40 protein-coding genes and 2 pseudogenes (1 of these 42 running past the window's edge) are annotated in these 57,671 nt (G+C 45.1%); 28 read left to right on the top strand and 14 right to left on the bottom strand.

Features of this window, described 5'->3' with window-relative positions; translation table 11 throughout:
- From fmt to murD, 9 genes are all read left to right on the top strand, one after another.
- Nucleotides 1-939 carry a methionyl-tRNA formyltransferase gene (gene fmt / locus BGX14_RS05185; RefSeq protein ID WP_073305283.1) on the top strand — a complete coding sequence of 313 codons (939 nt, stop codon included), beginning with the start codon at nt 1-3 and terminating at the stop codon, nt 937-939.
- Nucleotides 918-2,159, top strand: coding sequence for a transcription antitermination factor NusB (locus BGX14_RS05180; RefSeq protein WP_073305281.1), 1,242 nt, complete (start codon nt 918-920; stop codon nt 2,157-2,159). The genes fmt and BGX14_RS05180 overlap by 22 nt, the downstream gene beginning before the upstream one ends.
- A 17-nt stretch (nt 2,160-2,176) precedes the next feature.
- On the top strand, nt 2,177-2,734 hold the full coding sequence (locus BGX14_RS05175) for a hypothetical protein (RefSeq protein WP_143159449.1): 558 nt from the start codon (nt 2,177-2,179) through the stop codon (nt 2,732-2,734).
- An 8-nt stretch (nt 2,735-2,742) separates the two neighbouring features.
- Nucleotides 2,743-4,467, top strand: coding sequence for a hypothetical protein (locus BGX14_RS05170; RefSeq protein ID WP_143394145.1), 1,725 nt, complete (start codon nt 2,743-2,745; stop codon nt 4,465-4,467).
- A 234-nt stretch (nt 4,468-4,701) separates the two neighbouring features.
- Nucleotides 4,702-5,109 (top strand): GtrA family protein, encoded by a 408-nt coding sequence (locus tag BGX14_RS05165; RefSeq protein ID WP_233126417.1) that lies wholly within the window; start codon nt 4,702-4,704, stop codon nt 5,107-5,109.
- Between the two features lies 1 nt (nt 5,110).
- The gene (locus tag BGX14_RS05160; protein WP_095879275.1) at nt 5,111-6,682 is read left to right on the top strand and encodes an NAD(P)/FAD-dependent oxidoreductase; all 1,572 of its coding nucleotides are present in this window, start codon (nt 5,111-5,113) and stop codon (nt 6,680-6,682) included.
- On the top strand, nt 6,679-8,424 hold the full coding sequence (locus tag BGX14_RS05155; RefSeq protein ID WP_095879274.1) for a hypothetical protein: 1,746 nt from the start codon (nt 6,679-6,681) through the stop codon (nt 8,422-8,424). The genes BGX14_RS05160 and BGX14_RS05155 overlap by 4 nt, the downstream gene beginning before the upstream one ends.
- A 33-nt stretch (nt 8,425-8,457) precedes the next feature.
- The gene (locus tag BGX14_RS05150) at nt 8,458-9,696 is read left to right on the top strand and encodes a pitrilysin family protein (protein ID WP_073305271.1); all 1,239 of its coding nucleotides are present in this window, start codon (nt 8,458-8,460) and stop codon (nt 9,694-9,696) included.
- Nucleotides 9,697-9,707: 11 nt separating this feature from the next.
- Complete coding sequence (gene murD / locus BGX14_RS05145; protein WP_095879782.1) at nt 9,708-11,030, top strand: UDP-N-acetylmuramoyl-L-alanine--D-glutamate ligase; 1,323 nt, start codon at nt 9,708-9,710, stop codon at nt 11,028-11,030.
- Here the strand turns inward: murD and BGX14_RS05140 are convergent.
- A complete protein-coding gene (locus BGX14_RS05140) occupies nt 11,027-11,746 on the bottom strand; it encodes a phosphatase PAP2 family protein (protein WP_095879273.1) in 720 nt (239 codons plus the stop codon). The genes murD and BGX14_RS05140 overlap by 4 nt on opposite strands.
- A 325-nt stretch (nt 11,747-12,071) precedes the next feature.
- Between BGX14_RS05140 and carB the strand changes: the two genes are divergently transcribed.
- Both carB and BGX14_RS05130 read left to right on the top strand, forming a co-directional pair.
- Nucleotides 12,072-15,290 (top strand): carbamoyl-phosphate synthase large subunit, encoded by a 3,219-nt coding sequence (gene carB / locus BGX14_RS05135; RefSeq protein WP_095879781.1) that lies wholly within the window; start codon nt 12,072-12,074, stop codon nt 15,288-15,290.
- A gap of 247 nt (nt 15,291-15,537) precedes the next feature.
- Nucleotides 15,538-18,138 (top strand): hypothetical protein, encoded by a 2,601-nt coding sequence (locus BGX14_RS05130; RefSeq protein ID WP_095879272.1) that lies wholly within the window; start codon nt 15,538-15,540, stop codon nt 18,136-18,138.
- 4 nt (nt 18,139-18,142) lie between these two features.
- On the opposite strand, the gene BGX14_RS05125 is transcribed toward BGX14_RS05130, so the two are convergent.
- The gene (locus BGX14_RS05125; RefSeq protein ID WP_198951155.1) at nt 18,143-19,495 is read right to left on the bottom strand and encodes an IS5 family transposase; all 1,353 of its coding nucleotides are present in this window, start codon (nt 19,493-19,495) and stop codon (nt 18,143-18,145) included.
- Nucleotides 19,496-19,631: 136 nt separating this feature from the next.
- On the opposite strand from BGX14_RS05125, the gene BGX14_RS05120 reads away from it, so the two are divergent.
- Nucleotides 19,632-25,922, top strand: coding sequence for a neuraminidase-like domain-containing protein (locus BGX14_RS05120; RefSeq protein ID WP_143394144.1), 6,291 nt, complete (start codon nt 19,632-19,634; stop codon nt 25,920-25,922).
- An 8-nt stretch (nt 25,923-25,930) separates the two neighbouring features.
- Nucleotides 25,931-27,709, top strand: a complete 1,779-nt coding sequence (locus tag BGX14_RS05115; protein WP_095879270.1) for a hypothetical protein — start codon at nt 25,931-25,933, stop codon at nt 27,707-27,709.
- Between the two features lie 223 nt (nt 27,710-27,932).
- Here the strand turns inward: BGX14_RS05115 and BGX14_RS05110 are convergent, their stop codons facing one another.
- The 5 genes from BGX14_RS05110 to BGX14_RS05085 form a co-directional block, all read right to left on the bottom strand.
- The gene (locus tag BGX14_RS05110) at nt 27,933-29,168 is read right to left on the bottom strand and encodes an IS256 family transposase (protein WP_095879753.1); all 1,236 of its coding nucleotides are present in this window, start codon (nt 29,166-29,168) and stop codon (nt 27,933-27,935) included.
- 26 nt (nt 29,169-29,194) lie between these two features.
- Nucleotides 29,195-29,500, bottom strand: a complete 306-nt coding sequence (locus BGX14_RS05105; protein WP_143394143.1) for a hypothetical protein — start codon at nt 29,498-29,500, stop codon at nt 29,195-29,197.
- 179 nt (nt 29,501-29,679) lie between these two features.
- Nucleotides 29,680-30,639 carry an IS30 family transposase gene (locus BGX14_RS05100; protein WP_095878741.1) on the bottom strand — a complete coding sequence of 320 codons (960 nt, stop codon included), beginning with the start codon at nt 30,637-30,639 and terminating at the stop codon, nt 29,680-29,682.
- Between the two features lie 308 nt (nt 30,640-30,947).
- Complete coding sequence (locus tag BGX14_RS05090; RefSeq protein ID WP_233126416.1) at nt 30,948-31,358, bottom strand: hypothetical protein; 411 nt, start codon at nt 31,356-31,358, stop codon at nt 30,948-30,950.
- Nucleotides 31,359-31,570: 212 nt separating this feature from the next.
- Nucleotides 31,571-31,924 carry a hypothetical protein gene (locus tag BGX14_RS05085; protein ID WP_073306448.1) on the bottom strand — a complete coding sequence of 118 codons (354 nt, stop codon included), beginning with the start codon at nt 31,922-31,924 and terminating at the stop codon, nt 31,571-31,573.
- Between the two features lie 172 nt (nt 31,925-32,096).
- Here BGX14_RS05085 and BGX14_RS05080 point away from each other — a divergent pair, with 172 nt between their 5' ends.
- Nucleotides 32,097-32,369 carry a hypothetical protein gene (locus BGX14_RS05080; protein ID WP_073306446.1) on the top strand — a complete coding sequence of 91 codons (273 nt, stop codon included), beginning with the start codon at nt 32,097-32,099 and terminating at the stop codon, nt 32,367-32,369.
- Nucleotides 32,370-32,385: 16 nt separating this feature from the next.
- Nucleotides 32,386-32,799: a PIN domain-containing protein gene (locus BGX14_RS05075; protein WP_158223237.1), complete on the top strand. Its 414-nt coding sequence runs from the start codon at nt 32,386-32,388 to the stop codon at nt 32,797-32,799.
- 304 nt (nt 32,800-33,103) lie between these two features.
- Here the strand turns inward: BGX14_RS05075 and BGX14_RS05070 are convergent, their stop codons facing one another.
- Together BGX14_RS05070 and BGX14_RS05065 are read right to left on the bottom strand one after the other, a co-directional pair.
- Nucleotides 33,104-33,385, bottom strand: coding sequence for a DUF4145 domain-containing protein (locus BGX14_RS05070; RefSeq protein ID WP_083545976.1), 282 nt, complete (start codon nt 33,383-33,385; stop codon nt 33,104-33,106).
- A complete protein-coding gene (locus BGX14_RS05065) occupies nt 33,382-33,813 on the bottom strand; it encodes a hypothetical protein (protein ID WP_095879265.1) in 432 nt (143 codons plus the stop codon). The genes BGX14_RS05070 and BGX14_RS05065 overlap by 4 nt, the downstream gene beginning before the upstream one ends.
- A gap of 56 nt (nt 33,814-33,869) precedes the next feature.
- On the opposite strand from BGX14_RS05065, the gene BGX14_RS05060 reads away from it, so the two are divergent.
- Complete coding sequence (locus BGX14_RS05060) at nt 33,870-34,130, top strand: hypothetical protein (protein WP_095879264.1); 261 nt, start codon at nt 33,870-33,872, stop codon at nt 34,128-34,130.
- 66 nt (nt 34,131-34,196) lie between these two features.
- Nucleotides 34,197-35,105, top strand: a complete 909-nt coding sequence (locus tag BGX14_RS05055; RefSeq protein ID WP_095879263.1) for a T9SS type A sorting domain-containing protein — start codon at nt 34,197-34,199, stop codon at nt 35,103-35,105.
- A gap of 5 nt (nt 35,106-35,110) precedes the next feature.
- On the opposite strand, the gene BGX14_RS16460 is transcribed toward BGX14_RS05055, so the two are convergent.
- Nucleotides 35,111-35,356: a TIGR03905 family TSCPD domain-containing protein gene (locus BGX14_RS16460; RefSeq protein WP_095879780.1), complete on the bottom strand. Its 246-nt coding sequence runs from the start codon at nt 35,354-35,356 to the stop codon at nt 35,111-35,113.
- 282 nt (nt 35,357-35,638) lie between these two features.
- On the opposite strand from BGX14_RS16460, the gene BGX14_RS05045 reads away from it, so the two are divergent.
- Genes BGX14_RS05045 through BGX14_RS05025 form a run of 5 tightly spaced genes read left to right on the top strand, consistent with a single transcriptional unit; the run spans nt 35,639 to nt 42,615 of the window.
- Nucleotides 35,639-39,553 (top strand): Eco57I restriction-modification methylase domain-containing protein, encoded by a 3,915-nt coding sequence (locus BGX14_RS05045; protein WP_095879262.1) that lies wholly within the window; start codon nt 35,639-35,641, stop codon nt 39,551-39,553.
- Nucleotides 39,554-39,605: 52 nt separating this feature from the next.
- Nucleotides 39,606-40,748 (top strand): YhcG family protein, encoded by a 1,143-nt coding sequence (locus BGX14_RS05040; RefSeq protein WP_095879261.1) that lies wholly within the window; start codon nt 39,606-39,608, stop codon nt 40,746-40,748.
- On the top strand, nt 40,745-41,323 hold the full coding sequence (locus BGX14_RS05035; protein ID WP_095879260.1) for a hypothetical protein: 579 nt from the start codon (nt 40,745-40,747) through the stop codon (nt 41,321-41,323). The genes BGX14_RS05040 and BGX14_RS05035 overlap by 4 nt, the downstream gene beginning before the upstream one ends.
- Nucleotides 41,324-41,383: 60 nt before the next feature.
- Entirely contained in the window at nt 41,384-42,214 is an 831-nt protein-coding gene (locus BGX14_RS05030; protein WP_095879259.1) for a hypothetical protein, read from the top strand.
- The gene (locus BGX14_RS05025; RefSeq protein WP_143394142.1) at nt 42,211-42,615 is read left to right on the top strand and encodes a hypothetical protein; all 405 of its coding nucleotides are present in this window, start codon (nt 42,211-42,213) and stop codon (nt 42,613-42,615) included. Before BGX14_RS05030 ends, BGX14_RS05025 begins: the two co-directional genes overlap by 4 nt.
- On the opposite strand, the gene BGX14_RS05020 is transcribed toward BGX14_RS05025, so the two are convergent.
- Nucleotides 42,616-43,662 carry an IS630 family transposase gene (locus tag BGX14_RS05020; protein ID WP_073306514.1) on the bottom strand — a complete coding sequence of 349 codons (1,047 nt, stop codon included), beginning with the start codon at nt 43,660-43,662 and terminating at the stop codon, nt 42,616-42,618.
- Nucleotides 43,663-43,808: 146 nt separating this feature from the next.
- Nucleotides 43,809-45,161 (bottom strand): IS5 family transposase, encoded by a 1,353-nt coding sequence (locus BGX14_RS05015; RefSeq protein WP_198951137.1) that lies wholly within the window; start codon nt 45,159-45,161, stop codon nt 43,809-43,811.
- A gap of 293 nt (nt 45,162-45,454) precedes the next feature.
- Here BGX14_RS05015 and BGX14_RS05010 point away from each other — a divergent pair, with 293 nt between their 5' ends.
- The 4 genes from BGX14_RS05010 to BGX14_RS15790 all read left to right on the top strand — a co-directional run bounded on the left by BGX14_RS05010 (nt 45,455) and on the right by BGX14_RS15790 (nt 53,164).
- The gene (locus tag BGX14_RS05010; RefSeq protein WP_095878741.1) at nt 45,455-46,414 is read left to right on the top strand and encodes an IS30 family transposase; all 960 of its coding nucleotides are present in this window, start codon (nt 45,455-45,457) and stop codon (nt 46,412-46,414) included.
- 210 nt (nt 46,415-46,624) lie between these two features.
- Nucleotides 46,625-50,089: a hypothetical protein gene (locus BGX14_RS05005; protein WP_095879257.1), complete on the top strand. Its 3,465-nt coding sequence runs from the start codon at nt 46,625-46,627 to the stop codon at nt 50,087-50,089.
- A complete protein-coding gene (locus tag BGX14_RS05000) occupies nt 50,076-51,887 on the top strand; it encodes a hypothetical protein (protein ID WP_095879256.1) in 1,812 nt (603 codons plus the stop codon). The genes BGX14_RS05005 and BGX14_RS05000 overlap by 14 nt, the downstream gene beginning before the upstream one ends.
- 14 nt (nt 51,888-51,901) lie before the next feature.
- Nucleotides 51,902-53,164, top strand: a complete 1,263-nt coding sequence (locus BGX14_RS15790; protein WP_095879255.1) for a hypothetical protein — start codon at nt 51,902-51,904, stop codon at nt 53,162-53,164.
- Here BGX14_RS15790 and BGX14_RS04990 read toward each other — a convergent pair.
- Nucleotides 53,053-54,507: pseudogene (locus BGX14_RS04990) on the bottom strand (hypothetical protein); the annotation flags it as partial. The gene BGX14_RS15790 and the pseudogene BGX14_RS04990 overlap by 112 nt on opposite strands.
- 197 nt (nt 54,508-54,704) lie before the next feature.
- Nucleotides 54,705-55,343: a glycosyltransferase gene (locus BGX14_RS04985; RefSeq protein WP_143394140.1), complete on the bottom strand. Its 639-nt coding sequence runs from the start codon at nt 55,341-55,343 to the stop codon at nt 54,705-54,707.
- Nucleotides 55,344-55,531: 188 nt separating this feature from the next.
- Between BGX14_RS04985 and BGX14_RS04980 the strand changes: the two are divergent.
- Both BGX14_RS04980 and BGX14_RS04975 read left to right on the top strand, forming a co-directional pair.
- A pseudogene (locus BGX14_RS04980) lies at nt 55,532-56,452 on the top strand (IS256 family transposase); the annotation flags it as partial.
- A 125-nt stretch (nt 56,453-56,577) separates the two neighbouring features.
- On the top strand, nt 56,578-57,671 hold the 5' portion of the coding sequence (locus BGX14_RS04975; protein WP_158223236.1) for an ISL3 family transposase. The gene runs 223 nt beyond the window's last position; 1,094 of the gene's 1,317 nt are visible here — the first part of the coding sequence; its start codon is at nt 56,578-56,580; the stop codon falls past the right edge of the window.

The following is a 57,671-nucleotide window of genomic DNA, read 5'->3' as shown; positions in this document are numbered from 1 at the left end:
ATGAAAATTATTTTTATGGGAACGCCGGTTTTTGCGGCTCATTTTTTAGAACATTTGCACAGTGGCTCGCATCAGGTTGTAGCCGTAGTAACACAGCCCGATCGTCCAGTAGGGCGTGGGCGAGTTATCACGCCGCCTCCGGTTAAAGAAAAAGCGCTGGCGTTGGGAATCCCGGTGCTGCAACCGGCTTCAGTGAAAGAGGACTCTTTTGCCGAAGAGCTTTTGCGCTATCAGGCGGATATTTTTGTTGTGGTTGCGTTTTCTATTTTGCCTAAACGCGTTTTGGGGTGCGCCAAATTTGGGGCGGTCAATGTTCATGGCAGTATGCTTCCCCAATATCGTGGTGCCGCTCCTGTGCAGTGGGCGATTGCGAATGGCGATAAAATGACTGGTGTAAGCATTTTTTTGTTGGACGAGAAAATGGATCACGGTCCCATTTTGGAACAGCGGAAAATTCCGATTGGCCCTTATGATACCGAAGAAGATATTTTGAATAAGATGGTCGCCCCAGGTTGCGAAGCGTTGGATTCCGCTCTGCAACAGATTTTTGAAGGAAAATGCGAATCGCTTTCGGAACAGGATCATGCAAACGCGTCCCCGGCTCCCAAGTTGAAAAAAGAGGATGGAAAAATTGATTTTTCGCAATCCGCACAACAGATTCACAATCGCATTCGCGCTTTTTTCCCTTGGCCGGGCGGGTTTTGCAAATTCAACGGCAAAATTGCCTATTTTCGCAAGACCGATGTGGTAAAAGATTTGGCGATTCCTCCGGGTTTTGTCCGCAATGAAAAAGATCGACTGTTGGTCGGGACAGGAAATGGAACACTCGAAGTGTTGGAAATTCAACTGGAAGGAAAACGTCCCATGCCAGCGGCAGATTTTCTTCGGGGAATACAAAATAAGAACCAGGAGAATCTGTGCTTCAAAACGATGGATTAAAAACGAGATTTTCCGCTTTTGGCGCTTTGGTGGATTGGCGAAAAACGGGAAAGCTCTTGCGGGAACATTCCCTTTCGCCATTTGCCAAGGAACTGGCTTTAGGTGTGTGTCGAAGGCATTTGCGGCTATTGCACGCTATTCGGAAATCGGTTCGACGGATGCCAGGTTTGGATGTGCAATGCGTGCTGGAAATGGGCATTTATCAGATGTTCTTTATGGATGTCCCCAATCGGGCGGTGATCGATTCCAGTGCGGAACTTGCTCGCCAGGCAAATCTTGGAGAAGGCTCTGTTAAATTGGTAAATGGGATTTTGCGCCGTTTGGATAGGTACGGACTTCCTTCGCTTCCTCCACAAAATGTTTTGCGTTTAAGCCTTGAATATTCGATGCCGGAATGGCTTGTGCGTAGGCTTTTGGATTGTTGCGGTCCTGTTTATGCCGAAGAGTTTTCCAAAGAAACTGTGGAACGCCCTAGTCAATGGATGCGCGTGAATGTGCAGAAAATATCGGCAGAAGAATTGCAAAAACGATTGGCGCTTTCGGGTCGCATTTATAAAAATCGATTCATTGAAATTCCGGAAGGAAATCCCCACTTAGGAGAATTATTGGCCAGCAAGGAATTTAAAGAAGGATTTTTTTCCATACAGAATCCGGCGGCACTTGAAGTGGTGAATTTGTTGCAAATACAAGATGGGATGAGCGTGTGGGATGCTTGTGCTGCTCCCGGTGGAAAAAGCGCATTGCTTGCAGAAATGTATCCCCATGCGGAAATTCTTGCGTCCGATATTTCGGCAGAACGTTTGTTGCCTATGCAGGATTTGCATTCCCGTCTTTCTCTGTCGAATATAAGTGTGCAAACTCTGGATGTAACTGCCCATTCTTTTTTTGAACGTTTTGATCGGATTTTACTCGACGTCCCTTGCAGCAATCTGGGCGTTCTTTCTCGCCGTCCGGAAGTCAAATACCGTTTGTCGCTAAAGGATGTTTTGGATTTGTCCAAAATACAATTCCATATTTTAGAAACGGCAGTTTCGGCGTTGAAGAAAAACGGCATTCTTGTTTATGCGACATGCAGCCCTGAACCTGTGGAAACCGATAAGGTTGTCAAAAAATTTTTGGAAGCGCATCCCGATTTTGAACAAGTTGGTTTGCCGGTTCGTATTTCAAAAAATGAATTTGGTTTGGATCGTTTTTTTGCGGCGGCGTTGCGAAAAAAATAACGATTGAGGAGAGTTTAATGCCGAAAATTTTACTGTTGGCTGTATTCGCTGCGTCAGTTCTTTTTGCCAAAGAGAATGTGCCGACCGAGGAATTTTCTCATGCCGCATTAGCGATGGAAGGTGGAGCTTTGTATTTGCTAGATGATGCGTCGCAAGGATTTGAAGATTCTTATTACGGTCTTTTGGAATTGGATTACAGTTTTTTCCGAAATTGGGTTGGCATCGTGCAATTCGGATATTCCTATTTGCCTACGAAAAGTGGCGTCTCTTATGACGGAACGCATATGGCGATTGGGCGTGTCGGTTTAGATTATCCGATTCCATTTATAAAACCCGTACTTGTTGGGGCGGGATTCAGTTGCATTTGGATGCGTGCAGAAGGTGGCGATCTTTCGAAGACGACTTTGGAAGACAACGAATCGGAATTCGGTTTTTTTGCCCGATTGAATTTGCCGATCATTTCGACGCAAAAATGGCGACTTGGTGCGAAGGTTTATTTTGAACGTTTGTGGACGGCTCCGGAAACTTCGGAAACGGTCTTGTTTGGTTTCTATATCCAGCGGCAAATTTGGTAGGAGTGAGCGTGAATTATCTGAATCATTTCAATAGGATTTTGCGAATACTGCTTTTGGCTGGTATTTGTGTATTTGCGGAAATCACGCCGGAAACGAAAGGAATGCAAGACACTCGTTTCGATGGAACCTTTTTGACGGCATCGCCGACATTTGTTTATGACCGCAATTCTCAAATGGGCGGAATTCATTCGGAAAGTGAAGAATGGACCCCATCAAAAATGCGATACAGAATGCTTGTCAATCGCCTTTCGGCAACGCCGTTGTGGGATGTGCAAGATCCTTCGGTGTGGCTTTCTGTGGGGAATGAAATTGGAGATATGATGTATCAGGATGCTCGCGTTGGCGGTTGGAATCAAGCCGCTCCGAATCGCACGCCGATGCAGGAAGTAGGATTTCGTTCCAAATCTTATGATGGCATTTGGACGACCGCCAGATATTTTCAAGTGGATCATTATTCGGTCAAATCTCGTGCGGAACGAGAAAGGATGGTCGGCACTACCAGCTATTCTTTATTTGGCGAAAATCTTCCGTTTTTTAGTACTATGTACGCAGGGCTTGGCTATTCCGCATCGTCTTTTGAAGTGTTGGCGTTGGCGGGGCACGAATATATTTGGGAAATGGGGGAAAGCGGACGCTGGATTCCTGTGGAGCTTAAGCCTCGCGCAGAAACCCGCTTTGACTCGCGTTATTTTCATGCGAATTTGGTCTTTGAATATGGGGAATACACTCTTTTAAAAAACAAGACGGTTGGCAATCGGAAAGAAATCAGCGGCTCGGTAAAAATCGGGGAGGATTCTCTTTCGCAAAGTTTTCGCCTGTGGAATTTGGCGTTGGGAGCGGCATTCCGGGCTGTGGATGACAGCGGCGCGGTTCCTTTCGGAATCCGAGACGATTATGTTGTATTTCCATTTTTGGAAATTTCGTTGCGCCCGGCAAAATGCTTAACATTGGCGGGATTTATAGGAACCAGTGGTCGGGAATTTGCTGGTAAGGACAGCGTAAATTTGGAAATTCCTGCATCGGCATGGGTAAGGACAAATGTCGGTTTTAAAAATCATGTCGCATCAACTTTGAATCCGTTGGGTGAAGATTACGAATATTATAATACCGATACCATTCATTTGCGAACGGACGGAGTGATGCAGTTGCACCGTTTGTATATGGATTTGCGCACTCGGGTGAATTTGTTTGAATTTGGTGTGAATGTGGCAGGTTGGATTGAAAAAGGGGCGGAGACATTTGGCATTGATGAAAAAGAACCACGAGGCGCAGGAAAAAATCCTTATGTTTATCGGACGGGCGATGTAGATAGAATAGATTCCTGGATTCGAGGCGTTTCCGGAGAAGCGCTGCTTGCGTATCGTTACGAAAAAATATTTTCTCTTTTGGCGCGTGCGGGGCTAGAACGCATTGATGGCGACGAAGAACGATTTGAAGTAAATCCGGCGGAAGAATGGGTTTCTATTGGTGCGGAATGGAATCTATGGGATTATTTTTGGATTCAACATTCTTGGTCGTATCGTTCGGATGCAAGGTGGAATCTGCGATCCGAGAATCCATTTGTTGTAAAAGGCAGCTGGTATTGGGACGCCTCTTTTACGCAGAATTTCCCTAAATACGGATTGTCATTATCGGCAACATTGGTTCATTCGCTGGGCAAAAATTTAGTTCAGGTTCCAAATGGCGGCGAAGATGTGACTCGATTCTTCTGTAATATCGTTAAAAAATTTTAGTCCACCTTTGAAAATCCATTTTCAAAAAATCGGCGTCATTAGAGTGGCTAGTTTTCTCAAGAAATGATTTATACGAATGCTCGGAAGACCGTCCTTTCTTGTTGTTCTACAAAGGCCTTCATTTTGGGAAGATTCTTTGAAGAAATTCTTTCCGTAGAAAATGCGATAATCAAAATAAGCTAAATTTAAAATATGAAGCAACTTTCTTCAGCGTGTCATCATTTGGCCCAAAATTTGTCTCCTCAGAATCTTCTTGGGCAAATATGGCGCTACGGAATTGCCGGGGGCTTGGCGTTTTTGGTGGATTTCGGATTATTTGCCTTTTGCCTCTACATTTTGAAATGGCATTATTTGATAGCGAATATTTTTGGACTGGCGGGCGGCCTTGTGGTAAATTATTTGGCAAGTGTCAGTTGGGTTTTTAGGGCGTGCAAACGGAATGTGGAAAAAAAATCGTTGGAATTTTCTCTGTTTGTCGTCATCGGCATTTTGGGTGTTGCGTTCAATCAATTTTTGATGTGGGCGTTTGTGGATTTTTTAAGTTTGATGCCGATGTTTGCGAAAGTCCTTGCTGCCGTTCTTGTACTTTTTTGGAATTTCGGTGCTCGCAAATTTTTTCTTTTTAGATCGTTAAAGGATTGATATGAAAACAGCGATTATTGTCGGTGCTGGACCTGCGGGGCTTACCGCTGCCTATGAACTTTTAAAAACGACGGATGTAAAACCAATTGTCTTAGAAGAAAATGATTTTGTCGGCGGAATTTCTCGAACGGCGGTTTACAAGGGAAATCGCATGGATATCGGCGGGCATCGTTTTTTCAGCAAAAGCGATACGGTGATGGACTGGTGGACAAATATCTTGCCGTTGCAGGGAGCGCCTAGTCGAGATGATCTTGCAATCGGTAGGAAAACTTCTTTGACAGAAAATGGCCCGGATCCCGAAAAAGACGACCGCGTGATGCTTGTGCGTTCTCGTCTTTCCCGCATTCTTTATACGCGAAAATTATTCGATTATCCGGTGACGCTCAATGTGGCGACAATTCGAAACTTGGGACTTTGGCGAATGTTCAAAATCGGCATGAGCTACATCAAAGTCTGCGTTCTTCCCAAGCGCAAAGAAAAATCGCTGGAAGATTTTATGATCAATCGTTTTGGCGTGGAACTTTACAAAACGTTTTTCCGGGATTATACGGAAAAAGTCTGGGGAATTCCTTGTCATGAAATTAGTGCGGATTGGGGAGCCCAGCGGATTAAAGGCCTTTCGATTGCCAAGACCCTTTTGCACGCTTTTAAAGCGATGCTTCCGAAAAAAACAAATTCTGTTCGCCAGAAAGATACCGAAACGAGTTTGATCGGGGAATTTTTATATCCGAAACTCGGCCCTGGAGAATTGTGGGAAGTCGTTGCCGATGAAATTCGGAAACTTGGCGGTGAAATCCGTTTTGGTGCGAAGGTCACAAAATTTGAACGGTCAGAAAATCGTATTTCGGCGGTGAAATTTACGGAAAACGGCGAAGAAAAAACGCTTGGTGCCGATTATTTTATGAGTACGATGCCGGTGAAAAATCTGGTCGGCGCGCTCTCCGGAGTTCCCGATTCGGTGCGGGAAATTGCAAATGGTCTTGTGTATCGGGATTTTATGACGGTGGGTTTGTTGCTGGATTCTTTGGATATCCCCAATCCGGCAAAGCCCGGAACGCCGGAATGTAAATTGAAATTTGTCGCTGACAATTGGATTTATGTGCAGGAATCGGACGTTAAGTTGGGGCGAATTCAGGTCTTTAACAATTGGAGTCCGTATCTGGTCTCGGATCCTTCGAAAGTTTGGATAGGTCTTGAATATTTTGTCAATGAAGGCGATTCGATGTGGAACAGCAAGGATTCGGATTTTATCGACTTTGCTATTTCGGAACTGGAAAAAATTCATGTCGCTAAAAAATCTTCCGTTCGGGATGCGGTGCTTTTTCGCGTTCCCAAAACCTATCCCGCTTATTTTGGAACGTATCAGCGATTTGGAGAAGTCCGTTCCTATTTGGACGCCTTGGAAAATTTGTTTTTGATGGGGCGGAACGGAATGCACAAATACAACAATATGGATCATAGCATGCTGACGGCGATGGAAGCGGTGAAGTGCATTCGGGAAAATTCATCCGATAAATCTGCCATTTGGAATGTGAATACCGAAGAGGAATACCACGAAGGGAAAAAAGGATGAAAATCTTTCGTCTGAAAGAATTTTATTTCGCTTTGATCTGCATCGCTTGCGTCTTCTTTTTTCAAACGATAAAAGCGGAATTGAAAAATGTGGCGGTTGTTATCGATGGTGCGGAGCAGTCTGTAGAATTTCCGTACAAAGAAATTTTCCAAAAAGGAGAACGATTCCGCTTTACCTTTGATGTGCGGCATCCTTTGAATCTGGATTACGAGTTGCATATTGTTCCGGACGATTGTGCGGAATGGATTGCTGTAAATGGTGAAAGATTCTCTTTGCACGATACGCCGGGGCATTGTGATTATGCTGGCGGATTTGTATTTTCATTGGATTCGATTTTGAAGGAAATTCCGGCGGACTCAACGCATTTTGAATTGGAAGTTCGCAATAATGGCGGTCCTGGAGGCTTGAATATTTCGGCGAAGACGACGAATTTTTGGGTAGAAGCTTCGCGTTTTTTGGCTCTATTCACTTTTGCGCTTTTGCTTTTTTGTTTATTGCGACGTTTGAAAATCGGGTTCGTTTGTTCTCTGCTTCTATGCTTGGGCGTAGTCCTTCGCATTTATTTTGCTTCGCAAACGCCGTATTCCCGTTTTGCGTATGATGTCGATGCCCATGTGGATTATATTCGCTATGTGGCGGAGAATTTTAGCGTCCCAGATAATGAAGAATGTTGGGCGTGCTACCATCCACCAGTGTATTATCTTTTGATGGCTCCGGTTTGGAAAATGGCGGAATGTCTGCGCTTTTCGCCTCCTCGGATGATTCAATTTGCCGATTTATTTTTGTCGGCATTTACGCTGCTGTTTGGATTTTTGGCGTTGAAAAGATTGCTTTCGGGAAAGGCTCTCGCGTTGGGAACTCTTTTGTGGGTTTTCTGGCCGGGCTTGGTTTTGTGCGCCCCGCGAATTGGAAATGATCAGCTCTTTTTTCTGTGGCATGCGATTTGCCTGTGGGGATCGCTTTGTTATGTGACAGGAAAAGAGGATGGTCGGGCTAAGTTTATCGGCTTTGCTGCAGTCGCTGCGTTTTTGGCTTTTTGGACAAAGACAACGGGCATTGTGAGTGTTGGAACCGTAGTACTTTCTTTTGTGTTGGGATATGCGAATCGTCGCCGCTTGCGTCCGAAATTTGGAGAATGGTCGGCCCTTGCTGCCATTTTTATTTGGGCTTTGACGGTTATCGTTTTTAAAGTCTTTGGAAATGCTTCTTTGGTTGATAACGCGCATTCGTTGAATTCCGCTTTGCGTGTGGGAAATTTGCCGGGAAATTATCTGTTCTTTGATTTGCGGGATTTTTTGATGAATGCATTTGTCAGCGCTTGGAACGATGCGGGCGGCAGACAGTATTTTTGGAATTACGCGATAAAGACGTCGCTATTTGGAGAATTTTCGTGGACAAATCTTGCTTTTGGTCAAGGGCTTGCCGTGATAGTCAGCGTATCGGCTTTGGGCATTTTGCTTTACAGTATTCGCGGAATTTGGAAAACCAAATGGAATTTGCCGCTGTTCATTATGCTTGTTTCGGGATTGGCGTTTACTGCGGCACTGTTGTTCTTGCGGATAAAAATTCCGTTTTCGTGTAGCAACGATTTCCGCTACATCATGCCGGTATTGCTTTCGGTTATCTCGTTTTTTGTGGTGGGCGTTTCGCTTCCGGATACCTCTCGGCGTTGGAAAATTTTGGGAGTGCTTTTGGCTATTGTTTTTGCCGTTTCATCGGTGGCTCTGTTTTTAGTGATTTAGCAATACGGATTTGAATTTGCTACATTTGCGGCCATGCTCCGACAAACTATTTCAAGAACTGTTTTAGACAACGGTATCACGGTTCTTTCGGATTTAATGCCGGGAACATATTCGGCGATGGTTGGTGCCTGGATTCCCCGAGGCTCTCGCCATGAAACAGAAGAGATAAACGGACTTTCGCATTTTTATGAGCATCTGGTTTTTAAAGGAACCGAAAAACGTTCTTCATTGGAAATCGCACACCTTTTAGAAGATCGCGGCGGTAATTTAGAAGCTTATACGACTCGGCAGGAAACGGGATTCTATGCGCAGGTGATTCGGGAAGATTTGCCGCTTGCCGTAGATGTCATTGCGGATATGCTGATGAGTCCCCGCTTTGATGAAAAGGAAATGGAAAAAGAGCGCAAAGTCATCATTGAAGAAATTCACAGCTATGATGACATTGCCGAAGAATGCGTCGGGGATTTGTTCAACAAAATCCATTATCGCGGTTGCGGGCTTTCGTTTCCGATTGCGGGCACGGTGAAAAGCGTTCGGGGCTTGACTAGCGAAGGGCTTTGGGAATACGAACGCCAGGTTCTAGAAGATTTGCCGATTGTGGTTTGCGCCGTGGGAAAAATCGACCACCGGGAATTAGTGGATTTGGTCGGGCGTTTTTTTGAAAAGAAAAAATCGGCGAAAAGGCCGTTTGCTAATAGCTATTCGGCAAATGCCCAGCGCAAAACCCTTTTTAAAAAAGAGCTGAGCCAGTCGAATTTATTTTGGGGAACGAGTTTTGAAAAATCGTTTTTTCAAATGGATTTTATTCGGGCTCTTGGCATTTTCAATGTGGCGTTTGGTGCCGATATGGGTTCGCGTTTGTTTCAAAAAATCCGCGAAGACCGTGGGCTTGCCTACAGCGTGTATTCGATGACCGATGTCTATACGGATACTCTTGGTTGGGGAGTTTCTTTGGCGACGGCACCGGACAAGACCGATGAAGCCTTGGAAATCGCCGCTCGAGAATTTCAAAAATTTTTGAATGACGGATTTGAAAAAGGGGAATTGGAGCGGACAAAAATGAATATCATCGGCGGACTTCGGATTGGCGCGGACAGTGCAGAAAAACGATTGATGCGCATGGCGGATCAAATGATGCATTTGGGGAAAATTTTCTCCATTAACGAGACCGAAGCGCAGGTGAAAAATTTTTCGGAAGAATATCTGGTGGAACTATTGCGCGGGGCTTTTAAGAATGCTCCTTTTGCAACGGCAATGGTCAAACCAAAATAAAAGAGGTGACAATGGATATAGCGGCTCCTGTAGGCATTTTGGGTTTTGGAATCGAAGGCAAAAGTACTTTGCGTTATCTGGTGCGCAAGGGAATCCGCGAAATTGTCGTGATGGATAAAAATCCAGTGGAACTGCCGGAACTTCCCGCAGACGTTCATGTGAAAATTTTCAGCGGAGAAAAGTACATGGACGGTTTGAAAAACGCGGTGACGGTTGTGCGATCCGCGGGAGTCTATCCGCTTCAAAAAGAAATTTTCCACTTTCAGATGAACGGCGGTGCTTTAACAAGTCAGATAGAAATTTTTTTGAAAGAAACCAAATCCCGGTCGGTTGTCGGCGTTACGGGAACTCTTGGTAAGGGAAGTACGGTCAGTATGATTCGCCATGCTCTCAACGCTTGCGGAATACCGTCCGAAATTGGCGGCAATTTTGGCGTGCCTGCATTGGATCTGCTGGAAAACGAAACGCCCGATCGCATATCGATTTTGGAGCTTTCATCCTTTCAGCTGATGACTTTGCCCGTTTCGCCGCATGTTGCGGTAGTGCTTCGGGTTTCGACGGAACATTTGGATTGGCACAAATCCGTGGAAGAATACCGGGATGCCAAAGCGAATCTGGTGCGCTGGCAAAAACGCGGGGATTTTTGCGTTTACATTCGGGATGCGGAACCTTCTGCGGCAATCGCTCGTGAATCCGGAGCGCAGAAGTTGTGCTATGGTTCTCGAGATGCGGATGCCGTATTTTCTTCGGATTCGTTGAAGATCGATGGCTGTACGTTAAAATTGGCGGACTGCAAAAAAATCGGATCGTTCCAGCTTGAAAATATGGCGGCGGCTCTGCTGGCGGTAAAAGCGCTTGGAGCCGATGTACCGACGGCGTTGCAGTCGTTGAAAAATTATGAATCTTTGAAATTCCGCATGGAATTTAAAGGCGAAAAAAAAAGAATCGTTTTTTACAACGATTCTTATGCGACCCGACCCGACGCGACGATGGCTGCCGTCAAAAGTATGAACCGTCCTTTCGCATTGATTTTGGGAGGCTCCGAAAAGAACGCGGATTTCTCGGAACTGGCTCGGACTCTTGCTGGAATACAAAATTTAAAACGCATTGCGCTTATCGGAGCGACTGCCGAACGGATGCAGGACGCTTTGCGTCAAGTGGAAACATCTGTGCCGATGAAAATTTTCTCAGGGCTTGATGAAGCATTTGCAGATGCGTGTTCGGTAGGGAATGGCGGAGCGGTTTTGCTGTCTCCGGCGTGCGCAAGCTTTGGCCTTTTCAAAAATTACAAGGCTCGTGGTGAAGCTTTCGACAAACTGGTGGATGCGTTTTAAGGCGAGGATTTTTTCTGGCGAATTTCCTGTTTTGCTTTTTGCACCATTTCTAAAAACTGCGGCTCGGCGCAGAGACGGGCGAAAGCGGCGCTGGCGGCAAGTCTAGCGGCATCGACATCGCTCTGGTAATGGAATCCGGCTATCACACGGCTTTGCCCCATTTCGTATCCCATTTTCAGAATTTCGTTTTGATGTGCGGGATCCAGCATCACAAAGAGGAGTGCCACGGCCCAGGCTCTTGTCGTATGCCCGGACGGGTACGAAGTAAAATCCGTTGGCGATTCTTCGCTTGGAACGGATGTCGGCTCCTTAAAATCCTGATAGGGTCTGTGCCTCGCGTAGGTCTTTTTAGTTTCTTTAATGGTCGCTTTTGTCGCTTTGGAAACACTGCGGACAAGGCTTGCTGTGATGGGGTAATCGTTTTCGTTTAAAGGGATGCCGATGGCGGAGCCAAAAAATTTCAGCAGGGAGGCGGGCTTGCCGTTGGCGTGCTGGATGGCGGAATCCCCGCGGGGAGAATTTCGTTGCGCTTTTCCTTGCAAATACCGGACGCTGTCCGCGGCATAGGAAAGGCTTCCTTTTTCTGGTGGCGGCGGTAAAAAAGAAAAGGCTTTGGGCATATCCTCTGGTTTGACGAATTGGATTTTTTCTTTCGCAAAACCGAGTGTTACGAGGGCTGTCGCGCTGATGCAGAAAAGGATGGGAAAAAATTTCATTCTGAGTTCCTGTTTTTCACAATATATTTTTTAACGTGCGGAACGGCGTGTGGAAAAACTGACGTTTTTTGTTAAAAAGAACAATTTTGCATTTTTTTTGAGGGATAATGGGTTGAAAGTTCTCCATTTTGTTTAAATTTGAACCAATTTAAGTTTTCAAGAAATGGAAAAGTAAATGATTTCGGTTTCGATGAATAAATTTACTCTTGCGTCTTCCTGTTCGGCAGGATTTTCCGCCCTTCCCATTTCTAAATCGAATTGTTTTTGGAACGCTGAATCTTTTGGTTCGGCGTTTTTTTTATGGATTTAACTCATGGAGAATTTTATGAAACTTCAAGGCATCGACAAAGTCCTTATCATCGGTTCTGGTCCGATTGTTATCGGTCAGGCTTGTGAATTCGACTACTCTGGCACCCAGGCTTGCAAGGCGCTTCGCGAACAGGGTTACAAGATTGTGCTCGTGAACTCTAACCCGGCTACCATCATGACCGATCCGGTCATGGCCGATGCCACCTACATCGAACCGCTGAACGTCGCCCGCCTCACTCAGATTATCGAAAAGGAACGCCCGCAGGCATTGCTCCCGAACTTGGGCGGTCAGACTGGCCTGAACCTCGCCTCAGCACTCAGCAAGGCCGGCGTGCTGGACAAGTACGGCGTGAAGGTCATCGGTGTAAACCTCGATGCTATCGAACGCGGCGAAGACCGTGAAATCTTCAAGGAAACCATGCAGAAGCTCGGCATCGACACCCCGCGCTCCGGCATTTGCCACTCTGTGGAAGAAGCCGAAAAGATCGTGGCCGAAATCGGCTACCCGGTCGTGGTTCGCCCGGCTTACACCATGGGCGGTGCAGGCGGCGGTTTCTGCTACAATGTGGAAGAACTCCGCACCATTTGCGGTAACGGCCTCGAACTCTCTATGACGCACCAGTGCCTCATCGAAGAATCCATCCTCGGTTGGGAAGAGCTGGAAGTCGAAGTCGTGCGCGATTCCAAGAACCAGATGATCGCCATCTGCTTCATCGAAAACATCGACCCGGTGGGCGTGCATACCGGCGACTCCTTCTGCGCAGCCCCGTTCCTCACCATCGACAAGAAACTCGAAGAAGAACTGAAGGAAAAGGCCTTCAAGATTGTGGAATCCATCGGCGTGATTGGCGGTACCAACGTGCAGTTCGCTCATGACCCGAAGACCGGCCGCGTGGTGATCATCGAAATCAACCCGCGTACCAGCCGCTCTTCCGCTCTTGCTTCCAAGGCAACCGGTTTCCCCATCGCCCTCATTTCTGCAAAGCTCGCTGCAGGCCTTACCCTCGACCAGATTCCGTACTGGCGCGATGGAAGTCTCGAAAAGTACACCCCGAGCGGTGACTACGTGGTGCTCAAGTTCGCACGCTGGGCATTCGAAAAGTTCCGTGGCGTCGATGACTGCCTCGGCACCCAGATGAAGGCTGTGGGCGAAGTCATGGCTATCGGCAAGACATACAAGGAAACCCTCCAGAAGGCTATCCGCGGTCTCGAAAACGGTCGCTCCGGCCTCGGCTTTGCGAAGGACTTCAACAAGAAGAGCAAGGAAGAACTCCTCGAAATGATGAAGACCGCTTCTTCCGAACGTCACTTCCAGATGTACGAAGCCATCCGTAAGGGTGCTACCGACGAAGAAATCTTCGCCGCCACCTACGAAAAGGCCTACTTCGTGCAGCAGATGCGCGAACTCGTGGAACTCGAAGAAGAAATGCTCAAGACTCCGGGCCGCCTGCCTGCCGATGAACTCCTCATCAAGGCCAAGAAGGACGGCTTCAGCGACAAGTATATTGCCAAGATCCTCGGCATCCGCGAGAAGGACGTGCGCAAGAAGCGTACCGAACTCGGCGTGGTCGAAGGCTGGTGTGCCGTGCCGGTGAGCGGCGTGAAGGACCAGTACTACTACTACAGCACCTACAACTGCAAGGACGAATCTACCGCTTCCACCAACCCGAAGAAGATTATGATTCTCGGCGGTGGCCCGAACAGAATCGGTCAGGGCATTGAATTCGACTACTGCTGCTGCCACGCTGCAATGGCTCTCCGCGAAATGGGTTACGAAACCATCATGGTGAACTGCAACCCCGAAACGGTCTCTACCGACTACGATACCTCCGACAAGCTGTACTTCGAACCGGTTTCTTTGGAAGACGTGCTCCAGATTTACCACAAGGAAAAGCCGGCTGGCGTGATCGTGCAGTTCGGTGGCCAGACCCCGCTGAACATCGCCCGCGCTTTGAGCGACGAAGGCGTCAAGATTCTCGGTACGAGCATTGACTCTATCGACATCGCCGAAGACCGCGATTTGTTCCGCAAGATGATGGACCAGCTGGAAATCCCGATGCCGGAAAGCGGCATGGCCACGAACATCGACGAAGCCCTCGCTTGCGTCAAGCAGATCGGTGGCTACCCGGTGATGATTCGCCCGAGCTTCGTGCTTGGCGGCCGCGGCATGGAAGTCATCTACGACGAAAACATGCTCCGCGAATACGTGGCGAAGGCTGTGGGTGTGACCCCGGACCGTCCGCTCCTCATCGACCGCTTCCTCCACAACGCTTTGGAATGCGAAGCCGACGCCCTCTCCGATGGTGAACACGTTTACATCCCGTCCGTGATGGAACACGTGGAACTTGCCGGTGTCCATTCCGGTGACTCCGCCTGCATCATCCCGCCGGTGACCATCACGAAGGAAAACTTGGCAACCATCAAGGATTACACCAGGAAGATTGCCGAAGCCCTCCACGTGTGCGGCCTCATGAACATGCAGTACGCCATCGAAGACGGCAAGGTGTTCGTCCTCGAAGCGAACCCGCGCGCAAGCCGCACGGTGCCTCTGGTCTCCAAGGTCTGTAACACCCAGATGGCCCGCCTCGCGACCCGCCTCATGCTCGGCGCGAAGCTCGAAGACCTCAAGCTCAAGGACAAGAAGTTCAACCACCACGGCGCCAAGGAAGCCGTGTTCCCCTTCGACAAGTTCCCCAAGGTTGACCCGGTTCTCGGCCCCGAAATGCGCTCCACCGGCGAAGTCCTCGGCCTCTCCGACGACTACGCCCTCGCTTACTACAAGAGCCAGGAAGCCGCAGGTTCCTTCCTCCCGAACGAAGGTGCCGTGCTGATTAGCCTCTCCGACAAGGTTAACTTGTCTGAACAGGCCGTCGAAATCGGCAAAGAATTCCAAAAGCTCGGCTTCAAGATTTACGCTACCGAAGGCACCGCCAAGTTCTACGAGAAGGCCGGCGTCAAGTGCGAAGTCGTGAACAAGATCGCCGAAGGCCGCCCGAACGTCCTCGACATCATCCTGAACAAGCAGGTGAACCTCATCATCAACACGCCGTGGGCAAAGCGCGACGCCATCAAGGACGAAAGCGCCATCCGCAAGGCCGCTATCAAGTACAAGGTTCCGTACATCACGACCCTCGCCGGTGCCTACAACACTGTCAAGGGCATCGCCGCCGCAAGGAACGGACATGGCGCCGTGAAGAGCCTGCAGGAATACCACGCTTCGATTGAAGAGATTTAATTAGGCGTGTCATCCTGAGCGTAACGCCGTAAGGCGTGAAGTCGAAGGATCCAGAACATTTAAGATCGTAGCAATAAAATGCTGCGGTCTTTTTATGTATGGAGAAAGGGGAGGACTTTTGAATTGACGAAAATTACCAAAAATCGGCACTTTTCCCTATATCGTCCAAAATTTCAAAAAGTCTTTTCTAGTTTCAGAGAGTAAAGGTATATTTAACTTGTAAACTGTACAAGAATTGAGGGCATTTATGGCTTATCCGGTAGCAGAAGTATGGACCGTCTCGGGAAATTTGAACAAAGGCGGAGTCGCTTTTAGCGAGGGAAAAGTCTATGCCTACAATTACAAGAACGGAGAATTTAGCCAAATAGCCGAATCAGACATATCTGCCGACGGATCCTTTACGCTAACTTTTTCTAGATGGAACTTTCAGGAGGGCGATGAAGCTTTAGAGTACCCTACGCTTCAGGTTAGAGTATATGACTATCAGGGGAACCTTCTTTGGACATCAGGCACCTACAATCAGCCCGATTCCACATTGAACATCGGACCTATTGATATTCTAAAACCAGCGGGGCAAAACGGGGATTGTTCGGTATTTGGTACTGTTAAAAATGAGCAGGGCAATATCCTTTCTGGTTTGAAAGTGATTGCCTATTGTTTGCATTTTGAGGAAACTGTAGCAGCAACCAGCACAACTAGACGATTCAAAAAAATTGAACTGGGAACAATCGAAACGGATACGGATGGCAAATACGAAATCTGCTACAATTCTACATTGCTCCCTACAGGTCTTCTACTAGATTCTAAAGAAGATTATGGCAAGGATAAAGTGTCTCTCTATGCGGAAGTCTTTGAACTTGTCAATGGATCTTTTAAATCGCTCGCCATAGAGCATCTTGTATTCAATGGAAAGACCGACCAAGAAATAAATTTCATTCTAAAGAGTAAGCAAAAAACATTCAAATGTGAATTTGAAAAACTGGATGACCTGCTAAACATTTACCATGAGGCGGTATTCTCGGAATATGGTGGCTCCAGCTTGACAGAGAAAACTGCGGCCATTACGACATTCCTGAAATCGAATACGGCATTCCCATTAGTGGCAGGGCGCGAACGTCTGACCGAATCCATAGTCCACGCCTATTTCGTTGCCTACGGACTTTACTATCAACTCCTGAACAGATACAACACGGCAAAAACCACCGAAAAATACGAAGCACTTCAAGAAAACGAAGAAAAAAGATACTGGTGCGAAGTGTTCTTCGCTTTGGCTCTCCGCGAAGATATTTCGACACTATATCAAATTACAAAGCAGAAGCCGACCTCGTTACAAAAAATCTTGTTTGGGGCGGCATCGGATGGTCTCATCTGCGTCGATACGAACAAATTTCTGGAACTCTGGCAACAGTTGCTAGGCGAGGGAGTATCTGCCGATGATGTAGAAAATGAGGACCCCTCTCTTTCCATCAACCAACTGCTGTTTTTGTATCTGACGGGAGATTTGCCTATTGTGGAGAGTGATTCTCCCCGTTATTATTCCGAAATTTCAAAAGATAGTTTTTCTGATCCTCTTTTTGCAAAATTGCTGGATGCCTATTTCCATGTGGGGGCAAAGACGGATGCCTTGATAAAGGTCTTGCAAAAGAATGCATTGCCCGATGAAGCAGAGGAGCAAGCAGATTCCGAAGAGACCACTACAGATTCCGGTGAAACTTCGATACAATCGGGGACGGACATCAAGAATCTGGTGGAATATCCGCGTCTTACCAATGTGGAAGTTTCAAAATTAAAGACCGTTTTTGATTTGAATGATTTCTTTGAAAAATTTGCGGACGGCGTGGTTTGCACTTATCACTACGCATGCACTAAGAATGATTTCGAATTTGAACGGCTGGCGGATTTTGTCAGGCTATTTGAATCCGATTGGGTAAGCGTCGTCGAAGCCGTCGCCACCAATTATGGCAAGCAGTTCGGAATAGCCACCAAGGTCACGGTGGACAATGAAACCACAACAACTTACCCTCAGGCCTTGCCTCCTGAATTCCCCGGAACAAATACTTCGCTAAAGAAGACTATCTATGTTCGGAAACTAGCGGAACTCATCAAGACGTGGTTTCCGCAGCAGGCTTTACTCGTTGATTTGGAAAAGAAATTCGATGACTTCATCGCTTCCGCTACGGCACAAACTGAAGAACCTGATGAAAATGCAGGAGAATCGGTCTCGGTTGAGCTTGATACAGAATTCGTTAATTTGATGCAAGACTGGAAAGATGTCTGCTTGATTTTGCAGGGGGCAGATTGGAAAGATTTCTCTCTGTCCAATACGGATTTGGGGGAATTCCTGAAAGCAAATACCAACATTTCCGTAAGCGATGATTCTAAGGAAAAGATACAGCAACTTCAGCGTCTGTTCCACTTGACGGACTGTGCCATCGCGATAGCCTATTTGGTTAAAGAGGGTTTTGATTCTGCATACAAAATTGCTTCAATGGATGAAGAATTATTTGTGGCTCGATATGGAAATGGAATCGGCAAAACCGAAGATGCTAAACAGATTCATCGCCTTGCAGAAAACTATGTTGTTGAAGCAACTTTAAATATACAGGCTTACGCATCTGATTCATCAACGGAAGATGATGAAACTCTGCCTTCGCTTCCTCGAACGGTTTCTGCCTCCGTGAAATTAGCGGCTCCTAAAAGAACATCTTCTACAAATATTGCAAGCGAAAGGACGGCCACGCGGGATACGGTCAACTGGGCGAAACTTTTTGGCAAGATTAACTATGCCAAGGCAACGGAAGGTCAATCCGTATTAAGTGCTTCCGCATATTATATAGTTGCCCCTTAAAAAGTCACTTCGCGAGCGCAGGATAAGGAGGTTCGCCGTTTTTATTCACCCCTTCCCGGCAAAGGAAGCAACAGTATAGCCATTCCAACAGGACAAAAAAGCGCCTCATGGCCCTCTTGAAGTTGAACGCCGCTGCTGCAAGCTTTGCATTGAGCATGTCGCCAAAGATTCCCTTGTAGAAGTTGCGACCCATGCGGTGGTCGCTCTTCAAGTGACCATTGATTGGTTCGATGCCAGCCCTCTTGCAAAAAAGCTTGTGAGCCTTTTTCTTCTGGTAGTAAGTCGCGTTTTTCTTCGGAACGTCCGGTATCACGATCTTTGTCGTTCCGGATTCCTTTTGTCCGCGGTAGCCTCGGTCGCATGCGGCCCGGCTCGGCCTGAATCCAAGCATTTGTTCAACATGGTCAAGCGTATCGTCTATCGTATGTCCGTCATACTCGTCCCGGAACGAGACCGCGCCGACAATGATACCGTTGTAGCTCCGGGCGATTGACACCTTGTTGCCGAACTCGTATTTCTTGTGTTCCTTGCCCTTGCCGATGCATTTTACTTCGGGTTCGTGAAGCGAATAGACCTTGTCCTTGTCGCATTTCTTCTGTGCCAGAACTTTTTTGAAAAGCTCGATTTTTCCTTTGTACGTGTTCAACAAGTTCTTGCTGGCGAGATTTCGCTCTAATTCACGGACGAGCCGTCCCGCGATTGTCTTCAGCCTGCGATCCGCCTTGTGAGCCTTTTTGGCGTTTTTCGGGTGATTGCGGAAACGCTGGTCACGATGAATCTTCTTCAAGGTTCTCTTGTAGGACTGTCTCTGCGGAAGGCCGCGTTCTTCCACAATTTTCTGCACCTGATCTATTATCTTGTTCGCAAGTTTGGCGTCTGTAGGGAACGTGATGTTCTTTTCCTGCACGGTCGTGTCAAGAAAGACCGTGCCGCATCCTGTCGGTCCTTGTTTATCGTGGTCATCGTTGACGAGGATACTTTCCTTGAGGATCATGTCCAAGCCTTCCTCGCCGATCTTATGCCGGAAGTGGACAAGTTCGCTCGGGTCGCAGGGTTGCTCCGTCGAGAAGAACCGTTCTCCGCAAAAGTACTGGTAATAGGCGTTTTCCTGGAACTGCTCCACGACGGACTCGTCCGATACGTTGCGGATGTGCTTCAGGATGATGAGCCCGGTCATGAGACGGATCGGCTTGTTCGGCGCACCCATTTTGTCGTCAAACAGTTTCGAAAACTCGGTCTCGAACTTGTTCCAGTCAATCTTGTTCGCAAGAACGTAAAGGGGATGCTTGTGGTTCAACTGCTCCTCAAGGGAACAGAAAAGGCTTGTCTGTGCGTGGGATTTCGGAGGTCTATACATGGGAAAAATTGCAAGGTTTTTAATCCCATTTTAGAAATCCTTGCAATAATTTCACAGGGTAGAAATCAATTTTTCCCAACAGTTATGCGGGCTGGGCGGGATTTTAAGGGACGACTATATAGATCTTTTGAAATTCTTGAAAAAGAGCGGTGCCTACAACGCATTCACAAAACGCCGCCCCGATTACCTGAACTTGGAACTCACCAAGGCCAATGCAGAAGTCTCCATGCCCACCATTGATTTAGGCATAGAGCTGTTGGAGGCTCTTGTTGCGGGACCAGTCAGCACAAGCACTGGTTTTGCCTATCCTGTCGCAAACAACAACCCGAAGGAAGCCACAGCCGAGGAACTCCGTGCGGAACCTTTGCCTTTCGATTATGCGATAGGTGATACGACAATAGAAAAAGCTGCCCTGCAAAAACTTTCGCAAAGCGTCTATCCCATTTCGCTCCCGCTGAACCTTGACCGCGAAAAGGTGAGGAAAATCCTTTCTAACCTGTCGCTCCATTTTTACGACATAGCGGAATCCGCTGGAATCACGACAAGGGAACTTCGTTTGGATTCCACGCAGAGAGATTTGATTTCCACTACTCCATTGACTGAAATTCCAACATGGGAAATGTGGGGGCTTAATCAAAGTGGTAATCGAGTTTTGATGCCAAACAAGAACGATTATATAGCAGGTTCCTATATCAATGTTCTCTGCAACCTTTCAATTTTCTTGCAACGTTCTGGTTTGACGATTCAAGACCTGAATGTGATTCTTGAAGATAGTCATTTCCGTGAAGTCAAGTATAAGGCCAAGGATTCCGAATACTATCAGCTTGCGAATATTGACGGTTATCAATTTGTGGGAAGAAATACGGAATTTTCCGGTTGGGCTGATTTTTTCAAGAAGATTGCAGTCCTGTTACATAGAAAAAATATTTTGAGCTGGGATTTGCAGGACTTGCTACTGACCTTTGATTTGAACATTGACCAGTTGGATGTCATTTGTGAAATGTGTTCCCGTTATGGTGTAACGGTACGGGAAGCCTATGTAATGGGCAATGCTGGGTTACTGTCGATCGATGTGCTGAATGAAATTTTCCAGTTGGCAACACCAATTGCCGAAAATGTCCAATTGACCCAAAGGGATTTTGTAAAAATTGCGAAAACAGGCTTTGGCATGGAAAAGGACGAAGCTATTGCAATTTACAAGTATGTCAAGAACGGTTTGTCTGACGAATCTGCTGTGAACCTGATGCAGGAATTTTATCGGTCGGTTCTCTTGCTAAAAACTTTTGGCATGTCGATTGACGCATTGTGGATTTTGAGAAACAATAACATTTTGAACGAGAATTTGAGTGAAGATTTTGACGGCTTGACTGCACTCCGTAGGTTCGCCGATGAGTGGCGAATTATCAGCGGAACATCCATTGATGCCGATTTCTATGTAAAATTGCTTTCTCCTGTAACTGAAGAGGAAGAGGCTGCTGCGGAAACCTTTGCATCAAATCTATATAGTTCTGATTTTTGCGAAAAATTTAATGTTGATGATGAAGCTTCGGTTCCAGATTTGCTTGATGAAACACAGCAGAATTTACGTTTGCTTGTTTTTGCCGAATTTGGTATTGCCGAAGGATTTGGCAATGCCTTGAGTTCCAAAGATGATATTCTTGATTGGGAGAGATTCTATGATGATGCAAAAAATTATGTGGAAACTCTAGGCAGTTGGGATAAAGAAAACGAGGAAAAGCCTAGGTTATCTAAACAATCCTATGCACTATATGCAAACTTAACAAGAAGGGTCTCTGTATACAATTATACTCAGAATTATGTACAGGGAATAGACCTGCGAACGACAATTTTTGTCAATGACACGATGGTGGTTATTGAATATGAAAATCTCAAACCATTGATTTATGCAAATTATGTGACGGACAGACTGCTTTCGGGCGATTTCGATTTTATGTCCCTTGAAAATCGATATGCAAATGACAAGGAATCCCTGGCAGAGGAATTAGGTTTAGAAAAATCTGATTTGGATGAATTGTATGATTGTGGTGGCAAGACCTTTGAAAATTCACTAGAAAAGTGGTTCTGCATTGCCCGCTATTATGAACTTTATTCCAAAACGCACTTGTCGCCGAAGCAATTAAATCATCTTCTAGATGAAGATGATACAGAATACCTTGAAAATGAACAGGTCGCATACAAGGCTGTGGTAAGAAGTTTGGAAATGTCTGTCAAGGATCACACCAAGACTTCCGAATGGCTTAAGTTTGCTCAGGAAATGAACGATGATTTGCGCAAGAAAAAGCGCGATGCCCTTGCCGCTTATGTTTGCTGGGAATCCTGTTCTAACAAGGACGAGGCGAACAGATACCCGCAACAGTTCGTTGACGAAAGCGACATTTATTCGTACTACTTGATGGATGTGAAGATGGAACCGGATATGACCATTTCGCGTATTGTCCAGGCATCCGCATCGATTCAGTTGTTTGTGCAACGTGCCGAGTTGGGGCTAGAAGGAAATGGAATCCTCAATGATGGGCAACGTGGCGAATGGGAATGGATGAAGAACTATCGTGTATGGGAAGCTGCCCGCAAAGTGTTCCTCTATCCTGAAAATTGGATTCAGTCCGATTTGCGCGATGACAAGACTCCTTTCTTCGAAGAACTGGAAGAGCGTATTCAGGAATTTTCTGACGACCATACAAGCCTTGAAAATGCCCTTTTTGAATATCTTGAAAAAATCCGTGAAGTATCGAACATCGAAATTATTGGGGCGACCAAAGAAAATGGGGGCGATGAAGGAGGAATCCTTTACACCTTGCACATCATCGGTCGTACTCAAGGTGAACCCCATACCTATTACTATCGCAAATACAAGGCGAAGGCAATCCTTTCTGGCGAATGGACTCCGTGGGAACGCCTCGATGTGGATATCCCGTCGGAATCGGTTGTCCCGGCCATTGTAAAGCAGCGACTATATTTGCTTTGGCCGCAAATTACATTGGGCCAGCGTAACATAGAAGCGGCATCCGATGGCGGCCTTGAAACGATTGAATACTATGCTCGTATTCAAATATGCTGGACAAGTTATACAGGGACAAAATGGACGGGAACCCGTATGTCAAAGAACGCCCTGTTCGATGCATCGACAAACCAGCTTGATTTTACTCTTGGAGATAATGAAAGCATTGAGGACAGATACAGTCTAAAAACAAGTGCTTCTGACGATTCCATTGCTGTGTCCATTGTGAAAACCAGCTATCATTACCAGGAATTTGAAGAGGTTGTCGGTTCCACCGAAGTGATGGAGGGGCAATCCAAGACAAAAAAGATTACAAAACGGACATACGATTACACAAGGCAGTTCTTCCGTAGGATTGCAACGATAACAGTCGGTGCTGACGAGAGCGATTCCATTTCAATAGATTATGATTCCTCCGAAAAGGTAATTTATGATTATGCCCCGGAAAGAACGAAACTGGTTCATGGAGTTTTCAAGGAAGAAGAAGAGTTTACTTGCGGAAATAAAGGCCTTTATTATCCCGAGGACAATGCCGTCTTGAATTATACTCCCGGTTTGTTCAGGATAGTCTCGACGAACCTTTCGATGCTCCCGCTGGACGGAGAGGACAAAATAGAAGATTTGCCGTTCTTCTATATGGATGGACGGCGTACATTCTTTGTCCAGCCTGTTCCGAAGGATGGCAATGTAAATCAAGCACAGAAAAATTTCAAGTTCGAGTTGATTTCCCATTCGTTGGTCGATGAATTTTACAAGCGTTATCGGGATGGCGGCACCAAGTGGCTTTATACCCGCGAAACGCAGGCTTTGCCCATTTCAGATAGCTACTACTATTCTTATTCCTACTACAACTACTATTTCAGCGTCTATCTCGGCTATTATATGGCAGGAGACTGGCAGTCGTGGGATTTGGGGCAGAACATATTCCGTTTCAATTATCGCCCCGACAAGAAGGGGGTGGATGGCCCCTACCCTGCACCCATGGTGGATTTCGTGTGGGGCGGTGCGAATGCGATGTACAACTGGGAGCTGTTCTTCTATGTCCCGATGCTCATTGCCGAAAAGATGATTGCGGAACAGAGTTACGAAGAAGCTTTGCTGTGGCTGCAACTGGTATTTGATCCTAGAGAAAATTTCTCTGCGTATGAAAAGACAAAACGTTTCATCAAGGATTTGCCGAAGGGTGCCAGATACTGGAGATTCCTGCCGTTCTTTGCCAACAAGGACGCGGACAAGTCCATCTTGCAGATGCTAGGCATTCCGACTAATCGCGATAAGTTGCCCGACCGTACGGCACTTTCTTCCCTTGTCGATAAGTGGAAGAACGACCCCTTCAACCCACATCTGATTGCACGTTATCGCAACGTGGCGTACCAGAAATATGTGGTGATGAAATATCTGGACACCCTTATTGGATGGGGCGATTTGGAGTTCACCAAGGATACTACGGAATCCGTGAATCTGGCAATACAATTCTACTTGCTGGCTGCGGAACTGCTTGGAGCCAAAAACGCGGAAGCGCCGGAACCTGAGCCTTCCGCACCGCTTACCGCGAATGACTTGTTGTCGAATACGGATGACCTTGGCAATGCTTTCATTGAATATGAAAATTCGGCTCTTATTGGCCGGGACAGGGCGAAGGCTGTCAATGCAAGGTCTATGGATGCCAGGGCACGCCGAACGGGGAACATTGTGGAATCCATGTTCTATTTCACCGTGCCGAGAAACGACACCCTGTTTTCGTATTGGGATAAAATTGCCGATAGGCTCTATAAGATTCGCAACAGCCTGAACATCGAAGGTGTCAAGCGGACGCTTTCCCTGTTCGCACCACCCATTGATCCGGGAATGCTCGTGAAAGCTAGGGCGATGGGATTATCTGTGGATTCTATTCTGAATTCTACAAACGACAAGCGTTCCATTTATCGGTTCCGTGTGATAGTCAAACTTGCTGTCGATATGGCAAAGGATGCCGCGGAAATGGGGCGTAACCTGCTTGCCATCCTTGAAAAGAAGGATGCGGAGCAACTGCAGGTGTTCAAGGCCAAGTGCGACAAGGCGGTAATTGCTGAAAGCAAGGCCGTCCACGAGATGGAAGTCAAGTCTCTGGAGGCGGAAAAAGTCCGCCTTGAAGAAAAGAAAACGGCAAAGAAGAGTACATCCAAGAAGAAAAAGGCGATGCACCTTGTTTCGACGGCAGAAAAGAAGTATCAGAAGCTGATGGACAAGGTCGCGAAAATCCAGGAAATTGTCGAAAAGGTCCGCAATGCGGCCTCCGCCACGTTCAAGATTCCTGATTTCAAGTTCGGTGCCGTCACGAATATGTTCGGAGGCCCAAGATTTGACATGGAATCCATCGGCGGAACAAAGCTAGCCGAGAATTTAGTGAGTGCAGCCGAAAGCTATGCGTCGCGATTTGCTCAGCGACAGCTGGATGCCGCCAAGACAAAGTTGCAAGCCGAACTGGAACGCCGTAAGAAGGAATGGACCCTGGAAGACGAGGTTGCAGATGCCGAAGTCGTCGAAGTGGAAAAACAGGAAGTCGTTAACGAAATCAAGACACAACAGGTCGAAAAGAAACACAAGAACATCGAGAACGAAATTCTGCGCTCTGAACAGGTCTATGAAGTTCTAAGCGAGAAGTTTACGAACAATGACTTGTACGTTTGGCTTGAAAAGGAACTGGGCAATGTCTTTAGGCAGTATGTTAACTTGTTGATAGACGTTGCCAAAATGGCGGAAAGGGCGTATCATTTTGAAATTGATGGTTTGATGACATATACTCCAGAGTTCATTACCAATAATTATTGGGAGTCATTCTACAAAGGTTTGCTTGCCCCGGAAAAAATCCTGCTTGATTTGAGAAGGATGGAAAAAGCCTATCTTGAGAATGACAAGCACGAAATGGAAATTACAAGGCCTATATCTCTCAAGAGTTTACAAACTATTGAAAATGGAAACGTTACATCAAGTGGAGTCTTAGATACTCTAAAAGAATCTGGTGAATGTTGTTTTAAAATTGGACTTGAATTGTTTAATGCTGATTTTGATGATTTCTACTTTCATCGCATTAAGGATGTTCGGTTGATTGTGAAACTAAATAATGAAAGTGCTTATTATTTGAATACTAAGCTGTCTTTAGCAAAATGTATGGTTGATATTTGTAAGAATGCAAAAAAAGATGAGGATTTCCGTTCTTTAGGAGACCCGGAAATATTAGCAACAAGTGTCGCCAATAAAGAACCTAGAATTTTTGATTTTAGTTATTCTTCTGATAAGCGAAACCATTTTGAAGGGTGTGGTGCTATTTCGGAATGGGAACTTAAAATAACTGGATTAGATAAAAAGGATGGGGAATATCCCATCGAAGATGTAATCATTTACCTTAGCTATACGGCTAAAAATTAGAGGTGCATATGGATAAGAAAATAATCATTGGACTCTTGATGGGAATTGGCATCGCCTTTTCTCAATCAACCTATCTGACTTCAACCGAGCCGTCAAAGGCAACTATTGATGGTGTTGAGTATTACCAAATTTCCAAATGCACGGAGCTGGCCTGGTTCCGGGATCAAGTTAATTCTGGTAGCACAGAAATTAATGCCATTCTCACGAAGAATGTGAACTGCTATGCAAACTCGTCCATCGATACAACAAATGTGACTAACTGGATTCCTATTGGGAGAGACTCTACTCATGCGTATAAAGGAATCTTTGACGGAAGAGAATATACTATTTCTAACATATTCATGAATAAAAACAATACATTATATGGCTTATTTGGTTATGTATCGGGAAAAATTTTGAATTTAAATACAAAAGGGTTCTTTTATGATCTCCCCTTGACGAATTTGGCGAATGATACTATTGGTGGCATTGTAGGTATGGCTTATAATGGAGCGTTACTGAAAAATTTAAAAAATACTTTATTTGCAAATCAATCGATGATTGACACAATTGGAACGGCATTGTATAAATCCGTGAAAAATGTAAAGTTTGGTTATATTGTCGGTGTTATGGATTCTGCTACTTTAGATGGTTCCGTTTTAAAGAGTTCGGATATTGTAGATACGGCATTTAAAGCAAAAAGAACGCATTTTTTAGTTGGACGTGCGGAAAAATCATTAATCAGAAATAGCGGAATAGAAGCGGTAAATTCTTCCTTATCACTTTATTCAGACTCTACAACTTACGAGAACTCTTATTGTTTTTATACATCATTGAATGCGACGGGATCAGATAATAATTATGTAAATGTATTTTGGAGTAATCAGTATACGTTGTATTTGAATTCTTGGTGTTGGAGGAAACGATATTCTGGAACTGAATATGAATTAAATCGATATTATAGCAATGCAGAACATTATACGGTAATTGATCAAAATTCTATTCAAAACAAGGGTGTAGTAAGTAAACCTATTCAAGACGATGATGATGAACAAGGGTATTTGATTTCTCTCAATGCTGTACTGAATAGTTGGGTCGAGGAACAATTAGATTATGATGTCTATAAAAAATGGAATATTAATCCTGCAGGCTATTCATATTTGGTAGATGTCGATTCGTTGGAACGGGATTTATGGACGGATGATGGTAACTACGATGTCTCTTGGTATAGTTCAGGTCAAACAAATTTCAAAATATCTTCAATTAAGCAGTTAGCGGGACTTGCGGTGATTGCGAATAGCAACAAAAGCGGTTTTCACGATGATTTTAATGGTAAAAAAATTGAACTTTCGGCAAATTTAAATTCTTCTGATATCGCTTCACACATCTGGGTTCCTATAGGAACTCGCGAATCACCTTTTGCTGGAACGTTTAATGGTAATGGTTTCTCTATATCTAAACTCTACACAGATTTAGATTCTAAATGGTCTGGTTTATTTGGATATACAAGGGGATCGATAAATAAAGTAAGGGTTACTGATGCAGAATTTAACGGAAGTATGAGTGGATGTATAGCTTTATACAATAGTGGTGTTATCGATAGTTCTTTTTGCTCTGCCCAAATTTTGGGAGTGTCGTCTCATGAAAAGGATTCACTTCTGTTACGTGAAGGGGTTATTGCTGGAGGGGTTAGCCGGGATACCATTTCTAGGCCAAGATCTGGGGGATTGGTTGCCAGGAATTTTGAAAGTGGAATCGTAAGTAATAGTGAATTCAATGGGTTCTGTCAAATAAACTGTGTCATTTAGTTTTTGTTAGCTAAAAAAAGAGCTTTGAAATTTCAAAATTGAAGAAGCGAAAAGCAAAATCAAAGCGATGTTTTTTCAACTCGATTTTGTCTTTGCGACAACTTCAAATTTCTCCTTTTGAAGCAATTCAAATATAACAAGAAATGATAAAATTATCATTCCTTGTTTGAAAAAAAATCATCCAATTAAAGTTTTTGTGTTTCCGTTTGGGGGCGGAGAAAATTCATTTTGGAATTTGATTTAAGTTGAGTGGATTAAATCTTTGACCAAAAAGAATCGATAATTTTTGTACGCAAGTTGTCCAGTTTTGCAATGGCTTTTTCCACTTCTTTTTGATATTTCGATACGCCAAGTACACGAGTTTTACAAGCGAGTCATCATTTGGAAACAGACCTTTTGTTTTTGTCACTTTTCGAATTTGGCGATGATAACCTTCGACAGTATTTGTCGTATAAATAATGCGACGAATTTCACTTGGATAATCAAAATAACACGAAAGTTTATCCCATTTTTCTTTCCAAGATTGAATGACGATTGGATATTTTTTTGCCCAATTTTCTTCTAATTTTTTTAGTGCAATTTCGGCTTCCGTTTTGGTCGATGCCGCATAAACTAACTTCAGTTCTTTCAAAAATTCTTTTTGTGATTTTGCGTTAATGTACTTGAGTGAATTTCGAATTTGATGCACTACACACAACTGAACATTGGTCTTTGGAAACACGGATTCTATTGCGTCCGGAAAGCCTGAAAGTCCGTCTACACAAGCGATGAGAATGTCTTCCACTCCGCGATTTTTCAAATCGGAAAGGACTTGCATCCAGAATTTTGCACCCTCGCTTTGCGACACATACATGCCTAGCAAATCTTTGTAACCATTTGAATCAACACCGATGACATTGTAAATTGCTCGCGTTGTTACGATGCCTGATTCATCTTTTACTTTGTAATGAATTGCGTCCATCCAAACGATGGGATAAACCGTTTCTAAACGTCTCGTTCTCCATTCGTTAATCTCTGGCCACACGCGTTCTGTGATGTTGCTAATGGTATCGGCTGAAATGTATTCGCCAAAATCATCTTCCAAATATTTTTGAATATCGCGCATACTTTGTCCGAGTCCGTAAAGGCCGATAATTCGGTCTGCAAGACCTTCGGCAAGCACGGTTTGACGTTTCTTCACAATCTCAGGATTAAAGCTTCCTTCGCGGTCTCTAGGCGTGTTTATTTGGACTGCTCCGTATGCCGTTTTTATCTCTTTCGGCATTTTCCCATTGCGCCGATTTTCTCGATTTTCGGGCTTTGTTTTTTCCAAATGAACATCCATTTCCGCTTCTAATGCAGCATTCAAAAAATCTTCCAATACTTGGTGAAATGCTCCGTCTTTGCCAAAAATTGGCTTTCCTGTTTTGAACTGAGATGCTGCTTTTTTGATCATCTCTTTATATTCTTCGTGTGTCATCATAGTTCCTCAATTTACATCATTTTTCAAATGATGCTTGGTGGTGAATGACACAGTTTTATGGATAGAGTCATAAAATTTATTTCAAAAGTCATAGGCTGAACAGAATTACCAACAGGTTCTATTCGAGGATAAATCTTTTTGGCTGCAGAAGTATCATTTTTTTTATTTAAAGTGTCAGAAAACGGTTTATAATTTTCAATTCCAATAGAATCAAACCAATTCTGTTTCTTTATAAAGCCTAACAAAAAACTGTCTTCAGCAACTATACTAATTCTATCAATATCAAAGCTATTGTTCGAACTGTAACTACTTTCATATTCCGCAGGCATACAGCCTATAGAAAAAATCATTACTATCGTAAATCCAATATAAAGCAAAAATTTGCAGTATTTCATATTCTGATTTTACTCTGTCTACCACTATGGAAGAATTTAGCTCTAATCGGAATATAGATTTTTTCCGTCTATCATTCATCATTATATAGGCGGATTTTCGTCGCTAACGCGACTTAGGTTTGTAGTTTAACTTGCGTATAAATATACTCTAAAGGGGTCATAAAGTCAAGCCTTTTTCGAGGCCTGTTGTTCAGTTTATCCTGTATCCAGCGAACTTTCCGGGGAGAGATTCCCTTGAACGACTCCTTCTTGGGAAGATATTGGCGTATTAGACCGTTCATGTTCTCGTTGGCACCGCGCTCCCAGGAGTGGTACGGGTTCGCAAAGTAGTAATCCGCCTTCATAGCTTTCGCTATTTCTGCGTGACAGGCGAACTCCTTCCCGTTGTCCGAAGTGATTGTGAGAATCTTGACTTCGAACGTTTTCTCAAAGTCCTTCAGCGCCCTCACAAGCGTTCTCTTCAGGTCTTTCGCGTTCTTCGTCGGAAGATACCTTATCAGGCTGTAATTCGTCATCCTGTCGTTGATCGTGAGCAGGTTCGCGTCATGGTCCGCGCTGTTTATCAGGTCTATCTCGATGTCGCCTACGCGTGATTTCTCGTCCACGATTGCCGGACGTTCCTCGATGGGCACGCGGCCTACAATCTGGCCTCTCTTGTCCTTCTTCTCCCCGCGCTTACGGTATGGTTTCTTGCCGTGCCGCAAGTGCTTCTTCAGGTCCTCGTCCTTGTTCACATGCCTGTATATCGTGGCGACGCTAGGGACACCCATCCCATCGAGTTTCGCGCGTCCGTTCACCTGTTCGGGAGAGTAGTCTTCCTTGATTTTCCCGTCCACGATTTTCCAGTCGTCCTCGTCGTAGTCGTAATGCAGGTGACTTGTCGCGGCAAGGAGGTCTGCCCGTTCCTGCGACTTGACCGGGTCGTAATGCTGGCGGCCGCCGCCCCTGTTTAGTTCCCTGTAGATTGTGGATTTGTGGACCTTCAGCTGCAAGGCTATGTTTTTCGGGGGGATCTTTGCCGCATTGAGCGCTCGTATTTCGTATCTTTGTGCTTGGTTGAGACTCACCGCCATGTCCTTTTTTGGTAGAATCGGCAAGGTAGAAAAGTTTCGGCCAGGTTCCCCAGGGGCTAGCCCTAGGGAACTTTTTTTCTTCCCGATTCAACCTATATCAGTCGCATTGACGGTGAAAATTCGCGATAGAATAAGTTTCCTTAATATACATAAAAAGACCGCAGCATTTTATTGCTACGGTCTTTAATGTTCTGGATCCTGCGTGCTTACGCATTCAGGATGACGTTCGTCTTACACCTGGTGCCAATGGAGCCAGTTCGCGGCACCTCGGTCATGCCCAAGCGAGCTTGGGCGCGACTCTCGGCTTGCTACACCTCTTCAATAGAAGCGTGGTACTCTTGCAGGCTCTTCACGGTGCCATGGCCATTACGAGCGGCAGCGATTCCCTTGACAGTGTTGTAAGCGCCGGCAAGAGTCGTGATGTAAGGAACTTTGTACTTAATGGCCGCTTTACGGATGGCACTTTCGTCCTGAACGGCATCGCGTTTTGCCCACGGCGTGTTGACGATAAGGTTCACCTGCTTATTCAAGATGATGTCCAAAACGTTGGGGCGGCCTTCGGCAATCTTGTTCACCACTTCGCACTTCACGCCGGCCTTCTCGTAGAACTTGGCGGTACCTTCGGTAGCGTAGATCTTGAAGCCGAGCTTCTGGAATTCCTTACCGATTTCGATGGCCTGTTCAGACAAGTTAACCTTGTCGGACAAGCTAATCAGCACGGCACCTTCGTTCGGGAGGAAGGAACCTGCGGCTTCCTGGCTCTTGTAGTAAGCGAGGGCGTAGTCGTCGGAGAGGCCGAGCGCTTCGATTATGACGACCGTTCGGCTTACGCCTCACTCTCGCCTTCGACGACTCGTTATGACGAGTCGCCTACGGCTCACAGGAGAGCATTGTGGAGGAAACGGTCGATGAGCCGTGAGCAAAGAAGCACTCAAGCGCAAGCTGAATGCGTTTGCGAGAGTGAGGCTTGTAAAGTCGAACGGTCTTGTGAATGGCGATCCGGGGTCACGCCGACAGCCTTGGCAACGTATTCGCGGAGCATGTTCTCGTCGTAGATGACTTCCATGCCGCGGCCGCCGAGAACGAAACTCGGGCGGATCATCACCGGGTAGCCACCGATCTGCTTGACGCAAGCGAGGGATTCGTCGATGTTCGTGGCCATGCCGCTTTCCGGCATCGGGATGCCGAGGTTATCCATCATCTTGCGGAACAGGTCGCGGTCTTCGGCGATATCGATAGAATCGATGCTGGTGCCGAGAATCTCTTTTTGGGCGTTCCCGCACATATATGTGCGGTCGGGCTATATTTTATGGGTTGCCCGGTTCACTTCGTTCCCGCCCAACCTCATAAACGGCACCATAGTGCCGCCCCAAGGGGTCACTATCCCTAACGCGAATGCGGCTAGGCTTGCTTTTTTTACTCAAAAAAGATAGATTATTGGAAAAGAGGACAAAAAAATGACTACGGATGTTTTGAATAAAGAAATTCGAGCCCTGCCTAGCGAGTACATTTCGCAGGTAGAGAAGTTTGTTCTCTACCTGAAACTAAAAATGGAATTTGGGAAGATTGAGCGCGATATGAACGAGACTCTCAACCGCAAAGAGTCTTTTCTTGACGCACTCAAAGGCTGGCGTCAGGGTTGTTCGCCTGATGACGATTTTTCCAAGGACCTTGAGGCTGGACGTGTCGTAGAATATCCCGATGCAAGCAAGGCTAATATCTGGGGGTAAGATGGACAAGAGATTCTTGCTGGATTCCAACCTTATTTCCGAACTTTCCAAACCACAGCCAAATGCCAACGTTTTAACAAACATACAAAGATTTGAGCCTTTATGTGCAATCTCGGCAATAACCTTGCAAGAGGCTCTCTTTGGCATCGAACTTCTGCCAGACGGCTCTCGAAAGAATAAACTGAAGGAATATGTTGAAATCGTAAAACAGAAATTTGATGTCATTCCGTATGACGCAACTGCGGCGGCTTATTATGCCGAGGTAGTCGCCAAATGCAACAAGGCTGGGCAACCAAGACCGATATGCGACTCTCAAATCGCAGCAACAGCCTTGGCCAACGATTTGATTCTTGTAACGCGGAATACAAAAGATTTCGAACCTATCGCAAAAATCACTCCCCTAAAATTGGAGAATTGGTTTGAGACATAGAATTTTTTGAGCTGGTCGAAAGACCCAGGTTCAACCTAACTCGGCGGGCAGACTGTCCCGCCTTTTTTTGGGGGCGTTCCCGCACATATATGTGCGGTCGGGCTATATTTTAGGGGGCTCTATCCCTAATGCGGATTCAAAAGAACCTACAACTGAATTATCTTTTTTGAATTATTTCCTTTTGAGGTTTAAGATTTGGTTTTGTAGGAATATGAACCAACGATGATATTTCGCCCATCTTTATTTCATTAAAGAATCTTTCAGCAAATTCCTGAAAATCTTCAACATCACGCCGTTCATTGGGCTATAAAAAACTAATGTTTTGCTTTGTTCCTATTGCGACTTTCTCGGCTTTTTCCAAAGCCAACTGTTTAAATTTTTCATAATTCACGGTTGTAGGAAGACGACGTTTCGCCAATTCCGGCTGAACATAACATTGTCTAATCACAGTTTCTAAAATATCCAAAGCCATATTTGCTTGATCATGAGTTGGTAATTCTGTCTCATGAGCAACATCATTGCCCAAAAAACGGATCTTATGAAGCATAGAGCATTGAGCATCAGAAATAAGAGACCTGTTTTTCATTTCTGTAATTTTAGATTGCAATTTATCCTTTTGTATTTTAAATCATTTGCAATAGCTTCTACAAGTATTCTTAGCCCAATTCCCGCAAGCAACATGGATTCCGAAGAAACAGCTCTCCGCTTATAAAGAGCCCCTATAAGATCTACTTTCTGAATAAACCTTATTTTATGCGGGTTCGCAAGCGGTTTGACGCTAAAAAAATATAAAATCCTGCGATTCGGGCCATTTTTTTCGGAGCCCTGGTGCTGCCGAAATGGCTGTAGATTTCCAAGAACTCCCTGTCCGTGACGCTCAGCAGGCAGACTGTGGAGCGGGGCTCGAGTGAATGTCACGGTAGCTTGAGTTGTTGAATGAATCTTTTGTATGTATCCTTGAAATAGAATTCCCGCATAAAATGTACTATATTGCGTAAAAAAATAATTATTCATAAAGTTACTTTATCTATAATTTCCTATTGGCGATAACGCAAACAGCCTTTGCCCAAATGACAGATGCGCTTGTCAACGGAAAGGCTATACAGGCCGTCAAAGCGGGCAGCATGATTGAGCCTGTCATATACAAAATTACGGACCTCAATCGGATTTCAGATGCTTTTGTCTCTTATCCGGCAGGAAAAACGGACGAAACTCTAGGACTGAAAATGGATTGCGGCACCTTGCCAAGCGTAAATGCGGAGTGCACCATATTCGGACGCATTCCGGCCAACACATCTGGCGACGAATACGAAGTTTCGTTTATCGCCTAAGGAAACCACGTCGCAGAAACCAGAGAAATTACAATCGGTATAAATGTCACACCACTGAGTGAAAAAGTGGAACTGGTTGACGGAAGCTTGGAACAGAATGTGACCGCCGGAAACGCGATAGATCCCATCGTCTTTGGATACCAAAGTTTGTATCAGGTCAACCTTTCGAGCTTCCCTGAAGGAATTGGATTTGAAAAAGACGAGGCGACTTCAACATTTTCCATTATCGGCGCTCCGGATCAAGATACCCCAACCCATGATTTTGAATATCGAGTAGCCGCCTACACTTCAGAAAAAGATTCTATCGTCTTTAACGGCACGATTTCTGTCGAACAACAAAATTTTGTAACAACATTAGTGACTATCGAAAATGAATCCCAAGATGTCGTCGCAGGTTACGCAATCAAGCCGATTGTGTTTCGTTATGCTCATATGCAAACAGCGGTTGTGGATGGAATTCTAGAGGGCCTCGAAGTCAGCCAGGATAAAGAAAAGGATCTTGTCATTATCTCGGGAAGCATTCCTCAAAATGTTGGAGACAGGGTATTGGCCATTTGCGTAACCGCCAAGGGGAATAACAATGATGCGGAAGCTTCTGCGACGATCAACATCTCGGCAAATCCGGATTATTCCTCCAGCTCTGTTTCTAGTAGCAGTGCAGCGGAGTCCAGTAGTAGTTATCGTGCAGAATCTAGCAGCAGTCAGGAGTTCTCTAGTTCTTCGAACGAACGTTCTGCGATTTACGCTGAACAAAAAGCGTTTCGCGTGAATTTTGCGAACAACGAATTGAATGTGACTTTTGCAAATAAGCCAGGTGCAAACGTGCAAATTTTTGACGTGATGGGTCACCTGATCGAAACGATTCGGATTGACGCTTCGACAACGGTTCACCTTGGGCATTTGCCACGCGGAAAGGCCCTTCTTAAAGTTTCTGGGCGGGGATTTGCCGAAATAATGCAGGTTGTCGTGAAGTGAATTAATTACGCTTCTTTCCCGAGTACGGCGCGGGCGAGCTGATCAGCGCATGATGTCGGCTTCCCGCCGCAGGTGTTCCCGAGCAACTTGGCTGCAATGTCTTCGGCCTTCATGCCTTCGCAAAGTTTTGCAATGGCCTTGAGGTTTCCGTTGCAACCACCCGTAAAGCGGATATTACGGATAAAGTCTCCGTCACGCGTGAACTGAATTGTTGTGGCGCATGTACCTTTTGTCTTGAACGTCTCTTCCATAATAAACTCGCTGTTTTTTTGCATCAAAAATAGAAAGTTTTGGCTCGGAGCGGCATCGCTTCCGGAACTCAAACAAGATAACCAAAGTGGAGTCGTCACAACGGTCGGCGTCGGGCGTGGCACAAAGTATCTGAGGACAAGCCGCTGCCTATTCAAAATCAGAAAGTGCTTGAAGGTACTCGGGTCTTTATCGTCAACTCCTCTGGCATACAAGCGGAAAATATGCAATAAACTCCGATTTTGCCATTCCTTTGTCACGAAATTTGCATATATTTCGTTTGTATGTCAATCAAGTTCATTTCGCCTAAAAAGTCCGTCAATTCCGCGTTTCTCAAGTTGCCTGTTCCTGTCGAAAAGATGGAATATTTCAAGCTTTCGCTCAAGAATCTTTATAGCAAGCGGAACGCAGCGCAGGACGAAGAATACCACAAGGGCGAAATCTGGAACTTTTTGCGTAAGATTTTTGAACCCGATTATTCGGTGCAGGTCAACCGCCCGATAGACTTGTGCGTTTTTAACGGCAATACGGCAAGTGCAAAGCCGGCAGTGATTATCGAAGCGAAGTCGCCGACGAATGCGGCAGAAATGTTTTCGGCGGAGCATCCGAACGTAAAATCGTTGCAGGAACTCGTCTATTACTTTATGCTGGAATACGTGCAATCGGGCAATCACGAAATCAAGTGGCTCGCCATCACAAATTTTGACGAATGGTATTTCTTCGACGTTAAAGACTTTATCCGCTATTTTGGGAACAAGACGAAACCGATATACGATCAGTTCCTGAAATTCAAGGCGAATCAGATGAGCGGCAACAAGACATCTGACTTTTACAACGAAATCGCGAAACCCGCCATTGACGACTTCCTCGCCTCCTGCGACATTAACGTCGTGCATTTCAGCCTTGCAGATGCAATGCGGACGCTTGCCCCAGAACTAAAAAAGTCACATGTCACCCTGGAGCCGAAGGCGATAGGGTCCATGGATTCTATCAGCCCTACGGGCTTCCAGAATGACAATGCGTATTCTCATTCCACATCCCACATTTCACACTCCACACCGCTCCTCCCTCTATTCAAATTCCTCTCCCCGGAAACCCTCCTCGCGAAGCCTTTCGCAAACGACAGCAACAGCCTAGACCGCAATTTTTATGCGGAACTCTTGCACATCATCGGCCTCGAAGAAGTAAAAGAAGAAAAGGGAAGCAAGAAAGTCATCCGACGCAAGAAGCCCGCAAATCGCGACAAGGCGAGCCTCCTCGAAAGTGCAATTTACCAACTCGAAGACGATTTCCCGAACAAGGAAGAATGCGAGGCGATGGCGCTCCGTCTCTGCATCACATGGGTAAACCGCCTGCTGTTCCTGAAACTTGTCGAATCGCAAATCCTCATGTATCAAAAGGGCGATGCATCATACCGGTTCATGAGTACAGACAAAATAGCGAACTTCGACGAACTGAATATTTTCTTTTTCAAGGTACTCGGCAAGAAAATCGAGGACCGCGACGAAGACGTGCTCAAGCGTTACCCGAACGTCCCCTACCTGAACAGTTCACTGTTCGAGCCGACCGAAGACGAAAAGCACCTGAAAATCCGCGGCATTCCCGATGCCCAGATGGAAATTTTCAATAAAACCGTTTTGAAGGACGAACGTGGCAAGCGCGCAAAAGGCTCGCTCCCGAATCTAGATTACATCTTCAAGTTCCTCGATGCGTACAACTTCGCAAGCGATGCCCAAGGCGGCGTGACCTCTACGAGCAAGACGCTCATCAACGCGTCGGTTCTCGGACTCATCTTCGAAAAAATCAACGGCTACAAAGACGGCAGTTTCTTTACGCCGGGGTTCATCACCGACTACATGGCCCGCGATGTGCTGGAACGGACGGTGGTGCAGAAGTTCAACGAGAAAAAGTCCTGGAAATGCGAAAATTTGGAAGATGTCTCGGACAAGATAGAAGATATTTCAGAAGCGAATGAAATTGTTGATGACATCCGCATTGCCGATGTCGCCGTGGGCTCTGGGCATTTCTTGGTGTCGGCCCTTAATCGCCTGCTTGCAATCAAATCGGAATTGAACATTTTGTGCGATGCGGAAGGCAAACGCATCAAACGTCGCGACCTGATTTTGAAAGTGGATAACGACGAACTTTCTGTAGTTGATGACGAGGGCGAACCGTTTGAATACAAGCCCGGCAACGAAGAAAGCCAGCGGTATCAAGAAGCCTTGTTTAACGAGAAACGCCGCATTATCGAGAATTGCCTTTTCGGCGTTGACCTGAACCCGAATAGCGTGAACATCTGCCGTTTGCGTCTTTGGATTGAACTCTTGAAGAACGCCTACTACACCAAGGAAAGCGGCTACAAACAACTCCAGACACTCCCGAACATCGACATCAATATTAAAGTCGGCGATTCGCTGCTGAGCAAATACCCCGTGCAGAACGGACGCTTGATTGCGGATTATCTTACTCGTGATGAACGAGCCGACCGTAAACGGGACAGCCTCAAGAATAGCCTTATTGAATACAGACAACTTGTGCAGGAATACAAAACGGGCAAGTCGCAGAGTTCCAAGATGATGCTCCGGCACAAGATTGCATCACTCAAGAGCCGAATGGTTGAAGACGGACAGATTGAAATGTTCGACGAATACAAGGGCACGGCGGGCGATACCATCGACTTTTCCAATTCGCTCGAATGGATGTTCGAATTCCCGGAAATCCTTGACGAGGTCGGCCGCTTCACAGGCTTCGATGCCATCATCGGAAACCCGCCGTATGTGCAGCTCCAGAGCATGGGCGAGATGAGCGACGTTTACAGCAAACGGGATTACAGTTGCTACAACAAGTCCGCTGACCTTTACTGCCTCTTTGTAGAACGTGCCTACAGCCTGCTGAAAAAGAACGGATATTTCTCGTTCATCATGCCGAACAAGTGGATGCTTGTGGATTACGGCAAGGAACTGCGACAATTCATGAGCCAGACCTCACTCAAGAAAATTCTCAATTTTGGCGATGTCCAGTTCTTTGCCGATGCGACCATTTACGTGTGCATATTCGTATCGCAAAAGTCCGGCGACAAGCTGCCCGTTTTGGCGTGCTCGCTGAACAGCAAGAACTATCACGGCGAATTCGAAAAAGAAGTCAAGGCAGCGACATTCGAGTTCCCGGCAGAAAATTTCGGAGCAAACGAATGGAGCATCCGCAACAAACTCCATGATTCCGTATTGCAGAAAATGAACGTCGGAACGGCTCTGAAAGATATGCCGATTTCTATTTATCGCGGCATTTTGACAGGCTTTAACGATGCGTTTTTTATTGACGGAAAGACGAGAGAAAAACTCATTGCCGAAGACCCTAAGAGCGAAGAACTCATAAAGCCCCTGCTTCGTGGCCGAGACATTAACGCATGGGTGACGGAAAAAGAGGACCAATATCTTATCGGAACTTTTCCGGCATTAAATCTTGATATCGACCAATACCCGGCAATCAAGAATCATCTGCTGAGTTTTGGCATCGAAAAGTTGGAACAGACCGGTGCCAAGCACATTGTGAACGGCGAAGAAATCAAGGCTCGCAAGAAAACCAGCAACAAATGGTTTGAAACGCAGGACCAAATAGGGTATTATAAAGAACTAACTCGTCCCAAAATTATATTTCCGAATATAACAACGGCATTTCCGTTCACGTATGATGAAAATGGAGTTTATCCCAATGACAATAATTTCTTTATTGTCGAAAAAGAAAACGCCATTGCGAACGAAGCGAAGCAATCCACTGCAGAAACAACCTGCGATGTCATTCCCGCGAAGGCGGGAATCTCCTCTCCCTGTGGCTATAACCTACTGAAAGCCCTTCTCGCCATATTCAATTCTAGTCTCTGCAAATTCTGGATATGGCACAATTGTCCCGTCCTTAACGGTGGCACTCGTAAACTGCAAATTGCCTACTTTGAAAACCTCCGCATCCCCCTAGAAAACGCGGAACTCCTGCAACAACTCGCCTCTCTCGCCGATGAAATTATTCGCCTAAAAAAGGAATTGGTGAACAGCAAAAAAACTCAGGTCCCTGAGCCTGCCGAAGGGCCGACCGAAGCAACCCAAAAGCAACTTGCCACCCTCGAAACCCAAGTCAACACCCTCGTCTATCAACTCTACGGTATTACCGATACCGAAGAAATTGAGGCTGTGGAGAAGAGGTGAAAGCCGTCGCGTAAACCTTCATAAAATCATATTTTAAGGTCAAGAGGATAACATGGAAAAAGTCAAATTAAAGAAAGTGCTTTCTATAACGAAAAAAGAGGTGCCAGTGGCTACCGTTTCGGTAAGTTTTCTTTCCGATGTCCAGACCATAATTGAGGCCTCAAAAAATAGAGCCTATGCAGCAATCAATATTGCCATGCTTGAACGAAATTGGCTTTTGGGAAAGCGAATCGCTGAAGAGGAAATCAATGGGAAAAAACGCGCAGATTACGGGGTCAAGATAATTGCGGAATTATCAAGACAACTGACAGGTATATATGGGAAAGGCTTTACAAAGACGAACTTGTACAGTTTCCTTCAGTTCTACAAGATGTTTCCCGAAATTTTTCACACACCGTGTGGAAAATCGGATCAGCCCTTATTGACGTGGAGCCACTACAGGTCGCTTTTACGGGTCCTTGATTCAAAGGCGCGAGAATGGTATATGCAAGAGGCGTTAAACGAAACATGGAGTGCTCGAACGCTTGATAGGAATATTTCTACTCAATACTATTATCGTTTACTAGCATCTCAGAACAAGGCCCCGATCAAGAGAGAAATGCGCGCAAAGACTAAAACTTACCAGCAGGACAAGTTGGAATTTATCAAAAATCCTGTGGTTGCCGAGTTTCTGAACCTGTCACAAAATACGGATTTTTCAGAGTCCAAACTTGAAACGGCAATCATCAACCACTTGCAGAAATTTGTGCTGGAACTGGGTAAGGGGTTTGCCTTCGTTGCGCGTCAACAGCATATTCGTACAGATACGGATGATTATTTCATAGACCTTGTTTTTTACAACTACATCCTAAAGTGTTTTGTCCTTTTTGATTTGAAAACAGGAACCATCAGTCATCAAGATGTCGGCCAAATGGACATGTATGTCCGTATGTACGATGACTTAAAGCGCAGCGAGGACGACAACCCCACCATAGGGATTGTTCTTGGATCTGATACAAGCAGGGATATCGCTAGATATTCAGTTTTGAATGGGAATAAACGGTTATTCCAAGCAAAGTATATGGCATACATGCCGACACCGGAAGAATTGGAACTTGAAATTGAACGGCAGAAAGAAATCTTTGCTGAACAAAACTATGAAAACCCAAATGTGTTTGAAAATGCAAAAAAGAAACGTGGAAAGGGAAGGAAATGATGAAAATAAGAACAATTGCACACGCAACTTTTGCTGCAACCCTCCTAACCTTTGCCGCATGCGGTGACGATTCAAATTCCGTTTCAGCAGAAAGTACACCAGTCCCGCTGTCGGAAAAATCCAGTTCTTCCGGGACTGTTGATGGATCAAGCTGTTCTATAGATTCAATAAAATCTAGCGAATCTTCGACGGATATTGAATCCAGCAGCTCTGCGGAAAACGTTGAGTCGAGCAGCGCAGTGGAAGAATGCAACTCCGTTGGGCATGTTCCGTTTAGGTATACTAAGGGATGCCTTGCTCCTGATTCGCTGATTGCCTGTGAAGAATATACAACGGCATATTATGCAGGGGCTATTGAAATTAGTACGGGTTGTTCGTCGGGGCTGGCAAGGTTCTTCATTGGCGATGAGGAAAAAGATGTCTTTGGCATCAAGAATCTCCCGGAAGGATTTTATTCAAGAATCGGACCGTTCTATTTCGAATCGGAAAAATATTCATACTCGGTAACGCTCGATTCGGCCAGGGTGGTTGACAAAAGCACCGGCGAAGTTTGGCATTTTAAGGAAAAAGGGTGAAGTGGTTCTATTACCAAAAAAGCGTAAAATGTGACTTTTTAAGAAAAAGGAAGAATACTAATGAAAGTAAGTATATCAAATGAAGAAATGGAAGAATGCGCAAGGAAGATGACTGCGTATGTTAAACCCTTTATTACGCCAGTTACAAGACAAGTAAATATTGAAGCGCCTGAAGGAGAAGCTTGTGGTAGTGCTTCGTATTTCGAAAAGGAGGGACGACAATTTATTGTTACAAATGAACATGTATCACGCGAATTGGGTGGACCAGATCCTGTAAGCCATGGATATCAATTTTATGGAAGTAGCGACATATACGCAACAAAAACCCCTTTTGCTTCGTTAGAAAATCCCATTGATGTTTCTATAGCCGATTTTACAGACTTTTGGCATCGCAAAGCTTCAAGTACAATGGCTAAGTGTATTCCGTTTGAAAAAATGCAAGTGGGGTATAGTTATGACCCTGATGAGTTATACTTTGTTGCAGGATTTCCTGGAGAAGGTGTTGATATGCATTTTGGTCAACTTTGTAGTAAGGAACTGAATTTTTTAACTCAAGAAGTAAGTGTGCCTATCGGATTAAAAAATGTGAATCCCGAATACCATTTTGCATTAAGAAATGATTCCAAAGACGCTATATGTACATCAGATGCTCCGTGGAGTGCTTTACCCCCACCTCCGGGTGTAAGTGGTTCATTGGTATGGAAAACAAATTATGTGAATTGTCGTAAAAATAGCATTGAATGGAATCCTGAAAAGCATGCTGTTGTTGCTGGTATCGCGTGTTTGTGGGATGATAGGCGTACAAATGTTATTATCGCTACGAAAATTGATAAAATGCAGATTAATCAGCTAACGAATAGTCTTATGGATATGAAAGGAAGAACAAAGTGATATTAGAATTAATAAATATTTTCGATCCGCCATTTGTGGAAGAAGTTTCTAAAAAGCCAATTGCAAATTATGTGGAAGGAGTTGATTTTGTTGTAAATCACGAAGACGATAGTACTGCGTTGGGAAATTATGTGGATGATGTCTTAAAACAGAAATTAAAACAGCCAATGTGGAATGCTGCATTCAAAATACATGTCCCGCCAGCTTTGGCAAAATATAAAAAAGATTATAGAAATTGTGACAAAGCTCAAGCAGATAAGGAGATTAAGGGCCTTGATATAACATTGACCACAGAACAACTTTTGTATCATGGTGGCGTCTTAAATATTGCTGATGGAGCCCAAACTTTGACGCCATTATCTACGACATTTATTGCTCCGGCGGATATATTTTTTACATAGTCATGCTGCATAAGAGACATGCTTGTCGCCAAAATACTTGATTACTCGTTCAGGGCTGTTGCTCACCATTTTCATGTGGGATTCCGCATGGGAGCGCAGCTTTTCGCGAGTCCGAGCCGGTGCGTTGGAAGATATTTCGTGTTTCAGGTCGGCATTAAGACGTTCGTCAGGATTCAGCTCGGGACTGTAGCTGGGCAGGTAGAATACGCTTATCTTGTCCGTGTTCGCTTCAAGCCATTCCTTTACCGGCTTGCTGTGGTGAACCCTCAGGTTGTCCATCACGAGAAACACTTTCTTCCCTTTCCCGTCTGCATACACATCCTTCACCAGAGCCGTCATGAAGTCGATGAGCTTCGTCGCGTCGAACGCCCCGTCAATCATCATCCAGTGGCACTTCCCGCGATTGTTCACCGCCGATATCATGGAAAAGCGCTCCCTGCATCCGGGAGCCTTCACGACCGGGGTCTGCCCGCAGGGGGCGTAGCTGCGGCCACGGACATCCGTGTTCACGATGGCGGTCTCGTCCGCCCAGTGGATTTCCGCATTCTCGCATACCGCATCGGCCTTTATTTTCGGGTATTCCTCTTCGAGCCACTTCTTCACCGCTTCGGGGTTTTGCTCGTACGCGCGGACAATCGGTTTTTGCGGGGTGAAGTTCCATCTTTTGAGGTAGTCGCCGACCGTTCTCTTGGCCAGCTTCACTCCAAATTTGCTGCGGACAAGCTCCGCAACCGCTTCGCGGGTCCAGAGGGCGAACTTGAACTTGAGCTGTTCGGGACGCTTGTCCCGGATTAGTTTCTGTATCTCGGATTCTTGATTGGCGGAAAGGAGCCTTTTTTCCCTTTCCTTGCGGCCCCTTGTCTTCGGCTTGAGCGCATTCATCCCGCCTTTCTCGTAAAGCGATAGAACTGCATCCACCATGGGGCGGCTCACGCCGCAGGTCTCTGCGATCTTGCTTTTCTTGAATCCCGCCTTCTTCATTTTTACGATTGTCTTCCGTTTTTCGAGAAGGCTCTGGACATTCTTTCTTGCATCATCTTTTTCCATGATGCAAATATAGTAAACTTTGCTTGTTTTGTAAAGTATTTATCTGCCTAATCTATAATCCTCTAGTAGCTTTTGTCGAAGCGAAGGATCGAGGAAAAGCGTTTGATGCTGGTGTTGTACATATAAATAGTCGTCCCTTAAAAAGGTCACTTTGCGAACGCAAGATAAGGACGTTCGCATTTTTTGTTCATTCCGTTCCACAGAAGGCAAAAAAAGTATAGCCATTCCAACAGGACAAAAAAGCGCCTCATGGCCCTCTTGAAGTTGAACGCCGCTGCTGCAAGCTTTGCATTGAGCATATCGCCAAAGATTCCCTTGTAGAAATTTCTGCCCATACGGTGATCGCTTTTCAGATGGCCGTTGATAGGCTCGATGCCAGCCCTCTTGCAAAAAAGATTGTGTGCCTTTTTCTTCTGGTAGTAAGTCGCGTTTTTCTTCGGGACGTCGGGTATCACGATCTTTGTCGTTCCGGATTCCTTTTGTCCGCGGTAGCCTCGGTCGCATGCGGCCTGGCTCGGCCTGAATCCAAGCATTTGTTCAACATGGTCAAGCGTATCGTCTATCGTATGTCCGTCATACTCGTCCCTGAACGCGACTGCGCCGACGATGATGCCGTTGTAGCTCCGGGCAATTGACACCTTGTTGCCGAACTCGTATTTCTTGTGTTCCTTGCCCTTGCCGATGCATTTCACTTCGGGTTCGTGTAGCGAATAGATTTTGTCCTTGTCGCATTTCTTCTGTGCCAGAACTTTGTAGAAAAGTTCAATTTTTCCTTTGTACGTACCCGACAGATTTTTCTTCGAAAGATTCCGTTCCATTTCGCGGACGAGCCGTCCCGCGATGGTTTTCAACCTGCGATCCGCCTTGTGAGCCTTTTTGGCGTTTTTCGGGTGATTGCGGAAACGCTGGTCACGATGAATCTTCTTCAAGGTTCTCTTGTAGGACTGTCTCTGCGGAAGGCCGTGTTCTTCCACGATTTTCTGCACCTGCTCTATTATCTTGTTCGCAAGTTTGGCGTCTGTAGGGAACGTGATGTTCTTTTCCTGCACGGTCGTGTCAAGAAAGACCGTGCCGCATCCTGTCGGTCCTTGTTTATCGTGGTCATCGTTGACGAGGATACTTTCCTTGAGGATCATGTCCAAGCCTTCCTCGCCGATCTTATGCCGGAAGTGGACAAGTTCGCTCGGGTCGCAGGGTTGCTCCGTCGAGAAGAACCGTTCTCCGCAAAAGTACTGGTAATAGGCGTTTTCCTGGAACTGCTCCACGACGGACTCGTCCGATACGTTGCGGATGTGCTTCAGGATGATGAGCCCGGTCATGAGACGGATCGGCTTGTTCGGCGCACCCATTTTGTCGTCAAACAGTTTCGAAAACTCGGTCTCGAACTTGTTCCAGTCAATCTTGTTCGCAAGAACGTAAAGGGGATGCTTGTGGTTCAACTGCTCCTCAAGGGAACAGAAAAGGCTTGTCTGGGCGGAGGATTTTGGCGGTCTGTACATGGGAAAAATTGCAAGGTTTTCAGTCATATTTTAGAAAACCTTGCAATATTTTCACAGGGTAGAAATCAATTTTTCCCAATAGTTATGCGGGCTGGGCGGGATTTTAAGGGACGACTAAATATTCTAAAAATCGTAAATAATCAAATCAAAGTTTACCCTTATAAATTTCGCGAATTTTCACCGTCAATGCGACTGATATAGGTTGAATCGGGAAGAAAAAAAGTTCCCTAGGGCTAGCCCCTGGGGAACCTGGCCGAAACTTTTCTACCTTGCCGATTCTACCAAAAAAGGACATGGCGGTGAGTCTCAACCAAGCACAAAGATACGAAATACGAGCGCTCAATGCGGCAAAGATCCCCCCGAAAAACATAGCCTTGCAGCTGAAGGTCCACAAATCCACAATCTACAGGGAACTAAACAGGGGCGGCGGCCGCCAGCATTACGACCCGGTCAAGTCGCAGGAACGGGCAGACCTCCTTGCCGCGACAAGTCACCTGCATTACGACTACGACGAGGACGACTGGAAAATCGTGGACGGGAAAATCAAGGAAGACTACTCTCCCGAACAGGTGAACGGACGCGCGAAACTCGATGGGATGGGTGTCCCTAGCGTCGCCACGATATACAGGCATGTGAACAAGGACGAGGACCTGAAGAAGCACTTGCGGCACGGCAAGAAACCATACCGTAAGCGCGGGGAGAAGAAGGACAAGAGAGGCCAGATTGTAGGCCGCGTGCCCATCGAGGAACGTCCGGCAATCGTGGACGAGAAATCACGCGTAGGCGACATCGAGATAGACCTGATAAACAGCGCGGACCATGACGCGAACCTGCTCACGATCAACGACAGGATGACGAATTACAGCCTGATAAGGTATCTTCCGACGAAGAACGCGAAAGACCTGAAGAGAACGCTTGTGAGGGCGCTGAAGGACTTTGAGAAAACGTTCGAAGTCAAGATTCTCACAATCACTTCGGACAACGGGAAGGAGTTCGCCTGTCACGCAGAAATAGCGAAAGCTATGAAGGCGGATTACTACTTTGCGAACCCGTACCACTCCTGGGAGCGCGGTGCCAACGAGAACATGAACGGTCTAATACGCCAATATCTTCCCAAGAAGGAGTCGTTCAAGGGAATCTCTCCCCGGAAAGTTCGCTGGATACAGGATAAACTGAACAACAGGCCTCGAAAAAGGCTTGACTTTATGACCCCTTTAGAGTATATTTATACGCAAGTTAAACTACAAACCTAAGTCGCGTTAGCGACGAAAATCCGCCTTTCAAAATACGCTAGGCCATGAAGATGAAGTTTTATTAGAAGCTGGTGTGACATTAAGAAGAACTAAGAGGACCAAGATTTGCAATAAGTATTCCGTATGTACATATCATAAGGGAGAAATGCCTCGCAAAGATGTTGAAGTGTATGTTGTTGAATGGAATGTCACTTAATTAACAATTGTAAGATGTACGAAGTTATAAAAAAATATTGCGAAAATGAATTGACAAATGGTCTGTTCCTGATGGATTTGCCGACGGGTTTCGGCAAAACTCATAATGTCATTCAATACATATTTGATGCTTCTATCAAACCTGAAAATAAAGATAAGAAGTATTTCTTTATAACGAACCTAAAAAAGAACCTTCCTGAAAAACAGCTTCGAAATTTTTTCGAGAAGAAGGGAATGGGGAAGGAATTTGAAGAAAAATTTCTCTATCTGAATTCGAATGCGGAATTAGCGATTGATGGGTATACAAAACATCAGGGGGTGGCAAGCAGGATTCCAAAGGAATTATGGGATTGGGACGAAACTAAGTTTTTCTTTCAAGACCTAAAAGATATCGCTAAAACGCGGTCTAAAAACGGCAATAGTGATGGCTCGTCCAGCTTGGAAAATACGTTTGCTACAAAGATTGAGCCGGATTTTCGGCATAAAGTCGAAATGCTATTGAAAAGCGAATATAAAAAGGTTGAGGATAGGCGAAAGGCCGTTGAATCAGATGGACGTTGGAAATGGCTTGGCGAACTTTATGAATCAACAAAAACAAAATCAAAGCAGATTATTATTTTAAGTGCTAAAAAGTTTGTTACAAAAAATTCAACAATTGTTGATGCTCCATATCTTTTTTATACAAATGATATAATTAATAATGCTGTTGTCTTTATCGATGAATTTGATGCTGTAAAAAAAGATTTTTTAGATAATATTATTGATGACGGCATTCGGGAACAAATTGATTATATAGACTTATTCCTAGATATTCATGGCGTTTTGCAAACCAAGGTTTTTCAAAAGAATTTGGGAAGAAAGTCAAATTGGTATCTGTCGAAAAAATATGGAAACAAACCTGTTGAATCTATCATCGATGGCTTTCGCGAGAATGCCAATCGAATTTTTGAGAATTACAATCTCTTTTGCGATATTAGAACGGATCGAAATCAGGATTTGTCAAAAAATTTTCTATTTCAAGACAGCCAGTACCATGCAATAACAAATGATAAAAAGCTCATATCTGTTGCGTATAACGAAGACGAATCTTTGAATGAAATCATTTTATCGGATACGAAACCAGAGGAAAAATTAGAAAACATTCAGGTTATCTTGTCGAAAATAAGAGGATTTGTTTCTTTTTTTCAAATTGGTGTGAGTATGCTCGCTTTGAATATGCATCGATATCGACAAGAAAATCATATCGGTGACGGCGAGTTTACTTATGAGGCTGCAGTAAGTACGGTTTTGAAGCAGTTTCGTTTAAAGGACAAGTATGTCTATTTTTTGAAGAATCAAATACTTCAAAACATTCGAAAAAAAGATGATAAGGGCTTGTCAAAGGAATTTGACCTTAGTTTCTTTGCCAAAGGTCTTCGCTATTATGCTTTTACAAATGACGTTATGGATGATTTGAAATCCGTCATTATGATGTTTTCATTTTCGAATACTCCTGAAAAAATTTTATTGAGTACCTGTGAACGAGCCAAAGTTGTTGGAATTTCTGCTACTGCTACGATTCCGTCTTCCATCGGAAACTTTAATTTAGACTACTTAAAAGAGCAACTTGGAGAAAATTTCCAAGAAATGTCTAAAGAGGATAAAAATCGGCTAAGAGAGAAATTTTATAAAGAACAATCGGGATACTCTAATGTAGAAATACATGCTGAATTATTGGGGAAAAATGTAAGGGACTGTTGTGATGAAAAATCTTGGATGAATCTATATAACGATGCGGAGATTGCAAAAGATGCGTTTGGAATTGTTTGTGATGCCGTTCCGACTAATGATAAAAGTGGTTTCCATAAAGAACGTTATTACCGTATCGTAGAAGCTTATAAAAAATTTTATGAGAATAGCGACATAAATTCCTTCTTGTGTATTTTACCTACGCATCCAAAAGATAATGCGGGATCTTTACGTCGAAAAACTTTAATAGAGCTTTTTTCTTACATCGACAAAGGTGCTGAGCAAAAGATAGAGTGGCTGACAACGGATGGATTTGAAGAGTCGAAAAAAAATGTTCTTGAAAAACTAGAAAAAGGTAGTAAGTGTTTCGTAATCTCCGCTTACGCAACAATAGGTGCTGGGCAAAATTTGCAGTATAAAATACCTTCAAGACTTATGCAGTCGTTGATTAAGGTGAACAATAGTAGAAAAGGAAATGAAAAAGATTTTGATGGCATCTATTTAGATAATCCAACACATTTACTTGTAAATACGAGTACGGAACATCTATCTCAAAAAGATTTTGTAAAGTTTCTATTCCAAATAGAGTATTTACAAGCTGCCGGTGAAATATCATCGGATTTGGCTATGCAACATATTTGTCGTGGTTTTGATGCTTATGCGACACAGCATATTTCGTATAAAAAAGCTGAAAAAATTTCAAACAGAGAAAGTGTTAAGCTTCTGGCGACAAGAGATATTATTCAAGCGGTAGGGCGTATTTGTCGAACAAATTATAAGTCAAGTAAGATCTATATATATGCCGACTCTCGCATTGCTGAAAATTTGGATTGCACTGTAGCAAATGATTTGATTTTGAATCATGAATTCATGAAGCTACTTGAACTTATAAAAGCGAAGCAAAGTGTAGAAATCGTGAAGGGCTCAAAAGAACTCCAGGCAGAAGATAAATCAAAATCTGTTAATAGCTGTATATCGGGAATTTTGAATGAAAACTGGACTGATATTAATGTAGAACGATGGAAAAAGTTGCGAGATTTCGCACTCAAACATCCTACAGCATCTAAACAAACCATTGCAGAAGCTAAAATGGCTTCTTTCTATGCGGAATTTGAAAAAAAATCAAATTGTCTTTATTATGGACAAGAGTGGGACTATAAAAAAGTTTACGTGTCTTTTTCTGCCGGAAATCCTCAGTGCACAATGGTGGAATCAGAGTCTGCTTGTAAATTGGACAGGTTTATGCTACGTATAGGCATTAAGAACTTCTTTGAAGAAAATGGATTTGCTATATCATTTGAACGAAATGATTGTATTATGGTTCCTACATATTATAACAACATTTATAAAGGTGCACTTGGTGAAGTAATAGGCCGTTACATTTTCTCAACTGATTTGCTCAATATTGAATTGGAAGAAATTGAAGACCTGAATGCCTTTGAACTATTTGATTATAAGGTCCCAAATAAGCCCATTTATGTGGATTTTAAGCATTGGAGTTTAGGAACTGACGTGGAAAGAGAGACCATGATTGATAAAATTTGCGAAAAAGCACATAAATGCGGTTGTCAAAAAGCATTGGTTGTAAATATTCTTGCAGAAAGAGAACTTCCTTGTCATAATTACGTGGGAGATGGAGTAGAAATACTTGCTGTTCCGTCTCTACTTATTGATGATGAAAAAATGCGAAAAAACGATGATGCTGTTGAACAAATTCGAAGATTTGTAGGTGCTACTAATGACTCCATTTAAGACTAATGCTCTAAAATACAATTTAGACCGAAAAGCGATTGCAAAAAAATACGATGTTTTTCTGGTAAAGAAAGATGCCAAACGATTTAATCGCGGAACAATGTGTCTAGATGTTCCCCTAATGGAAAAGCGAGTGTGTGCTGTTCGTTTTGATTGTGAGAATACATTCTATGTATTGATGGATAAAGGTGATGGGAATAAGACATTACTTCTGAACGCTCTTAAGCAAACGGATGAAATAGATAAGATTTGTATTCCTTCAGTTCGCATAAGTGATGTAAATGATAGGACCTTAATCCAACTTTTGTTGAATACTCTCGGAACATCTAGCAACGAGAGGCTTCGCATAAATAATCTTACCGGGCATCTTTATTGCTATAAATCGGATTGGTTGAAAAAGAATGCAAAAGAAGGACTCATTGAACAGGTGTCGTGTTTGGAAATTCTTGTTACAAAAGATTTATGCCTAAACATCTCCGTCCGCACATTTACTTCTGGAAAATGCAAGAATCAGATTATTTTCTCGCCAAAACATCCCTATGAATCCTATCCCAAATATGTTCTTTCCAGATTTCAAACCATGGCGAGAAAGCCAAAGAATAGTACAGAAGAAGAATTTATTCAGAGACAAAAATTTCATAATAAATATAATATTCCATTTTTGAATATTGGTAAGGACAAAGAATCATTTGAAAGTTCTAAAATGGGGGTGGTTGCTGATATTATTCAAAGATTCAATGACAGATTTGGTGATTTAGCCCATCTCGATTTTGATGAAATTTCTGAATACAAATCTTTAGAAAGAACGCGAGCTTGCATAAACGAAGATAAATCTATCAGGACCGCAGCTTTAGATGGAATGAATATTCGCATTATTGATTTGGTTAAAGAAAATTCCGGAGAATATTGTACGAAGGCACAGGAGGTCGTTGAAAACCTTTGCGGAATTAAACCGACTATTGGTGTAAATAAATCAAAGGATGGGTTGAATATCTGCGTTGTTCTGGAAAAAGAAAAATATAAAGATGTTGAAGACCCCTATAGCAAAAATTACGATGCGACAGTGCAACATATCACCATTGGTGGTGACTTTAAAAATAAATCTGCACAATTAAAGTCTGTCTTGAATGAACTCGTTATAAAACACGATGTTCGCAACAAAAAGCTGTCTCTATATGACTGGACGAAAACGGGTTTCCAAAACGATGTTTCTTTTGGGATGAAATTTGACTTAGATGATGAAAATGAAAAGCAGATATACTGTTTCGTAACAATACATCCTAACGGGTCATTTGATTTCGTAAAAAAGGACCCAACAGACCTATTTGATTATGACGATTACACGAAATGTACAGAAATCTTTGCAGGAAATGATGATGTTTGCGGAATTGTGATGAACCATAAGGGAGAAATCAACGTCATCCGAAATACGGATTGGTTCACAATTCCAGAAATATTTAAAATCCGAGAAGAATATGAAAAAGAGCGCGTTCACGAATTTCGAAGTAAAGTAGGCCGAGAAGAATTTCTTCCCGGTGTTACAGACATCAAGATGTTTGAAAAAGATGGTTCGATATATTATTTTGTTGGAACCGTTGGCTTGGGAATGCAAACCAGCGTTGCTAACGCCGCAAATATCCGACGCATAGAACCATATGATGACGCCCCAATTTTTTTTGAGCAGTTACTTCCGCTAATGAATGTTGATTTCGTTCATAATGAACGATTGACGGTCAGGCCTTTCCCGTTTAAGTATCTTACTGAATGGGCTAGGATGAATTTTGATTTGAAAGAATAATAAAGGTTTTCCTCATGCTCTTCACTCCCACCGGCACGTTCTATTCCAAGGTTCAATTCAAGACCGAAGAAGAGGTCGAAAAGGTTGTTGTTGACAACTTTAAGCTTCTCTTCGGTGACTATTCCATCTTGCTGCCGAAAAGCTTAATCCGGACTTCTGGCGGCAAGGGGACTGTTCCTGATGGAATCATCGTAGATTTCAAGGGAAACCGATGGTTTATCCTGGAAGTGGAACGCGGTGTTCACGAAACATGGGGGCATATCGCTAAACAAATTGGCAAACAACTTGTTGCTGCAACGAATCCCGAAACGAAAAATAAAATAACGGGTCTTTGCATTGCGGAAATTGAAAAGCAAAAGGAGTTCTCGAAACTTCTTGAATCCGATCTGAAAATTCAGCTAATCCATGTTCACGGTTTTGTCCAGAAGATTTTGGAAAAGGACCCAATTGTCTCTTTGCCGATAGACTATTCCCCGAGCGACCTTGAGGAATGGGCTTCGATGCAGAAGGTCGATGTGCAGATTCAGCATATCGAGAAATACATGAACGGCAAGGGCGAGGTTCTTTACGACTTCCCGGATTTGGAATTGACGCAGGAAAAGGAGTCCTTAAAGACGACAGACAAGAGCAACGCTTTGTACGAGATTGTGAAGGCGGAGCTTTTGAATGTAGGCGATATTGTTCATTTCGATTATGGTCCGAAGGGCAAACCCAAGACGCATTTCGAAGGAAAAATCTGTTCCGATGGAATCGAGGTGGATGGAATCGTTTCTTCGGCCAGCGTTTCTGCCTTGCGTTGCATTCAGCAAATCAGTCCATCGCGCACAACGACGAACGGCTGGGTCACTTGGAAAACCGCCGACGGGAAGTTCCTCGAAGAAAAGTGGAACGCCCTGCTTAAAAAGAGTGACGATGCGGAACAACCGTCGAGACGCAAAAAGCATAAAAAGAAATCTCACAAGACATCGGTAGCTGCACTTCCTAAAAATGGCGATAATGATATGTTGTATCACTTCGCGAAAGGCGGGGCGATTATCGCAAAAGTCCGGCGTGTTGGCTCGCAGTTCGTCCTTCTTGCCGGCAGCAAACTTTCGCTGAAATATGACTTCCGTGGCTCGGGTTGGCTGGATGTCCGAAAGAACGCTTCTGTTGGCGCTGATGGAACCCGGGATGCGCGCGGGTTTGCTTCGAGGACGAACACCTTGCCGTCTTCGATGGCGTACTGCATGTTCATGAGGCCGCAAACGTGGAGGGCTTCAGCAATCTTCCTGGTGTAATCCTTGATGGTCGCGAGGTTTTGACGCCTTCGGCGTCCGCGGCTGCGCTCGGTCATGCCGAAATGCGAGCATTTCGTCGCGACACTCGCTTGCACGCTATTCCTTCGTGATGGTCACCGGCGGGATAATGCAGGCGGAGTAACCGGAGTGGACACCGGCAAGTTCCACGTGTTCCATCACGGACGGGATGTAAACATGTTCGCCGTCAGAAAGGGCGTCGGCTTCGCCTATGGAGACCGTTCCGCTTACGCTCCACTCTCGCCTTCGACGACTCGTTATGACGAGTCGCCTACGGCTCACAGGAGAGCGTTGTGGAGGAAACGGTCGATGAGCCGTGAGCAAAGAAGCACTCAAGCGCAAGCTGAGTGCGTTTGCGAGAGTGAGGCTTGTAAAGCCGAACGGTCTTGTGAATGGCGATCCGGGGTCACGCCGACAGCCTTCGTCACGTATTCGCGAAGCATGTTCTCGTCGTAGATGACTTCCATGCCGCGGCCGCCAAGCACGAAGCTCGGGCGGATCATCACCAGGTAGCCACCGATCTGCTTGACGCAAGCGAGGGCTTCGTCGATGTTCGTGGCCATGCCGTTTTCCGGCATCGGGATGCCGAGCTGGTCCATCATCTTGCGGAACAGGTCGCGGTCTTCGGCGATGTCGATGGAGTCGATGCTCGTACCGAGAATCTTGACGCCTTCGTCGGAGAGTGCGCGGGCGATGTTCAGCGGGGTCTGGCCACCGAACTGCACGATAACGCCGGCCGGCTTTTCCTTGTGGTAAATCTGGAGAACGTCTTCGAGGCTGACCGGTTCGAAGTACAGCTTGTCGCTGGTATCGTAGTCGGTAGAAACCGTTTCGGGGTTGCAGTTCACCATGATGGTTTCGTAACCCATTTCGCGGAGGGCCATTGCTGCGTGGCAGCAGCAATAGTCGAATTCAATGCCCTGACCGATTCTGTTCGGGCCACCGCCGAGAATCATAATCTTCTTCGGGTTGGTGGAAGCGGTAGATTCGTCCTTGCAGTTGTAGGTGCTGTAGTAGTAGTACTGGTCCTTCACGCCGCTCACCGGCACGGCGCACCAGCCTTCGACAAGCCCAAGTTCCGTACGCTTCTTGCGCACGTCCTTTTCACGTAGCCCAAGAATCTTTGCAATGTACTTGTCGCTGAAGCCGTCCTTCTTCGCCTTGATGAGGAGTTCGTCAGAAGGCAGGCGGCCCGGAGTCTTGAGCATTTCTTCTTCGAGTTCCACGAGTTCGCGCATCTGCTGCACGAAGTAAGCCTTTTCGTAGGTGGCGGCGAAGATTTCTTCGTCGGTTGCGCCCTTGCGGATGGCTTCGTACATCTGGAAGTGGACTCGCCTTTGGGCGTTCCCCACTGGCGTGGGTCGGGCTGTCGCGGTATAATTTTTGCCGAAAATGCAACGCGGAAATCCATTACGGCAAAAATTTCCGTTCAGCCAAAGCGATTGACAAAACGCATTCTTGAAACGCAAACCAATCGCTTTGTCCGAATGGCTTACGCCACGTCCATCCCTAACGCGAAAACCTAGACAGCGTCCCAGTCAAAATTATCGAGATTCCCATTTTCAGCAAGATGAGCGATAGCCTTTGCACCTATGTGGGAGTCTTCGGCATCATGAAATTCCTTGCTCAATGCGGCAAGGTTTGAGAGCGAAACATAATCCTGCAATATCTGGTTGATGAAGTAAAGCAGGCACTTGGGCTTGATAAATTCGATGTAGAAATAGTTGTTGATTCCGCAATCCTCTAAACGGAGGGCATTGTCCATCTGGTCCTTGCCCAGAGGCAACACCAAAAACGGCACGTTGCAATAGACGCATTCCTTGATGGTCGCAAGACCACCGTGAATTATGGCACAGCTTCCCTTGTGTTTTTCTGTTGCAAGAGCAGTCAAAATTTTACGTTGCGGAGCCCAACCGCAAACAGTAACATTATCGTAATTACAGTTTAATTCCTGAGCAAGTGTAGAACCAGCACAGAGAATCAAATGATAACCTTCCATATCTGAGCTTTGCATTGCATCAATAATAGATTTGAAAAGAATCAAAGCTTTCTCTTTGTAATCTAAAATCTGGGATCCAGCAGTAACAAAGACAATTTTGTCATAACTATTGAGAATTCCTTCAGGTCCATCCCAATCAATGCTTGCAGAAACATCATCCATCTTGCCCAATTCTTTTGTTATACAAGGCTCAACATAATGGACTTTGGGACCATGACTGTAATGGGAATAGTCGAACAACCGTGCACATGGAACAAACTCATGAAAATCAGCAATCGGAGGACTCTATCCATAAAACTGTGTCATTCACCACCAAGCATCATTTGAAAAATGATGTAAATTGAGGAACTATGATGACACACGAAGAATATAAAGAGATGATCAAAAAAGCAGCATCTCAGTTCAAAACAGGAAAGCCAATTTTTGGCAAAGACGGAGCATTTCACCAAGTATTGGAAGATTTTTTGAATGCTGCATTAGAAGCGGAAATGGATGTTCATTTGGAAAAAACAAAGCCCGAAAATCGAGAAAATCGGCGCAATGGGAAAATGCCGAAAGAGATAAAAACGGCATACGGAGCAGTCCAAATAAACACGCCTAGAGACCGCGAAGGAAGCTTTAATCCTGAGATTGTGAAGAAACGTCAAACCGTGCTTGCCGAAGGTCTTGCAGACCGAATTATCGGCCTTTACGGACTCGGACAAAGTATGCGCGATATTCAAAAATATTTGGAAGATGATTTTGGCGAATACATTTCAGCCGATACCATTAGCAACATCACAGAACGCGTGTGGCCAGAGATTAACGAATGGAGAACGAGACGTTTAGAAACGGTTTATCCCATCGTTTGGATGGACGCAATTCATTACAAAGTAAAAGATGAATCAGGCATCGTAACAACGCGAGCAATTTACAATGTCATCGGTGTTGATTCAAATGGTTACAAAGATTTGCTAGGCATGTATGTGTCGCAAAGCGAGGGTGCAAAATTCTGGATGCAAGTCCTTTCCGATTTGAAAAATCGCGGAGTGGAAGACATTCTCATCGCTTGTGTAGACGGACTTTCAGGCTTTCCGGACGCAATAGAATCCGTGTTTCCAAAGACCAATGTTCAGTTGTGTGTAGTGCATCAAATTCGAAATTCACTCAAGTACATTAACGCAAAATCACAAAAAGAATTTTTGAAAGAACTGAAGTTAGTTTATGCGGCATCGACCAAAACGGAAGCCGAAATTGCACTAAAAAAATTAGAAGAAAATTGGGCAAAAAAAGGCTCTTCATCAACATGTGTGGGTGGCTTCGCCCCCCTTTTTTTGTTGACTTTCGCCTAAATCAAACAAAAAAAATGGGCTATTTTCTAAAATTTAATCGCCAAAAAAAACAGAAGAAAAAGCCCATGTCAAAATTATACAAATCCATCTTCAATGTCAACGGCTGTTCAGTCGTCAAGCAGGAGCAAACCGACACCACGGTCACCATCACGGTAAGACTCACCAAGGGCAACGCCAGCAGGTGCGGCTGTTGTGGGCGAAAAGGGAAGCTCTACGACAACGGCCGGGAACAGAGGGTATGGCGGACGCTCGATCTCGGCACGAAGATGGGCTTCATCAGGATGGACACCTACAGGGTGAAGTGCAAGAAATGCGGCGTAAAAACGGTGAAGGTGCCGTGGGCAAGCCACAGGTCAGGCTTCACCGACGCCTTCGAGCAGCAGGTCGCATGGGCCGTATGCAGCATGTCGAAAAAGGCTGTCGCAAAGCAGCTACGCATCGCCTGGAATACCGTGGGGGAAATTGCCGACCGCGTATGGGATCGCCTGGACACAAGGCCGATCAAGGCAGGCTGCATCTTCAGGCGCATAGGCATCGACGAGACCAGCTACAAGAAAGGGCACAAGTACATAACGGTGGTAGTGGATCACGACAGGCGCTGCGTGATCTGGGTCCACGAGGGCTACGGGAAGGAGGTGCTGGACCTCTTCATGAGGGAACTCAGCGAAGAGCAGCGCAAGGGCGTGGAGCTTGTGACTTGTGACGGAGCCAAGTGGATAAGGTCAAGCATCGAGGAGTTCCTGCCCAATGCCGAACGGTGCGTGGACAGCTTCCATGTCGTACAGTGGGCGACAGAAGCCCTGGACAAGGTCCGTGTGGAAGCCTGGAAGGAGGCCCGCAAGGAAAACCGCAATCAGAAACGGGGCCGAGGCAGGCCCACGAAGGATAGCGTCCCGAAGGACCGCACCGCGGAGGGGATAAAGAACTCCAGGTACGCTCTGGGCAAGGCTCCAGAGAACCTTAACGAAAGCCAGCAGAGAAAAATAGAACTCATAGCAAGCCGCTATCCGCGTCTCTACAGGGCATACCAGCTCAAGGAGGAACTGCGCATCATCCTGAAGATGGGCTATGACGATGCCAGGGAAAATCTGGACAGGTGGCTGTGGCGTGCAAGCCACTCACGCATCGGCTCAGTAAAGGATCTGTACGCAAAGATCAA

Source organism: Fibrobacter sp. UWS1, from assembly GCF_002300445.1.
GTDB lineage: Bacteria > Fibrobacterota > Fibrobacteria > Fibrobacterales > Fibrobacteraceae > Hallerella > Hallerella intestinalis.
Note: the sequence above shows the minus strand (reverse complement) of the source record. Positions and strands in the feature narration are given on the sequence as shown.

What these genes read in the sequence shown, in the direction of transcription:
- fmt (WP_073305283.1), top strand. Translation starts at nt 1, where the DNA reads ATGAAAATTATTTTTATGGGAACGCCGGTTTTTGCGGCTCATTTTTTA.
- BGX14_RS05175 (WP_143159449.1), top strand. Translation starts at nt 2,177, where the DNA reads ATGCCGAAAATTTTACTGTTGGCTGTATTCGCTGCGTCAGTTCTTTTT.
- BGX14_RS05160 (WP_095879275.1), top strand. Translation starts at nt 5,111, where the DNA reads ATGAAAACAGCGATTATTGTCGGTGCTGGACCTGCGGGGCTTACCGCT.
- BGX14_RS05155 (WP_095879274.1), top strand. Translation starts at nt 6,679, where the DNA reads ATGAAAATCTTTCGTCTGAAAGAATTTTATTTCGCTTTGATCTGCATC.
- BGX14_RS05150 (WP_073305271.1), top strand. Translation starts at nt 8,458, where the DNA reads ATGCTCCGACAAACTATTTCAAGAACTGTTTTAGACAACGGTATCACG.
- murD (WP_095879782.1), top strand. Translation starts at nt 9,708, where the DNA reads ATGGATATAGCGGCTCCTGTAGGCATTTTGGGTTTTGGAATCGAAGGC.
- BGX14_RS05140 (WP_095879273.1), bottom strand. Translation starts at nt 11,746, where the DNA reads ATGAAATTTTTTCCCATCCTTTTCTGCATCAGCGCGACAGCCCTCGTA.
- carB (WP_095879781.1), top strand. Translation starts at nt 12,072, where the DNA reads ATGAAACTTCAAGGCATCGACAAAGTCCTTATCATCGGTTCTGGTCCG.
- BGX14_RS05130 (WP_095879272.1), top strand. Translation starts at nt 15,538, where the DNA reads ATGGCTTATCCGGTAGCAGAAGTATGGACCGTCTCGGGAAATTTGAAC.
- BGX14_RS05125 (WP_198951155.1), bottom strand. Translation starts at nt 19,495, where the DNA reads ATGTATAGACCTCCGAAATCCCACGCACAGACAAGCCTTTTCTGTTCC.
- BGX14_RS05115 (WP_095879270.1), top strand. Translation starts at nt 25,931, where the DNA reads ATGGATAAGAAAATAATCATTGGACTCTTGATGGGAATTGGCATCGCC.
- BGX14_RS05110 (WP_095879753.1), bottom strand. Translation starts at nt 29,168, where the DNA reads ATGACACACGAAGAATATAAAGAGATGATCAAAAAAGCAGCATCTCAG.
- BGX14_RS05105 (WP_143394143.1), bottom strand. Translation starts at nt 29,500, where the DNA reads ATGCCTGCGGAATATGAAAGTAGTTACAGTTCGAACAATAGCTTTGAT.
- BGX14_RS05100 (WP_095878741.1), bottom strand. Translation starts at nt 30,639, where the DNA reads ATGGCGGTGAGTCTCAACCAAGCACAAAGATACGAAATACGAGCGCTC.
- BGX14_RS05085 (WP_073306448.1), bottom strand. Translation starts at nt 31,924, where the DNA reads ATGTGCGGGAACGCCCAAAAAGAGATTCTCGGCACCAGCATCGATTCT.
- BGX14_RS05080 (WP_073306446.1), top strand. Translation starts at nt 32,097, where the DNA reads ATGACTACGGATGTTTTGAATAAAGAAATTCGAGCCCTGCCTAGCGAG.
- BGX14_RS05070 (WP_083545976.1), bottom strand. Translation starts at nt 33,385, where the DNA reads ATGAAAAACAGGTCTCTTATTTCTGATGCTCAATGCTCTATGCTTCAT.
- BGX14_RS05065 (WP_095879265.1), bottom strand. Translation starts at nt 33,813, where the DNA reads ATGAATAATTATTTTTTTACGCAATATAGTACATTTTATGCGGGAATT.
- BGX14_RS05060 (WP_095879264.1), top strand. Translation starts at nt 33,870, where the DNA reads ATGACAGATGCGCTTGTCAACGGAAAGGCTATACAGGCCGTCAAAGCG.
- BGX14_RS16460 (WP_095879780.1), bottom strand. Translation starts at nt 35,356, where the DNA reads ATGGAAGAGACGTTCAAGACAAAAGGTACATGCGCCACAACAATTCAG.
- BGX14_RS05045 (WP_095879262.1), top strand. Translation starts at nt 35,639, where the DNA reads ATGTCAATCAAGTTCATTTCGCCTAAAAAGTCCGTCAATTCCGCGTTT.
- BGX14_RS05040 (WP_095879261.1), top strand. Translation starts at nt 39,606, where the DNA reads ATGGAAAAAGTCAAATTAAAGAAAGTGCTTTCTATAACGAAAAAAGAG.
- BGX14_RS05035 (WP_095879260.1), top strand. Translation starts at nt 40,745, where the DNA reads ATGATGAAAATAAGAACAATTGCACACGCAACTTTTGCTGCAACCCTC.
- BGX14_RS05030 (WP_095879259.1), top strand. Translation starts at nt 41,384, where the DNA reads ATGAAAGTAAGTATATCAAATGAAGAAATGGAAGAATGCGCAAGGAAG.
- BGX14_RS05020 (WP_073306514.1), bottom strand. Translation starts at nt 43,662, where the DNA reads ATGGAAAAAGATGATGCAAGAAAGAATGTCCAGAGCCTTCTCGAAAAA.
- BGX14_RS05015 (WP_198951137.1), bottom strand. Translation starts at nt 45,161, where the DNA reads ATGTACAGACCGCCAAAATCCTCCGCCCAGACAAGCCTTTTCTGTTCC.
- BGX14_RS05010 (WP_095878741.1), top strand. Translation starts at nt 45,455, where the DNA reads ATGGCGGTGAGTCTCAACCAAGCACAAAGATACGAAATACGAGCGCTC.
- BGX14_RS05005 (WP_095879257.1), top strand. Translation starts at nt 46,625, where the DNA reads ATGTACGAAGTTATAAAAAAATATTGCGAAAATGAATTGACAAATGGT.
- BGX14_RS05000 (WP_095879256.1), top strand. Translation starts at nt 50,076, where the DNA reads ATGACTCCATTTAAGACTAATGCTCTAAAATACAATTTAGACCGAAAA.
- BGX14_RS15790 (WP_095879255.1), top strand. Translation starts at nt 51,902, where the DNA reads ATGCTCTTCACTCCCACCGGCACGTTCTATTCCAAGGTTCAATTCAAG.
- BGX14_RS04985 (WP_143394140.1), bottom strand. Translation starts at nt 55,343, where the DNA reads ATGGATGATGTTTCTGCAAGCATTGATTGGGATGGACCTGAAGGAATT.